This is a genomic window from Phaeodactylibacter luteus (assembly GCF_007993045.1).
GTDB classification, from domain to species: domain Bacteria; phylum Bacteroidota; class Bacteroidia; order Chitinophagales; family Saprospiraceae; genus Phaeodactylibacter; species Phaeodactylibacter luteus.
In genome coordinates this window covers 1-47145 of sequence record NZ_VOOR01000044.1, presented here as the reverse complement: position 1 = coordinate 47145, position 47145 = coordinate 1, and the positions used below count along the sequence as shown (strand labels likewise).

The following is a 47145-nucleotide window of genomic DNA, read 5'->3' as shown; positions in this document are numbered from 1 at the left end:
TCGAATTACCAAAGCCCAGTCGTATTCCTGATCAAGTTCAATTAATCGGTTGAAATCCGACAGCGCCGCTTCGTATTTGCCCAACTGACGGTACGTTTCTCCTCGATTTGCCAAAGCCCAACCGTATTCCTGATCAAGTTCAATAGCACGGTTGAAATCCGACAGCGCCGCTTCGTATTTAACAAAATGAAGATTCAACAGCCCACGATAAAAAATTGCCTCCTTGTAGTCTTTCCTTATTCCAATTGACTTAGAGAATAGTTCAATCGCGCGTTCATACTCTCCAGAAAGCCTCAAACAATTAGCCTGCCAGGAATAAGCGAGTGGCCGTTGCGCCTCATTAAGATGACCAGCATCCAATAAGCGCTTCATCAAGCGTTCCAGCTTACGGTACTGTTCTTTGTCATATTCCTCCAGTGCATTTTCCATCGCTTCTCCCCATTGCCGCTCCTGTGCCAGTTCAGTATCTACCTCAGCATCTCGCAAGGTCCGGGCGACTTCTAATGCAAAGGATTGCTTTTCATCCAATGCAGCTACGAACGCATTCAATGCAGTTGGCAAATAAGCTTCCGGCTGCCCGCAGAAGCCATGGTAAAGCATACGTAAAGCGAATTGTTGCCAATTCTCGTTCTTGTACTGCTTCTGCTGTTCAATGTTTAAAGCCGATTGCTTAGCTTGATAATAGGCGTACAGTTTTTGTTGAAGTTCCACCCAATCTTCCAAAGAGCGCAAACGGAGGTACTTCAACATCTGCTCTCGTACTACTGGGTGATAAGCCCACTGTTTGGCACGCTTTTGTACGAAGGGCATACTTTGCAACCAATCAAACGCTTCCGCTGCAGTATCTTCTGGTAAGACTTGTTTTAGAACATCTATATTCAGTTCCTGAGGCACAGCTCCGTAGAGCGCTGCGACCCTCTTATTGGGGTCTTCTATCCATTTTAGGAAACGATCTACCGCCAGATGGCTGACGTCGTCTAAGTCTTCCACTTTATCCGGAGAGGCTTTGGCAAGTGTGGCCATTAGGACGGGCACATTACCAGATAGTTTCTTTATAGCGGCTCGTACTGGTTCTGCCGTAATTTTCCGTTGATCTAAAAAAGTGTTCGCTTCTTCTTCCGTAAAAGGATCTACTGGAAATGCCGCACAGAACTCGGCGTATGCGCTCCAGCGGTTTTCATCGAGTGGATGACGGCCCGCAATAGTCAGCAGGATATTGGCATCGAAATCAGCGTAACGGTTATCTATTACTTTGTAAAGCCATTCGTCCAAGAAGGTGCTTACCATTTCATAGGTATCAATGAGTAAGCATACCCGTTGGTCTTCCGCTATATCCACCAAGCCTTCCAGCCAAATCGGGGTGAGTACCTCAATCGGTTCCAGTACAAGTTGAACTTCGTCTTTATTGCCGATTTTTTTCGCTACGAAGTTCGCCCATTCCCATTTCCCCTCATATTTAGATAATCTATTGGTGTACACCATATCCATAATGAGTCCTACGAACCCACTTTCTGAGCCTAATACAGATTTCTTAACAATACTACTCTCCATAAATACGGCAAGCCCTTCCGGGGCTTTAGGGTCGGCTTCCAGCTCTTGCTTCTTTTGCCGATAGACTTTATAGCGCTCGTTGAATTTTTTCAGCGGATGGCCTTTCTTTTCCAGTTCGCTTGCAACAGATGCCATGAAATCTACCACATCTTTTACCCCTTCATCGGTGTAGGCAGTCAGAACATCTTTGCGCCCACAGGAGTCCTCGTATTTGCGCAGTAGGGTAGTTTTACCGACCCCTCCTTGCCCGTAAATATTGAAAATATTGATAAAGGCATCTGATTCTGCACTGAGATTCAAATTCTCCTGGAAAGCGGTGAGTTGCTCCGTTCTCCCAACAAAACTGGTCTGTTGCTTTTTCTTTTGCTTGTCCTTAAGGGTGAGCCTTTTTCGTGGCATAGCTTCTATTTTAGTAGAGATCCTCTAGCGAAAACGGTAGTTTAACTTGCCCTACAGTCTCAAAAAGCAACTTCTCTATTTCTTCTTGCGACATTCTCCCTGTTTTGAAAGCCGTAATCAGAATAAAAAGCTCAACTCCCGTCATTAAGCATATTTTCATTTGATTGACATATTCCATCATTTGTGATGGAAAATCAATCTCTTTTCTCTGGCCTGGAGGTGTATCTTTATAGGTATTCACGATCAGTATGCCTTTAGGATTGACTTCGTGCCTAAAAAAGTAGTCTGTCACCCATTTATGCAGCCGTACGGCATGCCGCTGGGTTGCACTTTTTTTGACGCCTTTGATTTCGACAATAGCTATTTCATCATCCTTTGAAATAATTAAGTCGTCCTTGAAAGTATCCTTGGCAACAACATTAAACCCAAGCTCCCGAAGAGCATACTCTACAATCTCCACCAGTTCAAATCCAGTGCCAGTAAAAAGGGTTTTTTGCTTTTCAAAAAGGTCTATCTCTCTTTTTATTTCAAGACCTAATTTTTCAATCTCATCCAGCCTTTTTCTTAGAGAAACTTCTTCCTTTGTTTGAACTCCATAAGCCCATTCGGGCATCAAAAACTCGCCTCTATTTAATCCAAGGTCATTTTTCAAGCTCAGTGCGAAACTATGCAGATCATAGAAAAAACGAGTTACATTACTTACATCCAAATTTCTAATAGTGGGCATAAAAATAATCACGCCTCTTTCTTTAATAATGTATTGACCTACGATATGATCTGTATCATTAATAAAAAATAGTGGCTTACCATAGCTCTTAATGAATTCATTCTCGTAAACCAATAAATGGGAATGTTTGCTTAGAAATACTTTAGCTTCATCCCCTCTCCGAGTAGTCATTCTATCTCCAGAAACAGTCTCTATAATAGGCTTTTCTATACCCATAAAACTATAGAAATCAAGAGTTAATTCCTCCCCTTCTTCAGTCTTTAAGATTATCGGTTTTACATATGGCTTTTGAATAATTATCACTCTCCCCCTTTCTAAAAATTCTTTTATTTCCTTCCTCCTTCTTTCAAGCCCTGGCTTATAGTAGTCTAGGTTACTTACTGTGTAAACCTCTGGTCTACGCTTATCTACCGGTAGAAAATAGTAAGTCGAACTTAGATTCCAAACTAAAAGTTCTGCATCAAGAATTGTTGACTCCCTAAAAAGGTTATAAGTTTCAATAACCAAATCTTTATCCCCCTCACCTTTTGGGTTAGGATATTTCTCGTCGTTAAAACAAATTACTTTCATAATGACAGTGAAATTAAAACTTAGGTAATCATTTAAACTTACATGGGCTATCGCCTCAACCGCGCCGCCCCCACATCATAATAATAATCCCCAATCGTCCCATCCATAACCTTCTCCACCATCTCATCAATCACAAAAAGCGGCACCAAAAACCACTCCCGCACCCGTACCGGCTTCCCAAACCGGTCCTTAATCTCGACATCAATCCGGGCATGGTCAAAAAACTGATGGATGAGCCGCTCCAACTTGAAACGGTTGATGTTCGCAAGCTGATAAGTAGCCACGACCTCCACATCCGCCATGAGGAATGTGGGCTCGTTTTTGGCATTGGCGATCCGTTTCTTAATATCGGAACCGGTTACGCCAATCTTGTGGATGACGTCCCGGCTTTCTTGTATGGTAGGATGCGTGGACTGACTGCGCAAAACATAAATCGTTCCGCTCGACTGATCGTCCTCGCTAATCTCGCCGGAGAATAAGCCGCCCAGCTTGGGGTCGGTAACAAAACGGCTCGTCTCGTCTTTGTACATGGCCCGGATGAGCGAGCGCAGCAGGATATTGCTTTCCATGCCGTTGGAGTAGATGACGCGCAGCCTTGCGTCTTCTTCCCCGTTCGGGGCTTTGAAGGACTCCCCAACCTCGGCGATATAAGCCATTTGGCCGCCCACGATCACGAATTGGGCCTTTTTGAGTTCCGTTTTGGTAAAACCGGCGTCTTTGCGGAAGCGGATGGTCTCGCGGATACCCGCATCCAACTCCTTTTGCACGCGCTCAAACAGCGGCTTGAATTGCTCAAAATCCTCGCAGCGGGTACGGTTGGCGACTTCTTCCACTGCGCGCTTATCGGCACTTGACCGCACGTGCTTCAGCTTGGTGATGGAAGCGTCGCTATCCACCTCCACGCCCAAGGCTTCCAGCAGCTCATCGTCGTTTATGTCATCGGGTATGGAAAGGTCGGCGGATTGCTGAGCGGTGAGCAGGTTTTGCGTGTCCAGGTCTTGGAGTAGTTCCCGGCATTCTTTTTGTTCCCGGATACGGTCAAGGCGTACGGCGTACAGGCGCTCAAAGATGTCCCGCTCTTCGCCGTGCTGTGGCAACCGCCCGTGTTCTTCCACAAACTTTTGGATTTCCTCAAAACCGGCTATGATGCGCTCCTCCTTCGCCGTATATTTTTTGGCCTTTTTGGCCTCTACCTCTACGCCAAGTTCTGCCAGCAGGTCCTCATCTTCTTTCGTAAACTTGTCCTTCTTAGCCATTCGATTGTTCCGCTTTTAGTCTTGCCAATACCGCGATACCCTGCGCCATGCGCTGCTCCCAGGGATCTGAAGACTTGATGTCCGGGAGCCGGCCGAGTTCCTGCTTGAACTTTAACGCCCGCTTGGCCAAATCCCTTGCCTCTTCTACGGAAATGTTGTGCTTTTTGGCGGCTATGACTTCTGCCATCGCCTTGAGGCTGCTCTCGGTCATGGCTTTGGACAGAATGGAATAGGCTTCGCTAAAGGGGTTGATGCTGTCGATCCAGTCTACATCCAGCTCGCGCACGTCCATGGCAAATTTACGGATGCCGTCTATCAGTGCTGTATTGGCTTTTGCGCTGAGCCCCTCGTCCCCGTTGATGATTTCCTTGGCTTTCTGCGTCAGGTTCAGCGCGGCAATAGCGTGTTGGCGCACCGACTCCACATCCTCCGAATCCAGCTCGGGGTATTTGTCTTTGATGATCTTGCCCATGCGGATTTGGGTCAGCTCCTGTGGTACCGCTTCTTCATCAAACAGGCCCCGGCCTACGGCTTCCTTGTCTTGTACGAAGGCGGCAATCACTTCGTTCAGGTCTTCCTTGCAGATGCGTTTGGCATCCTCGCTTTTGGGCTCGGTCAGTCCTTTGATCTCAATTTGGTACTGACCGGACTCTTCATTGAAGCCTATGTTTTCCTTATTGGGGTCGTAGCCTTCTTCCCCGTAATCGTAGCCTTTGACCGGGCCGCTATCGGCTTTTTTGGGCGTGAAGTTGAAACGGGGCGCCAATACCTGCTCCATCAGCAAGCTGGCGGAGATGGCTTTTAGGGTATCATTGACGGCATCTGTGACGGCATCCTCAGAAGCATCAGGCTCAGCAATCAGATTGGTAAAACGGGCTTGAACTTTACCTGGCGCATCTCTCGTAGCCCGCCCGATGATCTGCACAATCTCGGTGAGGCTGGAACGGTAGCCAATCGTCAGCGCGTGCTCGCACCATACCCAGTCGAAGCCTTCCTTGGCCATGCCCAGGGCGATAATGATGTCCACATAGTCCCGGTTCTTTTTGGCTTCGGGCGAACGCAGCGCAGCGGCTACCCGGTTGCGCTTGCTCGGGTCGTCGTCGACCAGGTCGGCAATGCGGATGACTTTGCCGGTGGCGGTTTTTACCAAATAGAAACCCGTCTCCGGGTCGGCACCTTGCCAGTCGCCCAATTCGTGGATGATGTGATCCACTTCCTTGATCTTATCGCCCATGCTTTCCCGGGAGTTTACATTGGGGATGTGGATGATGGTCTTTTCATTGGGGTTGAGTACGCTCAGAATTTCATCAGCATAGGCCCCGCTGTAGAAGTAGTAGCCAAGATTCAGCGTTTTGAGGTGCTGATAACCGTTGAGCTGCTCGTAGTAGGTGTAGGTGACGGGTTCAAACTTCGCCTCGTCTTCCGGCATAAGCACCGGGTTGGCGTCGCCCCGGAAGTAGGAGCCAGTCATGGCCACGATGTGGACTTTATCCCGCTCGATAAACTGCTTGAGCTGCGTACCCAGCACGTTGTTTTCATCAGCGCTTACGTGGTGGAACTCATCAATGGCAATCAGGCGATTGTCAAAGGGCTCGATGCCGAAGCGCTCCACGGCGAAGCGGAAGGTGGCGTGGGTGCAGACCAGCACCCGGTCTTCACTGTCCAGGAATGACTTCACGGCGTTCACCTTGCTGCCGTCTTCCCCAGGCGCATTGCACAGGTTCCACTTTGGCGCAACTTCCCAGTCGTAGTAAAAGCCAAACTTTGTCAGCGGCTCATTGGCGAAACTGGAACCGATGGATTTTTCCGGCACGGCAATGATGGCCTGCTTGATACCTTGCCGGTTCAGCTTGTCCAGCGCAATGAACATCAGCGCCCGGCTTTTGCCAGATGCGGGGGGCGATTTGAGCAGCAGGTATTGCTCCCCCCGCTTTTCGTAGGCCCGCTCCTGCATGGCGCGCATACCCAGCTCATTGGAAGTAATGGAGCTGCCGGTGCTTTTGTAGTGGACGGCAACGGATGGGATGTTTTTTCTAGGGGTCATGCTTGTACTTTTTTATGGTCACTGCCAAAGGAGACGCTGTACCCAGCCTCGTCTTCAATTCTCATTAGTTTGAGGTAATGGGACCAGCTTAACCGAAAATCAGGAAGTTCAGATTTCCGAGACAGTGTCTCGGATTTTGAGTACGTCAAATAGAACCGTCTCATGTTCTCCAAATTATCCGTTGAGAACCCTCTGCCAAAATCCTGGGACAAACGCTTCGAAAGCCCGTTCAGGATTCCTTTACCATACTCCGCCCGTTCATTTCCCCCTTGCTCATTTTCAACGATGATCCGACCGATTTCATAATAGGTGACGACCATCGTCTGATTGACCTGACTGACCACTTTTCTTCTCGCGAGGGAAAGCAATTCCCCTATTTGCGTGTAAAGCTTTTCTTCTACATTCCGATGTGGGTTCATGATCTATCCGATTTTTTTGCAGTCATTTCCGTATACAGTTCAAAGAGCTTTTCCAGGCGCTCGGTATCGTTTTTGAAGCGGCGGCCGATGTAGATGCGCTCCAGCACCTCATCGTTGCGCTCGTGGGCATGCCGGAGGTCTTCGGGCATCTTTTCCGGGTCGTACAGCTCGGCTATCGTGGCTGGGAAGTGGCGCTCGCGGGCGAGCAGGATGTCTTCGGCGCAGCGGGTCAGGTCTTCCTTGTTTTTGGTAGTCAGCTGGGGGACGGGGAAGGTGTTCCAGCCGAGGGTGTTGGAGTAGCGATAGTCGGTTTTTAACTTACCGCAAACGGTGGCTATCCATACCAGATGGAGTTTTGAGGCGATGAGGGCTAGGTTCCAGAGGGGGGCGTCGAAGAGAGCAAATGTTTCACTTGTAACCGTAGCATAGTTTCCGATTAACCCTGTAGGTAGAAACCTTCTCCTTTCTGAGGATGTCCTCGGTACTACAATCGTCCATACTTCTGATATATTCATTTCGCGCATTTGGTGAGCACGCTCCGCCATTTTATTTGCGCTTTTATCCCGACTTGCTAATCGCATTTCTTTTACTGCTTCAATACGCTTAGAAATGGGAGGGATCATAGAAGCTTCTTCCAAATGGTCATCTTTTATCCAGAGTACATAGCGGCTCAATCCACGGATAAACTCAGCAGATCCATAAATTCGGCGAATGAACTTCTTTTGTTGAATATTATTGAAATTGAGACTTGATAAGTCATCTTTAGATAAAAGAAGGTTCCCACCATCCACTGGTTTATTACCAAACCGCATTTCGTAGACTTCAGACATCGGTTTGGATATTTTCTGAACGATTACATTTTCAGATGGAGTAAGGTAAGCATTGATATTTTCGGCCTTCTTCTCAATCGTTTCATTTTGCTCATCCAATGAAAATAACCGTCTCACCTTATTGGGTTGACTTGAAATCCCAACGATAACAACAGTCACCCCCGCATTATAACTCGCTAAATTAGCCCACTTAAAAGAAGTATGAGCAAAACTAATCTCGTATTCCTTTTTAAAAATCAAAGGCCATAAAATTGGCACTTGCTGCCCTTGGCAGATCGAGTTCGTTGATACAAAAGCGGCAGAGGCATTGGTATGCGTACCGTACTCAGCTGCCTTCATAAACCAGCCTGCCACATAATCCAGCGACTTCCAGCTTTTCGTGTACTTTGCAAAAATTTCTTTCAGGTCCGATTTCTGCTCTTTAGACTGCCAGGTAGAGCCCAAATACGGCGGATTCCCACAAATAAACGTTTCCCCACCCTCATTCTCAAAATCAATATTCGCTTGCTGCTGTAGTGCACTAAAGAGGTCATCTCCACCTAGTTCTACCCCCGTACCCGTAGGCGGGCAAACCGTCAGCCAGTTCAGGCGCAGCGCATTCCCGCAGGTAATCCAGTTTTCCGCATCCAGCGGCAGGAACTCCGCCAGGGCCAGCTGCTGCCCCAGGTAGAGCACATCGCATTGGTACTCGGCTATGATGAGCGCCAGGCGGGCAATTTCGGCAGAAAATCCTTTGATCTCTATGCCCCGGAAGTTGGTCAGGGGAATTTCGGTGGGGCGGTCCGGCTCTCCCCGCCGGAGGTTGATCTCGTGCTCGATTTCCCGCAGTTGCTTGTAGGCAATGACCAGGAAGTTGCCCGAGCCACAGGCCGGGTCAAAAACGCGGATGCGGGCAATGCGCTTGCGCAGGTTGAGCAGTTTACGGGGGTTGTCGCCCGCTTCCTCCAGTTGCTCCCGCAGCTCATCCAGGAAGAGCGGGTTGAGCACCTTCAGGATATTGGGCACGGAGGTATAGTGCATCCCCAGGGAGCCCCGCTCGTCCTCGTCCGCCACCGCCTGTATCATAGAGCCGAAGATATCCGGGTTGATCTGCTGCCAGTCAAGCCGCCCCACATGCAGCAGGTAAGAGCGGGCAATCTTGGTAAAGCGGGGGCAGTCCGTCGCCCCGGAAAACAGCTCCCCGTTGACGTAGGGGAATTTGCGCGCCCAGGTACGGATACCCTGTGCTTCGCGCTCCTCCGTTTTGACATCCATCGCCCGGAACAGCTCCCCGATGATCTCGTGCATATTGGAAGCATCCGGCGCGCTCATCTGCTCCACTGTGCCCGTGAAGAGGTTATCGCCAGCAAAAATACTCGTGTCTTCCGCAAAAAAGCAGAAGATGAGGCGGGCCATGAAGTGGTTCATGTCCTGCTTGCGCTCCGGAGTCGCCCAGTCAGGATTGGCGCGCAGCAGCTCCATGTACAGCTTATTGAGCCGCCCCGTGGCTTTGATGTCGAAGGAGCTTTCCCGTATCTCCTTTACGGTGCTGATGCCCGCCAGCTCAAAGAAGAAAGTAAAGTGTTGATGGAAATCGGGGTAGGCGCACGCCAGGGTCTCTCCGCTGTTCAGGTTTTCGGCCTGCAACTCTTCGCCATCGGTAGCGAGTACGAATTTAGCTTTATTTTTGGCGGTTTCCCGGGCTTCCTGCAGCTGCCGCAGCGTATCCGCTACCGCGCCCGGTTCGCAGGTCGCAATGTGAATGTTGTTGCGCTGCAGCACCCCGCCTTCCATCTTAGACTTATTGGAGTTGCCCTTCCGCAGGCGCTTGACGGTCGTTTCCTTATTCCCATAGGCTTCCAGGAAGGCAAAGGGAAACTCGTCTGGGTCAAAGGGTTGGCTGACCAGTTGGGAGACGGCTTCTTCTATTTCTACTGCGTTCATGGTTGATGCTTAAGCATTACAATTTAATATTTTCCGGGCTACCGGCTCAGCGGCGGCTTGTCTGCAACCACCAGAAAAGGAAGCCAGCCAGTAGCAGCCCTATGAGCCCGAGGAGGTAGTAGCGGGTATTGGAAGCCCCGGCGGAGATGCCGATCGCAGTAGCGGCCTTGTTGTATTTTGGAGTCTGATCTTGTACGATGCCCGGGAAGCGCCGCAGGATATCCTCCTGCACTAGGTTGTTGACAGCCTCCATAGCTTCCCTTTCGGAAGCTTGGCTTTCGGTATAGCGTATTTCATTGAGCTCCAGCTCCAGTTCATGGAAATGAGTGCCTTTCCCCTGATAATCCGCCGTTACAGCATCGAGGGTGAGGGTGGAAAAGGGGCGGTCGCCCGTAAAAAAGTAGAGCCGCCTTCTGATTTGTGTGATACGGATGGTAGGAGACAAGCTTTCGGGGTTGATGCCATATTCTTTCAGCCGGCCAATCAGTTCGTCGCGCTGCCCTCTTTTCACCCGCCCCATAAAGGGGTGGTAATCGAGGGGCTCCTCCGCTTTTTGATAGTGCTCCACATCGTATTTGTATTCCCCCCGGCTGAGGGCGTTGCTGCCTTCGCTATCCATTTTGAGCTGTATCAGCTCCCGGCCGTCTTTTTCGCCCCCTGCGCCGGAAAGGGAGAACCGCTGCCGGTAGCGGGCACCGCTGCGGAGCTGCAACAGGCTGAACCTGTGAGTGTCGTAGTATTGGTCAACGAAGGAGTCGGTGGCAACCTGATAGCTGAAGGGCGGGATATGATTGCGCAGGAAGTCAGGCGTGCCGTCCAGGTAAGCCTGCAGCAGGTAATTCCAAACGGAATCCGACAGGGCTTCGGGTACGCTGAGTTTGACTTCGTTTTCAATCCGAAGGGCATCAATACCACGGCCCGGCGCCTCCTGAGCCACCGCCCGGCTGAAGGAGAAAAGAATCAGGAACATCAAGATTGGCTGGCAGATCTGCCCGCTGTATTTGGTTGCGCTGTATATTACTCCGCTGGCTTTGTCCGGAAGGAGGTTTTCAAACATACGATGGTTCAGTTCGTCGTGTGAGGGTCGCCTGCCAAAATAGGAAAAACGGGGCAACTGCGCCTGTTTTTATTACGCTTTCCCTATTTTCACCCTATTAAACAGACGGTGACTGCACCATTAAGTGAGCGTGATGAACATAGGTGCCTCCAACAGAACCTACCGGCAACTTATGGGAAACGGGCTGATTTACACCGTGCCCCGCTTTCAGCGCGACTACAGCTGGACGAGCACGGAGTGGGACGACCTATGGCAGGATATTGAGGGGCTGTTTGAAGAAAGCGGAGAGCAGGAGCACTATATGGGGTATTTGGTCTTGCAATCCAGGGACAGCAAAAACTTTGATGTCATAGACGGTCAGCAGCGTTTAACGACTTTAAGTATATTGGTGCTGGCGGTTTTAGGGAATTTGCAGAATCTGATTGATAATGATATTGAGTCAGATCCGAATCAGCGGCGCTTAGATCAATTGCGCAGTGCCTTTATTGGCTATCTTGATCCGGTCACGCTCATTCCAAAAAGCAAGCTGTACCTCAACCGGAATAACAACAACCTGTATCAGCGCTATCTGGTGGCACTTGAACCGGCTCCAAGACGAAACCTGAAAGCAACGGAGCATCTGATGCGGAAGGCTTACGACTGGCTCTATGATCAGGTGAGAAAGCGCTTTGCCTCCAATCAAAAGGGAGCGGAACTGGCACAGTTTATTGATTCTTTATCGGACAAACTCTTCTTCACGGTCATCACGGTAAATGACGAGCTTAATGCCTACAAGGTTTTTGAGACCTTAAATGCGAGAGGGGTCAAACTCTCCTCGACTGACCTGCTGAAGAATTACCTGTTTTCGGTGGTGCACAGTCAGGGTGGCGATGAGCATGAACTGCGCGAAATCGAAGATCAGTGGGAGCGGCTGGTTGGGGTGATCGGTAACGAAAGCCTGCCCGACTTCCTGCGTGCCTATTGGAACAGTAAAAATCGGTTTGTACGCCATGCAGAACTTTTTAAACGGGTAAGGGAGCGGATAGCCGGAAAAAAAGCGGTCTTTGATTTGATCCGGGATGTAGAGCAAAATGCGCAGGTCTATGCCGCTTTGCCTCATGCGGAGGACAGCCTTTGGAATAGTGAGCAGGCTGAATATATCAAGTACCTGCGGATGTTCAATGTCCGGCAATTGTACCCACTGCTGCTGGCCGCTCACCACAAACTACAGCCGGGAGACTTTACGGGCTTGCTGCGCGCCTGTTGTATCATTTCATTCCGGTACAATGTCATCGGAAGTTTAGCGGCGAATGAGCAGGAAAGAGTGTACAACCGGGTTGCTGTGCAGCTTTCATCTGACGAAATCAGGGGGTTACAGCAAGTGCTTACCGCTTTAAAGCCCATTTATATTGCCGATGATAAATTCAGAGGCGATTTTACAGATAAGGTTATGCGGACGACTCAGGCCCGAAACAAGCGGATCATCCGGTACATCCTGTTCGAGATCGAACGGCATACTTCGGGCAGCAGCTATGATTTTGAGAGCGATGCGTACAATATTGAGCACATCATGCCGGAGTCGGTACAGGAAGCATGGGATCATATCGGCGACAGAGATCACGAACAGTTCCTGTACCGTCTGGGCAATATGACGATACTCAACAAATCGGCAAATCGGGAGATCGGCAATAAAGGGTTCGAAACCAAGCGGGAGGCTTTTGCACAAAGTGAATTCGCAATCACTCAACGGATAGCCAATGAGAATGATCGGTGGGGGCCCGACCGAATCATTGCGCACCAAAAATGGCTGGCCCGTCAGGCAACGGCTATTTGGAGGATCGCTCAATTGAGTACTTAGGAACATGCTATGCTATACTCTCCTAAAGCAGGACAGCGCGCCCGGTAACTGCTTCTGAAGCCATCTCAAGGTGCAAAACCAGTTCCTTATGTTCTCAAAGCTGCCACAGCCCCTGCTCAGTCCCATATTCTTGGCCGTTCAATGTTCATTGCCCTCAGATAAGCTAAAAATTGCCCTGCGTGCACAGATTCATGGTACCCAATCCGCAATAAGTACTTCCCAAGGGCCTTCTGTTCACCATTCCCCGGGTGTATGACATAGCCTTCGCTGAGGTCTTTATCTGAAAATTGCCGTACACTTTCCAAAAAGGCATCCCTATAGGGCTGTGCAAATTCAAGCTCGCCGGAGACACTGCCCAATGCCCTGCCCTGCCAAGGCGTCCTATAGTTCGCCATACTCCCCTTATTGATGATCATATCCCATCCATAATCGGCTTCCAAAACGTGCCGGACCATCTCTATCGCAGTCATGGCTTCTTCATCCGGCTTCCAATGATAGTGGCTTTCCGGGAGCACGCTCCAAAGCTTGATGCTTCTTCTCCTGATTTCCGTAAAGTTTAAAATGATCAGCTCTGATTGAGTCATCTTGTCCGTTTTGAATAAGGCGTTCATGCTACAAAGCAGGTTGCCGTTTGTTTTTGATGGGGCCTGCCCCTGCCGCAAGGAGGGGCCCAGCCGGCAGGTGCCGCTATGCTCCGGGGCTCGCTGCCCGCTCGGCCCTAGCGGGCTTAACACCCCTCCGCAGCGCTAGGCCGGTCCCCGCGCCAACCTGCGCTTTGCTCAAGCCCGCTACAGCTCAGTGTTGCCCCAAGCAGAGCTATAACACAGGGGTAATGGCCAATGCAGCCTTCATCCTTTGGTATATCGCTTCTTGTGAAGTGGGTTCGCCAAGCGTACGGCGCATGTAGCGGTTGTCAGGCTCAAGGCCCTCTATACAACGTGCCTTGAGCGGGTCAGCCCATTGCAGCTCCATGACCTTCCTGACTTCGGCGGCGATCTCCTCATCGTACAGCGGGAAAGCAACTTCCACCCGATGGTCCAAGTTACGGGTCATCCAATCTGCCGATGCGAGGAAAGTCTTTGGCCGCCCTCCGTTCGCAAAAATGTAAGCACGGGCATGCTCAAGATAGCGGTCAACGACCGAAATGATCTGCATATTCTCCCCTGCCCCTTCCGGGCCTGCAACAGCCCTGCAAATGCCACGGACGATCATGCGCACTTTCACACCTGCTTCGCAGGCCTCATACAGCTTGCGGATAATGGCAGCATCTTCAAGGTTGTTCATCTTCAGGAATATCCAGGCTTCGCCCCCTGCCCTAGCCTGTGCAACCTCCTGCTCAATAAGCCGGAACAGGGAAGCCCTTAGATTGGAAGGCGCTGCCATCAGGTGGCGGAAGGGCAATTGCTCCCGCCGGCCTTCTAGGAAGGCGAAGAGCAGGGCCACTTCATCGGCCAGGCGCGCATCTGCCGTCATCAGGGCGAAGTCCGTGTAAAACCGGGCCGTTTTCTCATTAAAATTGCCGGTGCCAAGGTAAGCCAAATGCCGCAGGCCCTCCGGAGATTTAAGCCCGATCAGCAGCAGCTTGGTGTGCACCTTCAACCCCGGGATGTTGTAGCGCACCTCGGCCCCCTGCTCTTCCAGCTGCTCCCCCCAATGCAAGTTGGCCGCCTCGTCAAACCGGGCTTTGGCCTCTATGAAAGCCACTACCCGTTTGCCATTTGATAATGCTTGCTGCAGCGCGCTAATGACTGCAGAGCGGTCTGCTGCCCGGTATAGGGTGATTTTGATATAGGCCACCTCTGGCCTGCGCGCCGCTTCCCGGATAAGGGCCGGCACCGCACGGTAATCATGGTAAGGGAAATGCAGGAACTGATCGGCCTCCAGCACCTCATCAATCAGAGAAGCGGCATGCTGAAGCTTGGGGTGAGGCAGGGGCGGCAGGGTTTCCCGTTGAAGGCCCGCCATGCCATCCGGAAGCGGGAAATCTGCAAAATCGTGAAAGTTGTGGTAAGGCGCCCCGGGCACCATATCGTATTTGCTAAGGCCAAAACAAGCTTTCAGCTGCTGCCGCATCGGCTTGGGCATCCTGTCATCATAAAGCAGCCGGGTGGGCGCTCCAACTTCCCGCTTGCCAAGGCTGCGCCGGATTTTCTCGACGATGTCTTCTCCGTACTCGTCCTCCAGATAAAGGTCGGCATCCCTTGAAAGCTTCAGGGCATAAAAAGCTGAGCCCGGCAGGCCGAACTGCTGCCCCAGCCCATGCCGCACCATATCATCCAGAAAAGCCCATTCATGGGCGCCTTCCGCTGAAGCAGGGAGGGCAATGAAACGAGGGAAATGGCTGACCGGGATTTTCACCAAACTGAGCACGGCCTCCCCCCCTGCGTGGAAAGCGAGGTACAGTGCTTGGTTTTCCAGAAAGGGCGTGCCCTCAGCAGGGCCAATATTGAGCACCTTGATGTGGGGGGCCAGGTCTCGGAAATAGAAAGCAAAAGCCCATTCGACTTGCTGTGGCGTGAATTCTGCCGGCTTGCGCAAGTAAATGCCCTGCTCGGCCAAGCCCGGCAATATGCCTGTCCTGAAAATCGCCCCAAACTCGGCCTGCTGTGCCTTGACCATCTGTTTGATCTCCCTGAGCACCCGCCTTGGGCGCAGAGCAATATGCCAATCCTTGCGGTCGGCTTTCGCAACTTTCCGGAAACTCCGGAGCGCTGCCACCCTCACCCGATAAAACTCATCGAGGTTGGAGCTGTAAATGGCCAGGAACCGGAGCCGGTCGTAAAGGGGGTTGCAAGGGTCTGCAGCCTCTTGTAACACCCTGTGGTTGAAATGTAGCCAACTGATATCGCGTGGAGTTAAGGGCGTCTCTGCTGATTGGGCCATAAGGCGGAAGTTAGAGCAGCGCCAAAATAGCGCCGCACAAATTAAACCAGAAAGGTAAGCGATTCCGCAGATAGGCAAGAAAGCTCCTTGTTATCCATATATTAAATCTTTCGCGGCCCGGTCAGTGCATCAGGCGCCAGACCATTTCCTTCATCAGCTCCCCCTCCGGTTTGCCGGTGCTGTTGTAGCCCACCCCTTTCGACTTCAAATCGAACTCCTGCAACAGGGCAATGGCCTGCTCTGCTTTGGCGCGCGGGTAGTTTTTAGCTGCTGCCCGGTATTCTTTCAGAAAAAAGCTGGAACGCAGCCCAAGGGCCTGTAAAATGGCCGGTTCGCCTTGATCTTTGACGGCGTGGTAGAGGTAGATTTTGCTGAAGTAGTTGTAGAGGGAGCCAACGAGCATAGGCAGGGGGCCTTTTTTGGGGTTGGCCGTAAAGTAGGCTACTATGCGCTGCGCTTTCAGGAAATCCCGCAGGCCTATTGCCTTCTGAAGCTCAAAGACATTAAAATCTTTGCTGATGCCTACATACCTTTCAACAGCGGCGTCGTCTACAGTGGCATTGGCAGGCAAATTGAGCGCTAATTTGTCGAGCTCGTTGGCCACCTTCGAAAGGTCGGCACCGAGGTTCTCTGCAATCAGCTCCGCTGCTTTGGGCGTCACCTTAAGCCCCTGTCCCTTGAGGAAGTTAGCGATCCAGCCCGGCACCTGATTGTCGTAAAGGGGCTTGGACTCAAAGACCAGGGCGGTCTTCTTAAGCGCCTTGCCCAACTTGGTGTTCATATTGAGCTTCTTGTACTTGTAGGCAATAACAAGCACAGTAGATTCGGCCGGTTTCTCAATATAGGGCAATAGGCTGTCCAAACTGCGCATGTCCTGGGCTTCTTTGAGCAGGACTAACTGCCGCGGTGCCATCATTGGGAAGCGCCGGGCGGTGTCCACTATGGCCATATGGTCTACGTCTTTACCATAAAATACAGACTGATTGAAAGCCCGCTCGCTTTCGGAAAGGGTGTGCTCCTCAATCTGCTTAGCGATGGCATCGATAAAGTAGGGCTCTTTTCCGTGCAGGAAGTAGACCGGGTGGAACTTCTTGTTTTTTATTTCTGCCAGGATCTGCTGGAATTCCAATATTCATGGTTTCAGTGAAGGACAATAATACGCAAGAACGGCGACTTCCCCCCTACTCTTCCGCCGGATTTGGCTTTCATTTGCGCTCTGTTTTCGTCACGGAGACAGAGAGGGCACGGAGGCACACGGAGCACTTCACCTCTGTGCAGCTTTGTGTACTCAGTGCCTCAGTGGCTAACTTATCTCTGTGCAGCGGTAGCTGCTATGGTAGCATAGCAATAATGGTAAGAAGATCAGGCGGTGGGAGGATCAGCTTTATAGGTATTAAAAAAACCACGGACCCGCATTTGGAGCACGCCGAGCACCGCCTCTTTGATGATGCCAGAAGACATTTTCGATGTCCCCTCTATCCTATCGGTAAAGGTGATGGGCACCTCTGCAATGCGATAGCCTAATTGGAATGCAGCAAACTTCATCTCGATCTGAAAAGCATACCCTACAAAACGGATTTTATCTAAATCAATCGCTTCCAAGACTTCCCGCCGGTAGCAGACAAAACCTGCGGTAGGGTCGTTGACGGGCATGAAAGTGATCATGCGGACATAGATGGATGCCCCATAAGACAGCAAAACACGGTCGGCAGGCCAGTTCTCCAGCTTCCCCCCTTTCACATAACGAGAGCCTACTGCCATGCCCGCCCCCTTGGCACAGGCGTCGTACAGACGGGCCAGGTCGTCGGGGTTATGTGAAAAGTCGGCATCCATTTCGAAAATAAAATCGTAGCCTTTTTCCAGCCCCCATCTGAAGCCAGCGATATAGGCAGTGCCCAACCCTAGCTTGCCTTGCCGTTCTTTGATGTGCACTCGGCCAGGGTATTCCTCCATTTTCCCACGGACAATATCTGCTGTGCCATCGGGCGAACCATCATCTACAATAAGCAAGTGGAAACCAAGGGGCAGGCTCATGACCTTATCGATCATGCGTGCGATGTTTTCCTTCTCGTTGTAGGTAGGAATTATGACTAGGCTATCTGACAAGACCGAATAGAGCTTTTGTGAATAACAGGAATTGGTACGCTTGCAGGCAATGCCGCTGCCGGCCCACAAATATAGACCCTTTAGGGAGTATTTTGCGGCCACCCTCCAAAAACTTTGCCAATGCCTGCCCAATACGCTCATTTTGTCACCGCCCCACCGTACCCTGTGCCTTTCTGCGGCTACCTTTGCAGAAACTACAATGCACATGCTCAGAATATTCACCTGTACCTTGGGTACACTCCTCATTAGCCTTACAACACTCTCCGCACAGGGGCCAATCAGTGGCTTTATGAACAGCGGGGGCACCCTTGACATTGCCTTGGGCTACGCCACAGAATCCTTTGACGAGTACCTGTTTGGCAATACGCCCGAAGCGCGTTCGCTTACGACACAATCCTACAACCTGTTCACAGAGTATAGTTTCAACAAAAGGGGCGCTTTGGTGGCTTCCATCCCCTACCTCATTATCGATGAGCAGAACCGTGGGCTGCAGGACGGCAGTTTTTTCCTCAAATACCTCAATGGCCAGCAGCGGAAAAGCAAGGGGCTGCTGAGCACCATCACGGCAGTGGGCATTACCGCTCCGCTGTCCAGTTACCCTACCGCAACGGAAAACCCTATCGGCGTCGGCGCTTTTATGTTCCAAGGCCGTATTGCCCTACAGTACCAGGCCGACTACGGCTTTTTTGCCCATGTGCAGACCGGCGCTGACTTCCGGTTCCTCAGCCCACTTCAGACCGCTATCCCCATTCTGGCCCGAGCAGGTTTTGGCGGGCGGTGGTATTTCGCCGAAGTCTGGTCTGAATGGTACAACACCCTAAACAATGGCACCGATCAATCCGTAACGGGCGGAAGCGGTTCGGACTGGGCCAGGGTTGGCGCTACCCTATATCTCCCAATTTGGGAAGGGCTAGGCATTGCCGGCAACGCAGCGTGGATCGTCTCAGGGGAAAACATCGGGCTTTCCCGGCGGTACGGGCTTTCCCTCGTCTACCGCTTGCAAACTCAGCCCGCTCCCTGACCTAGATGGGCCAGAAAATAAAACGATTGGGCGCAAAGACTGTAGGGTGCAAATCAATTTGATTAATTTTGCGGGATGTACTCAAGAATAAGATCCCCCCAAAACGTTGCGCCAGCTTTGCTCGATGACTACCTGGAAGCCGGCTGGCGCTGTATCGGGCAAGAAATATACACCTCCCATTTCATGCGCTTCCCGCCAGAAGAGGAAGGGCAGCTGTACTCTACGGTCCCGACCCGCCTGCCCTTATCGGAATATGGCAGCTCCAAGAGCATGCGGCGGCTGTGGAAACGAGGCAGCCAGAAATTCAAGATAGAGGCAGGCAGCTGTTTTCATTTTGACGAGGCTGCACAGAGGGTGCATGAAGCTTATACCCGAGCGTTCCCTGACCGCCCGCTGACCGGCCTGGAATTTTACCTCAACGCGCCGCAGGGGCCCTTCACTTTTGATACCCGCTCTGTCAAGGTATTTGATGGAGAGCGGCTCATCGCATTTAGTGTGTTCAACCTCGGGGAAAAAAGCATCTACAGCAGCCAAGGGGTTTATGACCCTGCCTACCGTGCCCACAGCCTTGGCCTGCTCACCATGCTGGCTGAAATCGAGTATGGGCTTGCAACAGGCAGACAGTACTTTTACCCCGGGTATGTGGTCCCTGGCTACCCAGAATTCGATTACAAGCACCGGGTGGGGCCGCTTGAGTATTACCTCCTGCCGAGCGGCACCTGGCAGCCGGCTGAGACTGTAGCGCCGCAGGATATTCCGGTCAATCAGATGAAAACAGCGCTTGCCCAGCTAAAAAGCCTGCTGCAGGGCAACGGCATTGGCGCCATCGTCTGTGATTACCTGCACTTCGACATCCGTTTTTTTGATGACCGGCCACTGCCCTACCTGGAATTCCCTTTCGTCCTGATCCCCGAAGTCCCAGAGCCGTCCAAAATTGTGCCCATGGCGGTTTTCCACCCAGAGCGCCAGAACTTTCAGGTACTGAACGCAAAATTTTTTGGGCTGGGAGTACACCATACCCCAGCTTACCAACAGCTTATGAAACAGAAGCCAGGGCTGTTGCGCTTGCCAGTGGCTGTGCTGAGCACCCTGGGGCAAGACCTGTGCCAGAACAGTGCACTGGAAATAATCCAAGGTTTTGCTCAACCTCGGTCCCCTTTGCCACTGTTCAATTCCAGCAACCCGTGACCAAACCGCTTCACATAAGCAGTGCGCGTAGAGCGGCAATCCGAAAATAATTGTTATTATCGCTTTTTATTGATGTGGTTGGATGGAAAAAAAGCCCATGTTTGCTGAAAAACATTATCCTGAAATTTTATTGCCAGAAGAGCTCGATGCCTACCTGTCTAAGGGCTGGTACCGCATGGGGCAGACGATGTTCACCACGCACTTCCTTTGCTTTGGCCGCTCTTTTTACTCCGCAATCTGGGTGCGGCTTGGCCTTCAGGGGTACCGCTTCCGCAAAAGCCTGAGAAAGCTGGTCAGGAAAAACGATGCCCTCTTCACAGCACAGGTCAGGCCAGCCAGCATCACGCCAGAAAAAGAACGGCTCTACCGGCGTTACAAAAGCGCTTTCTCGGGCCTGCTCGCCCCTACCCTCCACGATGCCCTTATGGATGGGGAAGACCACAATATTTTCCAAACCCTGGAGGTAGCCGTTTACCATGGCAACAGGCTGATCGGCCTAAGCTATTTTGATACGGGTGCCGAAAGCGCAGCAAGCATCATGGGGGTTTATGACCCTGACTACAGCAAGCACAGTGTGGGGTTTTATACTATGCTCAAAGAAATAGAGCACGCCAAGGCAGCCGGGCTGCAATATTTCTATCCGGGCTATGTGGTCCCCGGCTATCCGCGCTTCGATTACAAGCTCCGGATCGGGGAGGCTGATTACTTTGAGCTGGGCACGCAATCGTGGAAGCCCTACAAGGCACTGCGCGAAACGGATATCCCGATGCTGCAGATGGAACAGCACCTTTCCGATATGCAGCAATACTTGGCACACTTTGGCATTGCTGCTCAGGTGATGTACTACCCGCTTTTCGAAGCCAACTTGTTCGGCTTTTGGAATGCGCCCTATGTAGACCACCCGATTTTCCTCAAGGTGGAGCGGGCCGCTGCTGACGAGCGCGTTTGGATGGTCCTCTACGAACCAGGGCTAAAAAAGTATCAGCTGACGGTAGCTGCACCTTTCAATGACCTCCAGCTTTATTTCAATAATTCCTACACGGCTTCTTTCGACAAACGCCACAACTACGTTGAGCTGCTGGTGGTCGAATCCATACTCGAAACGTCCTCCAAACCGGAAGCGATAAGGCAAGCCCTGGGGCAAATGGCTACCCGTCCATAGTAGATACTTGTTCCTTTACCTTTGGCCGGTATTTGGGGCCCACAGGAAGCTTCACCAAGGCTTCGCCTGGCCCGGGGCACAGCTCTAGGAAAGAGTAATTGCTGGCATAGGCTTTGACATAGCTGAGGTTGACGATGAAGCTGTCGTGCACTCTAAGAAAAAGGGCCGATGGCAGGGCCTGAGCAAGGTTTTTTATCCGGTCGCGGGTCAAAAATGTGCCGCCCTGTGTAATGATCCGGACATCCACATTTGCCCCTTCCAAGTACAAAATTTCATCATATTGCAGCCGTACCCACCGCCCCTTTTCCTTGATCAACAAATGCTGGTCGTCGTTCCTCCTGGCCTGGCCTGCCGCCTGTAGCTCCTGTATCGCACGGTCAACCGCTTTGTTGAGCTGCTGGGGCTCGATAGGCTTCAGCAGATAGCCAGACAAGCCGTATTCGTACCCCTTTACCGCATACTCGGCGAAGGCGGTCGTGATGATGACTTTGCACTGCAACCGCAAATTACGGAGGGACTCCAGCAGATTGAAGCCACTGGCTTCTGGCATCTCTATGTCTAGAAAAATGAGCGCAGGCTTTCGCTCTTCCGGGCTGGCCAGAAACTCGTAGGCCTCTTCTGCGTTGTCAAAAGCGCCTAAGGGGGACAGCTCCAGGCGGGAGCTGAGCAGCTCTGACAAATATTCGCGCTGCAGCGCAACATCTTCCACAATGATGAAAGGGTATTGGATCATAATATTGGGATTTCCAGCTTTACCGTATAATACGGAGGCTCATTGGACACCGACAGCTCATAGTCTTCACCGTAGACCAGGGCAAGGTGCTCAATCGCAGCTGCAAGCCCGATACCCTGCCCCGGAGGCTCCTGTGTCCCTTCATTGCGGGCGTGGGGCTTGAAGGTATTGGAAATCACTGCGTTCAGGCGCCCTTTCCTCATAGCAAACCGTATGCGGATCTCCTTGGGGCCTTGGCTGCGGCTATTGTAGTGCTTAAAGCAGTTCTCTACAAAAAGCAGCAATATCATTGGGGCGATCCGCGCTCCTGCCGGTGCCTGCCCCTCTTCGCTGTAATCCAAGATAGCTTCCCTTGACAACTGTAGGCGCTGCAGCTCCAGGTAGCTGCGGATAAAGCTCAGCTCTTCTTCCAGGGGCACAAACCGTGTATTGGTCTGGTAAACCAGATGGCGCAGAAGCCGGGAAAGCTGCCCAATGTGCTCGGGGAGGTCGTCCGACTTCCTACGGGCCAGTATCTGCAGGTTGGCTAAGGTGTTGAACAGGAAATGAGGCCGTATCTGCCGCTTGATAAAATCCAGCTGCCGTTCGGCTTCTTTGCGCTTCCGGATGGTATCAAGGCGCTCTTTGCGCTCCAGCTCCCGGCTCCGCTCAATGGCATCTTTGGTATAGGACAAGCCTGTGGTGCTCAGGATAAATACCAATATGGCAATGACCAGCTCGTACCACTGCTGATCTATGATATCAAAAGCAGCTTGCATAAGGGGGGCATAGACAAAGGAGAACAGGACGGCGGTCAGCAAGCTCAAGAGAAGGAAAAAGTAAAAAGCATAAGTTTTCACCGCAGCCCGGTCCATCAGCCGGCGGCCGATAAAATCTTGTAGCCGGCCCTGGTAAACAAAAAACAGGTTGAAATAGACCGGCACGCCCATCAGCAGGGTATACCCCAAGGCTTCCCGGAACACCTTCCAGAATGCTTCCCGCTGATAGCCAAATGTGTCTAACAGTTCGGCTTTGCCCTGATACCAGGCATGCACCGCAAAAAAGCAGAAGACCACCAGCAGCACCACAAAGCCAAACGCCAAGTGCTGCGTCAGGTCCCGCCTCAATGCTTCATACAGTTTATCTTGGGCTCTGCTTATGCTCATATCGTTGTGTACGCTTTACCCCCATAAAGACTGGTTTTGCCAAGGGGAAAGAGAAGCCACGGAGGGTTTTGCCCCGTGATGTTCCGTGCGCGCTGTGCCTCAGTGTCTGTGCATGGGGCAGTGCGCTGTAGGGCTTGACCTTCTCTAGATCATCCTGATTACTACAAAAAAAGGCCTGTCTGCTACAAATGATTGTGACTGTCGGCGGAATATAGCACTTTTGATAAAACGTAAAACCGATAATTTCCCAAATTCGGGCATTCCCGGATAACACGATATACAGATTTGCATTCCCGACAATCCGCCAGCGCAGTCACTGCGCTCTGGCGGATTAGTTTTCCCCTTCCTTTCTAATCTCGTCAAAAAGGGCCTTCAACGCAGCCCGGTCGACGGTGTGCCCTCCGGTGAAGCCCCGCTCGTGCAGTATAGCGGGCCATCCCTTCAGCAACCGGAGCTGTGCCTCCATACGGCTCGGGGTGAGGTAAGGGTCTTCGTCCCCACATACGCTGTGCACTTGCCTGCCTGAAAGATAAGCCTCCAGCCCTTGGTATGTGATATCCTCAGGAGCGGTGCCGGCCCACAGGACCAGGTCCGAAAACGCCGGCCGAGCGGCATGCAGCCACCTTACAAGTGTCGTAGCCCCTTGGGAAAACCCAAGCAGCACAAGCTTAGCTGCCCCGCTGAACTGCCCAAGGTACCGCTCGTGAAGGCTGCTGAGGTAAGCAGTATAATCCGCTATCTCTTCCAGCCTGCCCTCCGAAGTCATCCAACTGGCAGCCGGCTGCCCGCTAAGCCCACCCCAATAAAACCTGGAAAGCCCCTCGGGCGCAAGCACAAAGGTGTCTTCCCTCTGAATGGCATCGAACTTGCGGATAAAATGTTTGCCCAACTGCCCATAGCCGTGGCAGGCGATCACCCAGTATTTGATATGCGGGCCGGGCTTGCCCATAGTATAGTAGCGGGCCGTGCGGCTCACGGTGAGTTTGTGCTCTTCCATAAAGCGAAAGTACGGATATCCATGGAAGGAATGGCAAAGGGTTTGCCCGGAAAAGCCCTGCAAACTGCTGCAGGCGGGCAGTGAATATTGGGGCCGCGCGTAGACAGCTTACTGGGCGCAAACCAGATTGTCGTTTTATTGGGGGGCCTGCCCCTGCCATGAGGGCAGGTGCCGCTATGCTACGGGGCTCGCTCTTCGCTCGGCCTTATCAGGCCTGCCGCCCCTTCGCAGCGCTAGGCCAATGCCAGGCTATAAAGCCCCAAAAGCATAAACGCCTGCGACATTTTGGTTCACGCCCAGCTTACTTTTGTTCCCCAAAAATATTTTTGCTCCGGTTGTTCAAAACGGGTGCCGGCATTGGCGCTTCATCGGAAACCTCATGAAACATCTTTTCGACGTGGTGCCAACGGCCATCTTTTTCATAACGGTACCCTTCATAGCTGCCGTCAGGGTAGTAAGTCATCCCTTCTCCATAGGGGCCATTCTGTGGGACAAGGTGGTCAAAAATAATGGCCTCCAAAATATCGTCATAATTCAGCTTGGTGCTTACCTCTGCTGAGTATTCCCTCAAAACCCGGTGTTTTACCCTATTGGGGCCATGCACAAAAACCGGCGCACCAAATTGCGGCTCGCCCTTCGGGAAAGTAAGCACATCGATGAGTTTCCGTTTCCGGAAAAATTCATTTCCATCAAAGCCAAAAAGCAGGTAATACGGCCCCTCCGGCCCGTCTACCTGACGGAGATTGTAGTAAACTGCGCCATACCATCCGTCAGGTGAAAGGACTTCATGTTCGGGGGCTTCCACCTCAAAAGAGCGGTCGAGCAAAGGGAAAAGCTTCAGCTCTTTGGTGTTGAGCTGTACGGCCCCATAATAGCGGTATTCGTCCTTGCCAACGTATAGCTGCCAAGTGAAAATCCGGAAGGTGCTGTCGCGGGGATATTGGATGGAAACAGACTTCAGCTGCTCGAAAGGGTATTGAAAACTGTGCTCGGTTTTAAGGGCCTTGACCAGGCGGGGGATCATCTCCCGGCAGGCCCCAAACCGGTGTTCTTCCAGGGAATCGTTGACTACCGCGTAGGCCAGCAGCGCGATGGTATCTTCCAGTTCTTGCAGCTGAGCATAATCAGCGGCAGAAATATCGCGGTACTGCGCGTACACCTTGGGGGCCAGCAGCCCAATGCCCATCAGCAGGGCGAAAAGCATAGAACGTTTCATAGTTTTCCTTCAAATTTAGCCGGGAAGAGGGCACTGCCCGGCTTGGTGCCGGGCATGAGGGCAAGGCGGCTCCTGGCCGCTTTGCCCGCAGCCTATAACGGTAGCCTGCCGGTGATTATTTTGGGCAAAACAGAAATCGCTCCAAGCGCTGATGCTGTGTAAGCTGCCTTTGGCCACGCTGCGGCGGCCGCCCGGGAAAGGGTTTGGAGCGGCTAACAGGGCCCGCTCCGGCAGGCCACTAACTGAAAGCAGAGGACAGCATCGGCCTAGCGCTGCGCAGGGGTGTGAAGCCCGACAGGGCCGAGCGGGCAGCGAGCCCCGGAGCATAGCGGCACCTGCCCGATGGCAGGGGCAGGCCCCACCTCATTGCCCCTTACAACAGCCCTTCCCGCTTTGCATCTTCGGTATAGCCATGCAGCTGTACCGGGGCTTTTTTGCGGTTCGCCCGTAGTTTCATGTTCAAAAATTCAACGAAAAGGGAGAAGGCGATGGCGAAGTAGAGGTAGCCTTTGGGGATAGCGCCGACCTCTGAGCCTGCGATGGACAGGTGGGCCAGGTGTGCGCCTTCTGCGATGAGCATAAAACCGATGAGGATGAGGAAGGCCATGCCCAGCATTTGAATGGTCGGGTGTTGGTTGACGAAATTGGCGACGGGGGTGGCAAAGAGCATCATGATCAGTACGGAGGCCACCACAGCGATGATCATCACAATCAGAGCGCCGGTCAGGCCGTTGGTCATGCCGACTGCCGTCAAAATGGAGTCAAAGGAAAACACGATATTGATGATGGTGATCTGAATGATGACGCTGCTCATGGTAGCTTTGCCTTTGCCGCTACCTGCCTCGTGGGGGTCTTCTTCCTCTAGCTTATGGCGGATTTCAGTTGTTGATTTGTAGAGCAGGAACAGCCCGCCAGCGATGAGAATGAGGCTCTGGCCAGAGAAGCCGCCGTGGATCCATCCCGCGTGGATTTCGAACCAGGGCTCTTCCATAGCAACCAGAACGGACACCCCCAGCAGGAGCACTATGCGCATCAGCATAGCCAGAATGAGGCCGATGTTGGTCGCTTTCGGGCGCTCCTCTTCCGGCAGTTTCCCTGCTGCTATGGAAATGAAAATAATGTTATCGATACCCAGCACAATTTCGAGGAAGGTGAGCGTCAGCAAGCTCATCCAAACAGCTGCGCTCGCAAAATCGGGCATAATGAATTCCATATTCCGTTCTTTTGGTGTTCAAATAGCGGGCGAAAGATAAGACAATAGCCTTAAAATCCAGCGCCCTGAAATTTGTATCTTGCCCGCCCACCAATTCTCAAACCTACCAATAAGATGAAGTACCGACGTTTGCGCACCGATGAACTAGAAGAACTACAACCAGAGTTTGTGCGTTTCCTTGCCGCCAACCAGGTGACTGCCGAGGACTGGGAGAAGCTGAAAGCTAATGATGCTGGCAAAGCGGAGCAGCTGATCGCCCTGTTCAGCGATATTGTTTTCGACAAGGTCCTCTCCGGGGTGGAATATCTGGAGTATAAAGCCCCTCAAGACTTGAAGACTTTCCGCTTCCTCGAAGACAAGGCCGTCATGAACGGCCTCCGGGTTGAAGGGGAGACCAGCATGGACCTTACCCAAAACCAATCTGTGGAGCAGCTGATGCAGCAGCTGCAGCTTTCTGGCGCAAGCCTTAAGCTCTACAGCGCCGAAAAAAAATACACCAAAACGAAGGAGATGGAAGCCTTCCTGCTCATGGAAGCTGGCGCGCTCATCTCCAAAGACGGTGCGTTGTACAAAGCTCTTGAATCCCTTAAAAAATAGCAGCATGAAACCCTATTGCCTCTTCCTAGCCCTCTTCTTCATTGGGGGCACTGCCTTGGCACAGCCCTCCCTCAATGTCGAGCTGCTCGGCCAGTACAACCCTGAGGACGGCAGGGCTTCAGGAAGCTGGGGCTACGCTGCGCCCGACGGCACCGAGTACGCCATCCTCGGCGGGCAGACTGGCACCTACATTATTGAGATTGGCCCAGAGAACGAACTGACGCAACGGGGGTTCATCCCCGGCCCGCCCTCCAATTGGCGGGAGGTCACAGTCGTGAAGGGGCATGCCTACGTGGTGACAGAAGGCTCCGCACTGGAGCACCCGGGCATGCAGATCATCGACCTTAGCCCCTTGCCGGCAAATCCACCTGTACTCTCCGGGGTATTCAACTCCTACTTTGTACGGGCCCACATCATCCAAAAAGACTTGTTCTCCGAAGCGAGGGACTGGGTCTATGTCTGTGGCACCACCCTAACACAGGGCGTACACATCATTGATGTCTCCAACCCGGACAGCCCGTCGCAGATTGGGCTGTACGAGCCGGGGTATTACATCCACGACTGCCACGTGCGCGATACCCTGCTTTTTGCGGCAGCCTTTTACGAGGGCACAATAGATGTGGTAAGCATAGCTGACCCTGCCAACCCGGAACTGCTTTACCGCCTTGACGACCCGAGCGGCAACACCCACAGCGTGGCCACTACGGCTGATATGCAGTATTTATTCCTGGCCAATGAGCAGGACGGGCTTATCGCCCGCATCTTTGACATCTCAGACCTCAACAACCCGGAGCCGGTAGCCACCTACACGGCCAATTTGGCCAGCCTGGTCCACAATCCTTATATACGGGGGGATTTCGCCTACATCACCCACAATACCGAAGGGCTGCGGGTGGTGGACCTGGCAGACCCGGAAGTGCCCGTAGAAACAGGATTTTACGACACCTTCGATGGCCCGAGCGGCGGCTTCAACGGGCTTTGGTCTGCCTGCCCTTACCTGCCTTCCGGCAAAATCATTGGGGGCAACCGGGAAGATGGGCTTTACCTTTGGAGCTACAACGGCGCCCGTGCAGGAAGGTATTATGGCGTAGTCAAAGACAGCCTGACAGAAGAGCCCATCGCCAATGCGGTGATCACCTTGGCCGGTGTGCCTGGGCAGGCGCTGCTTACCGGCTTCAACGGTGAATTTAGCGGAGGGGGGCTGCCTGGGGAGATTACCCTCAGCATCAACAAATCGGGCTATCTGGGCAAAGAGGCCCAAATCAGCCTGATGGAAGGAAGCAGTCAGGAGTTCGAGGTTTTGCTGACGCCTGTCCCGAGCACGGTCTTTAAGCAAGATAGCCCGAGTGAGCTCCGCATCTACCCCAACCCGGCTGCGGACGGGCAACTGTACATCGACTGCCCTCCCGGCGTTTTTGACCGCTTGGTCTTGTACGCTGCGGATGGGCAACTGCTCCGGTCGTGGGCTGAGGCGGCAATACAGCAAGGGGCGCTCCGCCTCAATGGGCTGCCCCCCGGCATTTATTGGGTCAGCGCTTGGGGCAGAAAAGGCGGGCAGCCAATTGTGAAAAGCATAGTGGTTTCAGCTCCCTGATGGGGCCGGCAAGGTGGGCTACTCTCCTTCGAGCAAATCCGGGCGCCGCTCTTGGGTCCGCTTAAGGGCTTGCTCATACCGCCAATCCTCTATTTTACGGCTGTGGCCAGAAAGCAATATGTCTGGCACTTTCCAGCCCCTGAACTCCTCCGGGCGGGTATAGACCGGAGGGGCAAGGAGGTTGTCTTGGAAAGAATCGAACAGGGCGGAGGTCTCGTCATTAAGGACACCGGGCAGCAGCCGGCCGACCGCGTCTACGACCATGGCGGCGGGCAGTTCTCCCCCAGACAGCACAAAGTCGCCGATCGAGATCTCCATGGTGACGAAATGTTCGCGGACGCGCTCGTCTATGCCTTTGTAGTGCCCACAGATGATCATGAGGTTGGTGAGCAGGGACAAACGGTTAGCCGTAGGCTGTGCGAAGCGTTTGCCATCGGGCGTCATATAGATCACTTCATCGTAGCCCCGTTCGGCCTGTAGCTGCTCGATGCAATTGACCAATGGCTCTGCCATCATGACCATGCCAGCGCCCCCTCCATACTGATAGTCATCTACCTGACGGTGCTTGCCGTGGCCGAACGCCCTAAGGTCGTGCACAACGACCTGCAGCAGCCCTTTGTCTTGTGCCCGTTTCATGATAGAGTGCCCCAATGGGCTTTCCAGAAGCTCCGGCAAAACGGTGATGATGTCTATTCTCATGTTCTCTGCTCTGTTTAGCGCAAATGTAATACAAAAGAAAGTGGCCTGGGCTACCAGGTAGAGCCCAGCCCCGACTGTAAAGCCTGTTCGTAAGCCTCCTCCTCAAATTCGTATAGCCAAGGGGCTTTGTGCGCCCCTCCCCTACGCCTTTCCCCCGTCCTGCACAGGATGCCATACCCCAACATCCTCCGCTGGAAATTCCTGCGGTCCAGGCTTTTGCCCAGAATAGCCTCGTACAGCTGCTGCAGCTCCGGCATAGTGAACTGCTCCGGCAGCAGGCTTAGCCCTACAGGCTTGTGGTTGAGGTGCAGGCGCAGGGCAGCAAGTGCGGCATCCAATAAGCTGCTGTGGTCCAGCATCAGGTCAGGCAGGCGTTCTAGCGGCCACCATTCGCAGGCAGAAGAGAAGTAGTCCGCCCTGGGCGCACTGACTTTAGAGTACTCTACGAGCGCATAATAGCCTGCACTGACAAACCGCTGCTGAAACCAGGCCAAGTCTTCCTCATCGAGCCAGCCATTTTGGTGCAGCACCCTAGCATGCTCCGTCGTGCTGCGGCCCGCCTGGCCGAACAGCCGGTACTGCTCTAAGAATATCTCCTTCAGCCCTGTGCGTTCTTCAAGCACCCGGACCGCTGCTTCGTCTACATCTTCCGCCTTGCGCACAAAACCACCGGGAAGCGCCCATTTGTCCATCCCTTGCATCTGAAGGAGCAAAACCTTCAACGCCCCATTATGAAACCCAAATATTACACAGTCTACTGATAAGCCGGGGTGCCAGTCGGCTAAAGGAAGCTTGGCCATATTTACTTAATGATTGAAAGGCAAAGATGCCAAAAGTTTGTTGAATCCGTATTTCGGGCTATCTTTATTGTGTAGTTTTGACACATTAAATTTCAGCTATGAAAAGGATACTCCTGCCCCTGGGCGCGGGGCTGCTCTGCTGCACACTGGCACTTGGGCAAAAGCTCCCGTTCCGGGACCTGAACCAAAACGGCAAACAAGACGTGTACGAGAACGTCAACATCCCTCTAGACACAAGGGTAGAAGACCTGCTCAACCGCCTACCGCTTGAAGACAAGATCGGGCTTGTCATTGGCACCGGCATGCGGCTGCCGGGCGTTTCATCTACGGAGAGCCCTGAGAAAGTAGCAGGGGCAGCAGGGAATACCCGGCCGGTCGAAGCCCTTGGCATCGCCCCTATTGTTCTGGCAGACGGGCCTGCGGGGCTGCGCATCGACCCCACCCGGGAGGGCACGGAGGAGACCTTTTACTGCACCGCTTTCCCCATAGCCACTTTGGTGGCCTCTACCTGGGACCCAGCGTTATCGGAGGAGGTAGGTGCCGCTATGGGCGCGGAAGCCCGGGCCTACGGTGCCGATATCTTGCTGGCCCCTGCCCTCAATATCCACAGGCATCTGCTTGCCGGGCGCAACTTCGAGTATTTTTCAGAAGACCCCCTGCTGAGCGGCACCATGTCTGGCCATCTTGCCAAAGGCGTGCAGTCTCAAGGGGTAGGCACTTCTATCAAGCATTTTGCGGCCAACAACCAAGAGACTAACCGTATGGTACTGAACGCCATCGTCAGCGAACGGGCTTTGCGCGAAATCTACCTGCGCGGCTTTGAGATTGCCATCAAAACGGCAGCGCCTTGGACGGTGATGAGCGCGTACAACAAGATCAACGGCGTTTATGCCTCACAGCATAAAGCCCTGCTGGAAGAGGTGCTCCGCAAAGAATGGGGCTTTGAAGGGCTGGTCATGACCGATTGGTTCGCAGGAGACAATGCTGTAGCCCAGCTCAAGGCCGGCAATGACCTGATGATGCCGGGCACCCCTCAGCAGCTCGAACAGGTGGCGCAAGCCATCGACAACGGAGAGCTGAGCATACACGAGCTCAATAAGAATGTCCGGCGCATCCTGAGGGTGATCTTGCAGAGCCCCTCACAACAGGGCTTGCCATACGACAATAGCCCGCCCCTGGACAGGCATGCACAGCTCGCACGGAAGGTGGCAGCAGCTGGCGCAGTATTGCTAAAGAACGAAGGGGGAGCCTTGCCGCTACAGGCCGGGCAGGCCAATGTGGCTGCATTTGGCGTCGGCGCGTACGATTTCATCGCCGGGGGCACTGGCAGTGGGGATGTCAATGAAGCCTATACCGTCTCCCTGGTCGAGGGCCTTGCTAATGCAGGCCTGGCCATACCTGCTGCGCTGCGCAGCAGGTATGAAGCCTACCGGGATGCCGAGAAAGCCAAACTCCCAGAAAAGAGGTTTTTCTTCGAGCTGCTGCCGCCCATTCCTGAAATGCCCTTGGAAAGCAAGGCCATAGCAAAGTACGCCCAAACCACGGATGCAGCATTCGTGACGTTCACCCGCAACTCTGGCGAATTTCAGGACCGCGCCCTTGAAGCAGATTACTACCTCACAGCCGAAGAGAAAAACCTTCTCAAGAACGTAGCTGCCGCTTACCGAAAATTGGGCAAGCCGGTTATTGTCATCCTCAATATCGGGAATGTCATCGAAACAGCTTCTTGGGAGGGATATGCGGATGCCATCCTGCTGCCTTGGCAGGGCGGGCAAGAAGCGGGCAACGCGGTAGCAGATGTGGTGACGGGCAAGGTCAACCCTTCCGGGAAACTGCCTACCTCTTTCCCCTTAGACTACACCGATCAGGGCTCGGACCGTTACTTCCCGGGCACAGCCCTGCCCGGTGCCGAGGAGGAACAAGTGGGCATGCTTTCCAAGGGCGTGCCCTCTGAGACGGCTTATCAGGACGATATCTACGTGGGCTACCGGTACTACACCTCCTTTGGGAAAGAAGTCGCCTACCCCTTTGGCTATGGGCTGTCCTATACCACATTCGATATTGGCGCGCCCAGGCTGAGCGATAAAGCCTTCAGAGGGGCCCTGTCCGTAGAAGTCAGCGTTACCAACACAGGCAGCACGCCCGGGCAGGAAGTCGTACAGCTTTACCTCTCTGCGCCAGACACCGTCCTTTACAAACCGGCCCGGGAGCTTAAGGCTTTTGCCAAAACCAGCTTGTTGGCGCCAGGCCAGTCGGAAACCCTCGTCATGCAGCTTTCGCCAAAGGACCTCGCTTCCTTCAGCCCGTCCGAACGGGCTTGGATCGCAGAGGCGGGCACTTATAAGGTACTGATTGGCACTTCTGCCAACCAGATTTTGCACGAAGCCCGCTTCGACCTTGCTTTCGACATCGAGGCAGAGCGCGCTATTGCCGATCTAAAGCCCACAAGGGCCTTGGAGGTGATCAAGCCCTAACCGGTGCTGTAAAAACTAGGCGTAAACCAGGTTGTCTTTTTTTTGCCTGCCCAGCTTGCTTCGCGTGATGGGCCTGCCCTTGCCGCAAGGATAGGGGCCTGCCCCTGCCTGAGGGCAGGTGCCGCTATGCTGCGGGGCTCGCTATCCGCTCGGCCCTGTCGGGCTTCACACCCCTTCGCAGCGCTAGGCCGGTGCCAGGCTAAAGCCCAAAAAGCAGGAACGCCTGCAGCATTTTGGTTCACGCCCAAAAAGCCTGACGTTTTGCGGAGCGCCAGGCTTTTTTGCTGCCAAAACAAATTTCCTGTGCACCGCTGTGCCCTGCTGAAACAAAAGCAAACAGCAGCATAGCGAAATATAATTCCAAATCCGCACCCCAAGGCATTTGTTTACGAAAAAACAATCTGCAACCAAGGCTTGCCTGAGCGAAAAAACCTACTTTTGCGCCGCTCAACCCAACCCAATAGTATCATACCTTCCCGCTTTGCAGCAACTGCTCAGCTTTTTAAAATAAAGGGCAAAACATCATTATGCAGAAGATTTTCAACCTTTTTGACCTCAAGCAGAAAGTCGATTATAAAACCGAAGTCCTTTCAGGGCTCACCGTTGCTATGGCGCTGATCCCTGAAGCAGTAGCCTTCGCTTTCATTGCCGGGCTGAGCCCGCTCACTGGGCTGTACGCGGCCTTTATGATGGGCCTGGTGACCTCCATATTGGGCGGCCGCCCTGGCATGATTTCAGGCGCTACGGGGGCAGTCGCTGTGGTTATAGCAGAGCTTGCCCTTTCCCATGGGGTAGAATATGTTTTTGCCACTGTGATCCTGTCTGGCCTTTTGCAAGTTGGAGCGGGCGTGCTCCGGCTCGGGAAGCTGATGAGGCTTGTGCCCCACCCTGTCATTTTCGGCTTTGTGAACGGCTTGGCCATCATCATCTTCATGTCACAGCTGGAGCAGTTCAAAGCTCCGGACGGGGCTTGGATGTCGGGCAATATGCTCTATATTTTTCTAGGGCTGGTGCTGCTCACCATGTTCATCATCTGGGGCCTTCCCAAGCTGACTAAAGCCTTCCCCGGCTCTCTGGCAGCAATACTTGTGGTGTTTGGGCTGGTGACGGTGTTGGGGCTAGACACCCGGACGGTAGGCGATATGGCCTCTATACAGGGCAGTTTCCCCCCATTCCACCTCCCGGTGGTCCCCTTCACCTTCGAGACCCTAGCCCTTATCTTCCCCTACGCCCTTGTCATGGCAGGGGTAGGGCTTATCGAGAGCCTGCTGACGCTGAACATCATAGATGAGATTACGGAAACCCGTGGGCGGGGCAATAAAGAAGCTGTGGCTCAGGGCACCGCCAATATCCTGTCTGGCCTTTTCTCCGGCATGGGCGGCTGTGCCATGATCGGTCAAAGCCTTATCAATATCTCAGCGGGCGCTCGGGCGCGCTTATCTGGCATCGTTGCCTCTGTCATGCTGCTCATCTTCATCATGTTTGGTGCTGGGCTGGTGGAAAAACTCCCTATGGCAGCCCTTACCGGGCTGATGATCATGGTCGCTATCGGTACTTTTGAGTGGGCCAGCCTGAAGACGTTCAATAAGATGCCCCCATCCGATATCTTTGTGATGGTGGTCGTAACGGGCATTACAGCAGTGCTCCACAACCTTGCCCTTGCGGTGCTTATCGGGGTCATCATTGCTGCTTTGGTATTCGCCTGGGACAACGCCAAGCGCATCCGGGCACGGAAATACGTCGACGATAAGGGGGTTAAGCATTATGAGATATATGGGCCTCTGTTCTTTGGCTCCGTTACGGTGTTCAACGAGAAATTCGATGTGCTCAATGACCCGGAGGAAGTCGTGATCGACTTTGCAGAAAGCCGTGTGGTAGACATGTCTGCCATAGAAGCGCTCAACAAAATCACGGAGCGCTACCAAAAAGTAGGTAAAAAAGTGCACCTCAGGCACCTAAGCCCCGATTGCCGAAAGCTGCTGAAAAATGCAGAAGAAATCATTACGGTAAATGTTATGGAGGACCCCAACTACAAGCTTGTAGTGGATCAGCTCTAATGGCTTGGCAGCCGGGCCCGGGCAAGGCAATGCCCAAAGCCCGGCCTACCCCCTTCTTTTGATCTTGCTCAGGCTTCGGAGATGAGCACCCCCATACTGCGCACCAGGCTCAAAGCTGCGCCTACAGGCAGCTTTGCCTTGTCCAGCCGGGCCTCTCCCATACGGAGCTGCAGCCCCTGGCTTCCTGTAAAGTCAGCCTTCGAAAGGTCGGCACCTTCAAAGCCCGACTCGAACAAGATGGCCTTAGTGAAATCCGCCCCCTTTAGCACTGCCCCTGAAAAGTCTGCTCCGGTTAAGTCTGTCCCTTCAAAATGCGAGCCTTTCAGGTCCAAACCTCCAAAAAGCGCAAAGTGAGCCTGGCAGTTCAACAGCTGAACCTGCAGTAAAAGTGGGCGCACAGCGGTAAAATCGGTACCGGTAAGCCGGCACGATTTGAAGGTTACCTGCTGCAAGGCTACATCTGCTAAGACAGCGTTGCTCAAGTCGCACCCGCTAAAGGTACAGTCTGCAAAGCGCTTCCCCTCGAGCATGGCCGTAGAGAGGCTGAGCCCACTGAACCGGCAGTCTTCAAACTGATCGGAGTGCTGAAATTCGCCCTCGCCGCCTACGCCTATTTCCCCTGATATGATCATAGCTTTTTATATCGAGATGAGGTAATATGGATAATGAGGAGGAAATTAGGCATTATCAGCCAAACGCCCGAACCGAGGGCTGCCCTACAAACGGGCCAGCCCGAGTTCAGCACGGTAGCCCAAGCCCAAGCCCAATGGCAGGTTGTGGCTACAGCCAAGCTCAAGGCCGGACATCGGCAGGCTGTAACGCCCAAGGACGAAGGTGCGCTCACGGTTGTACCTCAGGTTGCGGAGCGCGATAGGCGCTGAGCCCAAATTAGCAAGCAGCTGCAGCCAATGCCGGATATGCCTCATCTCCATTGAACAGGATCTGCCCCAGTGCATAACCCTTACCTGTGGTGTTTGCGTGGACGGAGTGCTTTTTTGTAGACACCAATGGAAGCATTTAATAGCCACCAGCAACAGCCGGATTCCATATCCTGAAGAAATTTTTCCTCAGGCTTGATACATCGGGCGGGCGTAACCCAAAATGTCGCAGGCGGTTATGCTTTTTGGGCATTGGCCTAGCGCTGCGAAGGGGTGGCCGAAGGCCAGACCCGACGCCCGTAGGGCGAGGGGCCGAGCGGGCAGCGAGCCCCGCAGCATAGCGGCACCTGCCCGTTGGGCAGGGGCAGGCCCCTATCCTTACAGCAGGGGCCTGTAATTGTTTTTTTTTGAAAAAAATTGACAGCGAAAGGTAAGAAGGCCAAGCCAAAGCACATCTACAGGCAAAATCCACATTCATGAACAGGCTGGCTCAGCCAGTCCCAAAAACACACTCACCATGAAAAACCTGATTTTGCCTTTGTTTGTGCTCCTTTTATTCGGCTGCGAAAAAACAGAAGAGCAGCTGCCCGGAAACCCTTACAACTACGTAGGGGAAGCTCACAATGAACAATTGCACCAGCTGCGCACCGAACATAGAGCGGCGCTCGACGGCATAGACGCCCCGCTCGAAGTGGAGGCCTATATCTTCCAGGCCGCTTTTGAAGAGGGCATCGGCATGCAGGCCCTGCGGGGCACCAAAGAGCGTTTGGGGCTTACTCAAGAACAGACCCTCGCTCAGGCCAATTATGCCAATGCTTCCACCCTATGCGATGTTTTCGATTTCCCACAGCCCCTGGCAGACATCATCTGCCCCACTATCGGCCGGCTGCTCGCTATTGAAGGCGGCACGCAAGCGGCACAAAAGGAGATCGAGCAGGTCATAAGGGAAGCCGAGGTGAAGCTGATGTCTGCACAGGAAGACCAGGAAGGCTACCCAGCCGCAATGGCTTTCCTGGCTACCGCGCGCCACTCCAGCCAATATTGGCTGCAGCACCGTGCAAATGGCAAGCCCAAATGGTGGCAGGTGGTCTTGGCAGACGCCGCGGGGGCCGGCATTGGCTTCCTTGGCGGCGGGGGCACAGCAGTACCGCTGGCAGTGGGCATGTCTACAGTAGTTGCAGAGCTCGAATAGCCCTTATCCCATATTCCTATGGACATCCCCCCGGGCGGCTGTTGCTGCCCGGGGCTTTTTTCGGCAGCCCAAAGGCCCAAGGGCGGATCGGCCTCAATCCATCAAGCGCAGCCGGATCTTTTTCTTCTTCAGCTTTTTGTTGTCCAGCGCTTTGGCCAGCCTATCCGCTTGCCCCCTATCCACAGCAATATAGGCCGCATCTTGCTTGAGCTCGATGACCCCTAACTGCCCAGGCTCGAGGCCGCCCTCTTTGAGGAACAAGCCGGCAATATCCCCCTTGGAGATTTTATCTCTACGCCCGCCCAGCATATGAAGGGTTGCCCAATGGCTGAGGGCAGGCTTACCGCTGCCAGAAAGCTTTACCATCTCCGCCCCCCGGGCATAATGAGGCAGCTGCCTGCCCCGAGGCTTGATCAGGTAGGCCGCCCCTTCGCTGTGCATACGGGCTGTACGCCCGTTGCGGTGGACGAAAGAAGCTTCATCGAAGGGGAACTCAAAGTGGATGATGTAATCTAGCTCGGGTATATCTAGCCCCCGGGCCGCCAAGTCGGTCGACAAAAGTATGCGGTGGGTGCCATTGCGGAATTGGATCAGGGCGTGCTCCCGCTCCAATTGGCCCATGCCGCCATAAAAAGAAGCATGGGCGATTTTCTTCCTACTCAAGAAAACGCTCACCTCGTTCAGCGTCTCCTTTAGGCTGCAAAACACTATGCCCCTTCCCTCCCCTAGCTCCGCCAACAGCAGTGCCAAGGCACCATACTCATCTACCTCATCTGCAGCTATGGCTTTTAGCGCCAACTGTGAGGCCTCTTCTGCCCCAAACTGCAACCGGACGGGGGCCTTCAGCCCAACAAAATCAGGTATATTGACATTTTGAGTAGCAGAAGTCAGGATTTTCCGCTCCACAGCAGGCATGCACGCTATTATCCCCCGCATCTGCTTTTCAAAACCAGTCTCCAGCGACTTGTCGAACTCATCGAGGACCAGAGCCTTGACCTGCTCCATGCCCACGTGCTCCCGCTCAATGTGGTCGGCAATGCGCCCCGGCGTGCCTACCAAGATCGCAGGCGGGTGCTTGAGGTCCTGCTTATCTTTATAGCCCGCACGGCCACCATAAACGGCATTGACTTTAAACCCACTGCCCATATCCCGGGCAATCTGCTCAATTTGGATGGCCAGCTCCCGGGAAGGCACCAAAATGAGCGCTTGCACCGCCTCAAGGCCGGGGTCTAGCCGCGCTATGACCGGCAGCAGGAAAGCCAGGGTCTTGCCCGTGCCCGTAGGGGCTATCAGGATCAGCTCAGGCTGTTCAGCTATGGCTTGATGCGCAGCGGACTGCATGGGGTTGAGCTCGGCTATGCCAAGCTTCTCCAGCATGGCTTGTTGGTCTTTTACTTTGGACATAGGCCAAAGGTAGAGAAAAAGTAGGTAGGCAGCATATATACTCACCACGCCCCATCACAGCCTCCCCCCACCGTGCAACAAAAGGCTAAAAGGTAAAAACACGATTGTCATTTTTGGGGCCGCCCCAGCCTGACAGCTGGGGCCGCTACGCTCCGGGGCTCGCTCTGCGCTCGGCCCTATCGGGCTTGCCACCCCTCCGCATCGCTCGTCCGGCATAGGAAGGGGCATACCACCTAAAAAGACGGCCTGCACCTGACAGGGCAGTGATCTAAGAGAGCGTGTTGGGATTTTGGCCTTCTAGTCGAAAACCGGAGTTTAGCCAAGCCCGCTTTTGATGCACAAAAGCGGGAAGGATTTTCGGGGCGAAGTATAAGCGAAAAAGTGTCCCGCTGTCTAGCGGGATAGACCGATTACTAAAGCCCCAACACGCTCAAAATGCCCGTACAGATTTTCTTCTTCTTCAAAAAGAGCATGCCCGCCTCTGCCCTATATTCTCCCGCTACAATTTTCGTTTCTAAAACCGGCTTGGCAGGCAGCTTATGCCCACTCATAAGATAGGCAGCCCCCATTTGTACTGCATCCCTTTTTCCGAGGTAAAGTGTACATTTGCCCACAGACTACCAAAACGATTTACCATGATCAAAAATCTGAGCTTACTGTTCGCTCTGGCCTTCGGGCTTTTTGCCTGTGCTGCCGACAACAACACCGCCCAATCTGAGGCACAGCCGGCTGCTCCCCCGGCCCAATTCGAAGAAGAGCCCAACCTGCCTGACAACACCCTCTCTCAAAAGGAAGCGGCCACGGGCTGGAAACTATTGTTCGACGGAAAATCTGCTGATGGCTGGCGGGGCTTCCAACAAGAAGGGATGCCCTTAGGGTGGTCTGTCGAAAATGGCACGCTCAAAGCCTCAGGCCAGGGCGGAGACGCCGCAGGCGATATCCTATATGGCGCACAAATGTTTGAAAGCTTTGAACTGACAGTGGACTGGAAAATAGCAGAAGGCGGCAATAGTGGCATTTTTTATCACGTAAGGGAGGAGGAGCGTTTCAGCACGCCCTATGAGACAGGGCCAGAGTACCAGATCATCGATGAGGAGAATTTCCCAGAGCCCCTAGAGCCTTGGCAGGTCACAGGGGCCGACTACGCCATGTTCGAGCCCTCAATCCCCAGGCTGACTAAGCCTGCCGGCGAATGGAACACCTCCACCATCACTTTCACTCCTCAGCAGGCCACCTATACGCTAAATGGGCGGAAGACGATCGGATTTTACCCCAACTCCATCCAATGGCAGATCAACAAAAAGGAGGGCAAGTGGAAAGACTACCCTGATTACGGAAAAGTGCGCGAAGGCTATATCGGGCTGCAAGACCACGGCAGCGAAGTTTGGTTCAAAAATATTAAAATACGCGAACTGTAATACCTGAACAGCAGAAGGGCTGGCCTCGATGCGCCTTGAGCACAGCCTTTCTGCTAATACTGCCACTCATCCAGGTATTTGGCGAATACCTTGGCCAAATTCTCCGCATCGTCAATCGCCCGGTGGTGGTCTCCAGTAAATTCAAAACCCTCTCTTTCTACACATTTCCTCAACCCCCAAGGCTTCCGGAGGCGCTTGAGCTGCTGATACTCTTTTTTCACATTGAAGTAAGGCTCCAGCCAATCTGACTCCAGCCTGTGCAGCTCGCAGTCCCGTATAAGCTGTTTTTGATCAAAAGAGCCCCAGGCGCACAGCAGGTAATCTTCTTCAAAAACCAAGGCCCAGTCTTGAAAAACCTCCACGACTTCTGGGAACTCCATTGACCGGTCGACGTACTCCTGCGGGATGCCCGTCAGGTTGCGGCAGAACATGGAAAGGTTGGGGTTGAGCACCGGCCGTATGAACTTGTTGAAGGTGCCCAGCACTTCGCCAAAGCGGTTGAGGGAGACCGCGCCGATCTCAATCGTTTCCTGCACCTTATTCGGCGGCCGCCCCTCCCAGCAAGTGGCTTCTATATCGTATACAATGAAGTTCATAGCTTTTTGTCGTTTGCCTGGTTGCGGAGCATGGCTTTCAGCTCCTGAATCTCCTCCTTCAGCCCATCTATTTTATCCTCAAGCGCATCGTTGTTGTCCATCGTCATCTCATCAACAAAAACAGCATTGGCCAGGGACATCCCGAAAACGCCGCCCAACAAAACGACGAGCACAAAGTATAGCCGGGTCAGCCCAATCAGCACATCGGTCCTCATCACCGCCTCCCCGTTTTTTTCCCGATCCCTGAGCGCTGCCGCGATGTCTGCAGGGATCTCATTCCAACCTTCCACCGTGAACATCTGAAAGATGGAATAGGCCGATATCAGGGGGTCGCCAAAATAGCCGGGCGCAATGTCTGCAAAAAAGTGACAGGTGAATATCGCCAGCAAAAGGTTGAGGAAAACCAGGGCCAACAGTACAAAAACGGAGGCTTGCAAAGCTCTTCCCAAACCTGAAATGACCTTGCCTAAGTGGGGTACAAAACGGATGAAGCGGATCAGCCGGACCAGCCTGAACAGCCTCAAAATGATCAACAGAGAGGTGTCCGGCACCGGTATCACTTGTACCAGCAGGGCTGGTATCGACCCCAAGACAATCACCAGGTCAAAGCGGTTCCAGCTATCTGCGAAGTACACTTTAGGCTTCAAAATATACATCTTCACCCCTGCTTCCAATAAGAAGAAAAGGATGAACAAGTGGTCAATGCGCTCGAGCCAATCGTTGTGCTTGTAAGCTGGGAAGTACAACAGAAAAAGGACTACTGCATTGAGCAGGATAGCCCCCATCATATTCCGCTCTGAAAGGAAAAATCGCTTCAGCATAGCTTACAGGTGTTCGTCCAGGACTATTGTTATACCAGTTGCAGCGCGTACTCTTTTTTCCACTGTATGGTGTGCTCCAGCCCGTAACCGTCCAAGCGGTTGTGGTAGAAATAGAGCACCTTGAAGCTTTCGCTGATGATCTGCCCTTCCTTATTATACCTCAGTGGCTTATCGACGTGGTAGGTGCCCAAGCGGTTGACGCCATCCGCTATCAGCTTGTCCAAATCCCAGGACAACTGCTCCGACATTTTGATCTTGCCGGCCGCCGCCCGCTGCCGGAGCTCGTCCCTTAGCTGAGCGACAACATCCTTTATCGTGCCAATTGGGAAAATGTAGTCCTCGGCAGGCAGGCGGAGCAGCCCGTACAGATCTAGGCGCTTGAAATTGTTCTTCAGCACTTGAAAAGCAGCAAAGGCTATCAGGTGGCTAGTCAGTACGATATTGTCACGGAAGTAGCGGTCTACGATGCGGTCCCCCAGCTGTTTGGTGTACTCCGACTCCCGTTGCAGGTCTTTGGCTACTCTGCCGCTGCTGTAAAAATACTCCCTCAGATCAATTTCATTGCCGTATTGGTCGAAGCTCCGCCCCTGCGCATCCACATAGTTGCCCACAACATCCATAGGCTGCCCAAAAGACAGGGTGATGTCGTTCTCTTCCGAGAAAAACTGCCAGGCAAATTTGGCCAGCTTGCGCAGGCTGTAAAACTCATCTTTCGACTTGATGTACCGCTCACGCCCCATCCGCTTCAAGTGCTGCTCAATGAGGAACTGCCCTTCAAGGACGAAGTGGTAGCTCAGTATCAGTGGGCAGATGAACACTTTTTCCGTTCTCCCCTGCTCATAAATGCCCCGTTGCGCTTCCACTGCCGTGCTCAGCAGCCCGAGCTTCAGCTTGGTCTCCAGCGCGCCAGAGCGCGAGCGGGTGCCGCCGGGGAAGAATAGGCTGTTCACTCCGCGCTGTATAGACAGGTTGGACATAGCCTTGAGCGTTTCCAGATAGATGGTGTTCTTCTTTCTTCGGTCTACCCGGTAGGCGCCCAGGCGGTTCATGAAGTAAGCGGTATACCCCGTATTGTAAAGGTTCAGCCCGGCCCCATAACTAAAAGAGGGCAGCCCTGCGAAGGAGTCGAGGGCATAGCCGATCAGGATAGAGTCGAGGTTGCTGAAGTGGGTAGGCACCATGATGACCGTCCCTTTTTTCATGAGCTCGCGCACGGCCTCCACCTGCCCTTCCACGAGCAGGCGGTCTACAAGCCGGTGGCGGGAACCGAAAAAACGGCGCCAGTTCCTGCTAGCTGCCGTATTCAGCAGCCGGGTAAAGAATAGCGTAAGGAACCGCCTGGCGAACAGGAAGGTCTTGATTTGGAAGGTCCCGACAATCTCCTCCGCATAACGGTGGATAATCTTGCGCAAGATCTCCTCATTGGTCGCACGGGCTTCCTCCTCGCTGCGGTCAAGCGACTGCCCGAGCAGCTGCCCCCTGATTTTGCGCCAAAATTGCTTCTCGTTGGGCGGATCTACCTTCCAGGGCTCCTCCTTCATCCGTGCACGCTCCTGATAGATCGCCTTGGAAAGCATATCGGTCAGTTTGCCCGTAGGCTGCTGCATGAGGCGCTCTAGAGTGAAGGTGTTGATCTCTGCAATGAAATGACGGCGGTCTTGGCTCAACTTGTAGATTGGCCAATCTGCTATATCCGGGATGACGTGGTCGTACCCGCTGTTCTTTTTTTGCTCGTCCATATTGTTCCTTTGTCCTTCCCGCTAATGCCCAAGCGCCTACAGGTGGTTTTCCAAAAAATCTGCGTAATGGGCATTGACCTGCTCAATGTAGGCCAAAATCTCCTCCCTGCCCAGCCCGGTATTGGCAGAGGAAATAAACTCCGGGGGCAGTTCTTCCCAATGCTCGAGGATGGCCGCCCGTATGGCTTGGAGGTTGCTTTCCAGCTCTTGTGGCTTCAGGCGGTCGGATTTGGTATAAACGATGGCAAAGGGGATCTGCATCTCCCCCAGCTGATTCATGAAGTCGATATCAATCTGCTGAGGCGGGATATTGCTGTCGACCAGGACGAAAGCCGACTGCAGCGTGGCTCGGTGGGTAAGGTAGTCGCGTATCATCCGCTCCCATTCCTTACGCTTTTTCTTTGAGATTTTGGCGTAGCCGTACCCCGGCAGATCGACCAGGTACCACTCCCCATTGATCATGAAATAATTCAGCAGCTGTGTTTTCCCCGGCGTGCGGGAAGTCCGGGCCATGTCCTTGCGGCCGCACAACATATTCACCAAAGAAGACTTGCCCACATTAGAGCGGCCAATGAATGCGTATTCAGGCTTATTGTCCCGTGGGCACTGTGTCTCCTTGGCATAACTGCCTATAAAATCTGCGTACTTGATCACCATAGTCTTTCTGCTTTGGCCTGCCGGCCTGCTAAAATTCTGCCGGAACGGAGCGGGGCTGTCCGGTGCCCCGCTGCCTAAAACGACAATAATACCCTAAAAAAATGGTTATTAAAAATTCAGGTTCGGTACATTTGTAAGCCTTTTTGGCCTTTCCTTTTCTCCTTTTCACCACTACCAAAAAGCCACCAATTATGAAAAACCATCTGATGCTGCCCCTGCTCGCCCTATTGCTGCTGTACGGGCAGCCGCTCCTGGGGCAAGTCCGCCTTGGTGTACGAGGCGGGATGTTCACCACCGACCTGCAGGTCGGTGAAGTGGCTGTGCCTGCCTCCGGCGGCAGCCCGGCCCTCAATCTAGATTTGGAAGAGGCCCGCTTTGGCATACAGGCAGGCCTGGTCCTGCAAATCCCGCTGGGCGAAAAGCTGCTGCTGCAACCTGAAGCACTCTTCAATTCTAACCGGGTAGACTACCAGGTGGAAGAGCTCAGCGGGAGCGGGGCTGCCATGCGCATCCTCTCAGAAAAATACCAGACCCTAGACCTTCCCATGCTGCTGCAGTACCGCTTGGGACCTTTGAGGGTTGCCGCAGGCCCCGTTGGCCACCTTTACATCAATAGCACTTCCGATCTGCTCACCTATGACAGCTATGAACAACGGTTTGACGACCTCACCTACGGCTATCAGGCCGGGATAGGTCTCGATATCTGGAACCTGATGTTCGACTTCCGCTACGAAGGCAACTTCACCAAGTTCGGAGACCATATCTACTTCAATGGCGAGCGGTATGCCTTCAGCGAAAGCCCGGCCCGCCTTCAGTTTACGGTGGGGCTGCTATTCGGCAAATAGCCCGCAGGGCAGTGCTTTTTTTTAACCCATACAACCCAACCCGCCTGTGCCCCTGTCTTTTTAGCACAATTGTAACACTCAGAGGAATGCAGCAGGCTCATGGTTTATGCGCACAATAGTATGACGGAATCCGAACTTATCGAAGGCTGCCTAGCTGACGACCGCCTCGCGCAGCGCGCGCTGTACGAGCGTTACAGCCGGGCCATGTACACAGCAGCATACCGCATCACCAATGATTTTGATGCGGCCAATGATGTGCTTCAGGATGCCTTCATCAAAGTCTTCCGGGCCCTGCCCCGGTTCCGAAGAGAATCTACCCTCGGTGCCTGGATAAAGACTATTGTCGTTCGTACAGCCCTGAGCCACATCCGCAAACAGATCCGTTTTGAAGCGCTCGACCCGCAATTGCTAGAGCAGCCAATAGACTGGGGGCACCGCCTTGATGCAGAGTATTTGGAAAAAGCCATCCTGGCTCTGCCTGAAGGCTACCGGGCCGTATTTGTCTTGGTCGAAATTGAAGGCTATCCCCACAAGGAAGTGGCCGATATGCTCGGCATATCTGTCGGCACTTCCAAATCACAGCTCTTCTATGCCAAAAAACGCCTGCGCGCATCTCTCAGCCAATACGATTTGCCATGAAGCAAGAAATCAACAAGCCCACTCTGGACCGTGCTGTAGCGCAGTTGCCGGGCTATAGCCCTCCGGATAGCCTGTGGGGCAATGTGGAGCAAACACTCGCCCGGCAAAAGGAAGAACAGCCCCTGCGGCAGGCCTTAGCAGCTCTGCCCAAATACGAGCCTGGGGCCGAAAACTGGGATGCCATCGCAGAGCGGTTGGGCCAAAGCCCACAGGGGATAGCCTTCCGCACTGCGCTGAGCGGACTCCCTGTCTACACCCCTCCTGAATCTGCTTGGGAGGACATTGAACAGCGGCTTGGCCCGACTGGGAAAAGACGGCGGCTCTGGCCAAAAATATTACAGGCTGCTGCCGCAACAGCAGCCCTATTGGCTGCCCTTTGGGCAGTTTGGCCTGCAACGGGGGAAAGCGGGCTGAAAGTGGCTTATGAATATGGGGCTTCAGCTTTAGACCCCAGCCTGATGGGATCCTCCCCTCCTGCCGCTGAAGCAGAGGGCGTGCAGGCTGTTGTCGTCGCTTTCCGCGAAGACCCTGTGGCCCAGCGCCACCCTGAATACCAACGTACTTTGCAGGAATGGAAGGAGCTGTCTGCTGCACACGAAGAGATCAAGTCTATAATGGCCAGATATGGGCAAGACCCGGCGCTCATCCGGCAGATTGGCGAAATAGAGCGGGAACGTGCTGGCCTTATCCAAAAAATGGTCCGGGAAATCTAGGCTTGCCCAAATATTTGGTAACGACCTACCTTGAAAATGAAAAAAATGTCAAATCGTATGAACGCCCATGCTGCTACCCTCCTCCTTATCGGGCTATCGACAGCCCTGACTGTGCTGTCCCCTGGCGCAAAGCTGGCTGCCCAAGGGCAAGATTTGCATGTGATCACCAAAAAATTAGAAAAGCGGTTTGCCTACCAAAGTGGGTATGAAGTCAATATTGAAGGGGAGAAAGCCGATGTCTCCATAATGACTTGGGACCGGGACGAAATACTCTTCGAAGTGCAGTTCGTGGCACGCCACCCGGACAAAGCAGTGGCCGAAGCAGATGTGGAAAAAATGAAATATGTGGCTGACCGGGTCCGCAACAAAATTTATGTGCGCAACTACCTTTCCATTGCAGAAGGCGAAGCTCCGCCCGCTTCCAATATGCAGGCCAAGTACCAAGTGAAAGTCCCCAAAGATTGCCCTGTGTACCTTAAAAATTACTTCGGTGCTGCACAGGTGGCCAACCTCGAAAAACGTTTCCGCTACCAAGGGGAGTTCAGCCCGCTGGGGCTGGAAAATGTAAGCGGGGAAATAGACATGGATTCCCGGTTTGGAGACATACAAGGGCGTCAGCTCGATGGGCAGATCCAGATCAGCACCCGCCGCTCCGACCTCGTACTCGAAGAGATTCAAGGGCGCTACAACATACAGGCAGAGTACGGGGAAATCCGCATCTTATCTGCTTCTTCTGGCTTACTGGACCTCAACATACAGGCAGAGAAAAGCAATGTCTACCTCTTTGATAGGAAACTGCTGGAAAATGCTTACGCCCTTACCGCTGCCCATGGCAGGATCATCTTCCCCAGCGACCTGCGCATGGAGTTCCTTAAAAATACGGAGGCTTTAAAACAAGTCTCTTTCCAGCCACAACAGGAGTATTACCCCAACATCACCATCTCTGTCTCCTTCGGTGACATCTACCTGGAAAAGGACAAAAACTCGGGCCATAAAGGGTTTTAAGGTGGGGAGCTCTTCTTGCCAGCTAGAATAATGATGCGGACACAGCATCAGCAATCTGTCCCTTGGCAGTATCTTACATTGCCGGGCAGGGGCATTGTGCTTCCCACTAAGGGCTAGTATATCACGCCATAAGCCTCTTTGCACGGCTCCATGACGTAATAGGCAAAGAGGGGCATAGCCGGCTGGCAAGAGCAGGGCCGACACACAAAAACAGATGATCAGCCCTACTCCACCATTTATCGATCAGATACTTAAGCGCCTGTCCGCTAGCCTTCTTCTCTCAGTGCAATAGCAACAAACTATAGATTGGACGAAGCCCGGCTGTTCAAGCCTTGGGGATGATAATAGTCTGAATGGCCTGGGCCGATATCGTGACAGTGGCCATCTGGCCATTGTGGGCAAGCTCCAGGCTGCGCGCTTCGGCCCCGGGGTTGAAGAGCACGACCGCTATACTGCCATCCGGGTTCTCCACGGCCGTAGCACGCAAGCTTTCATCCTCCAGATCCAGCCCAATGCGCACACTGCCGGGCCGGATGAACCGGCTAAAATGGGACAGGGTATAATACAAAGGCGTGAAGTACACCTCGTCCTGCTCCGGGTCCGCTATGACCGGGGCGACACACCAGTTTTTGGCCCAGTTCGGGCCACCCTGCCGGTCTAGCACCATATTCCAGTCCACCCACCCATCTACGTGGCTGTTCAGGCAGCCTATGATGTCGCGCGCATAACGGTATACAGGC

41 protein-coding genes are annotated in these 47145 nt (G+C 53.3%); 14 read left to right on the top strand and 27 right to left on the bottom strand.

The genetic code is table 11. The features are described 5' to 3' along the window. The 7 genes from FRY97_RS17250 to FRY97_RS17220 all read right to left on the bottom strand — a co-directional run. Positions 1–1950 (bottom strand): tetratricopeptide repeat protein (locus FRY97_RS17250; protein WP_147168816.1); only part of this gene is annotated, 1950 nt, incomplete at its 3' end. Positions 1951–1960: 10 nt separating this feature from the next. After that, positions 1961–3247 (bottom strand): hypothetical protein, encoded by a 1287-nt coding sequence (locus FRY97_RS17245; RefSeq protein WP_147168815.1) that lies wholly within the window; start codon positions 3245–3247, stop codon positions 1961–1963. Positions 3248–3294: 47 nt separating this feature from the next. Continuing rightward, positions 3295–4503, bottom strand: coding sequence for a GIY-YIG nuclease family protein (locus tag FRY97_RS17240; protein ID WP_147168814.1), 1209 nt, complete (start codon positions 4501–4503; stop codon positions 3295–3297). Beyond that, positions 4496–6547: a DEAD/DEAH box helicase gene (locus FRY97_RS17235; RefSeq protein WP_147168813.1), complete on the bottom strand. Its 2052-nt coding sequence runs from the start codon at positions 6545–6547 to the stop codon at positions 4496–4498. The genes FRY97_RS17240 and FRY97_RS17235 overlap by 8 nt, the downstream gene beginning before the upstream one ends. Continuing rightward, complete coding sequence (locus tag FRY97_RS17230) at positions 6544–6966, bottom strand: DUF1016 N-terminal domain-containing protein (RefSeq protein WP_147168812.1); 423 nt, start codon at positions 6964–6966, stop codon at positions 6544–6546. Before FRY97_RS17230 ends, FRY97_RS17235 begins: the two co-directional genes overlap by 4 nt. Further along, the gene (locus FRY97_RS17225) at positions 6963–9719 is read right to left on the bottom strand and encodes a class I SAM-dependent DNA methyltransferase (RefSeq protein ID WP_147168811.1); all 2757 of its coding nucleotides are present in this window, start codon (positions 9717–9719) and stop codon (positions 6963–6965) included. Before FRY97_RS17225 ends, FRY97_RS17230 begins: the two co-directional genes overlap by 4 nt. Before the next feature lie 46 nt (positions 9720–9765). After that, entirely contained in the window at positions 9766–10776 is a 1011-nt protein-coding gene (locus tag FRY97_RS17220) for a CYTH domain-containing protein (protein WP_147168810.1), read from the bottom strand. A gap of 172 nt (positions 10777–10948) precedes the next feature. Here FRY97_RS17220 and FRY97_RS17215 point away from each other — a divergent pair, with 172 nt between their 5' ends. After that, the gene (locus tag FRY97_RS17215; RefSeq protein ID WP_211356903.1) at positions 10949–12613 is read left to right on the top strand and encodes a DUF262 domain-containing protein; all 1665 of its coding nucleotides are present in this window, start codon (positions 10949–10951) and stop codon (positions 12611–12613) included. 116 nt (positions 12614–12729) lie between these two features. Here FRY97_RS17215 and FRY97_RS17210 read toward each other — a convergent pair whose 3' ends face one another. The 4 genes from FRY97_RS17210 to FRY97_RS17195 all read right to left on the bottom strand — a co-directional run bounded on the left by FRY97_RS17210 (position 12730) and on the right by FRY97_RS17195 (position 17602). Continuing rightward, complete coding sequence (locus FRY97_RS17210) at positions 12730–13197, bottom strand: DinB family protein (protein ID WP_147168808.1); 468 nt, start codon at positions 13195–13197, stop codon at positions 12730–12732. A 232-nt stretch (positions 13198–13429) separates the two neighbouring features. Beyond that, positions 13430–15496 carry a polyphosphate kinase 1 gene (gene ppk1 / locus FRY97_RS17205; RefSeq protein WP_147168807.1) on the bottom strand — a complete coding sequence of 689 codons (2067 nt, stop codon included), beginning with the start codon at positions 15494–15496 and terminating at the stop codon, positions 13430–13432. A gap of 121 nt (positions 15497–15617) precedes the next feature. Beyond that, positions 15618–16625 carry a DNA polymerase III subunit delta gene (holA, locus tag FRY97_RS17200; RefSeq protein ID WP_147168806.1) on the bottom strand — a complete coding sequence of 336 codons (1008 nt, stop codon included), beginning with the start codon at positions 16623–16625 and terminating at the stop codon, positions 15618–15620. Positions 16626–16858: 233 nt separating this feature from the next. After that, positions 16859–17602 carry a polyprenol monophosphomannose synthase gene (locus FRY97_RS17195; RefSeq protein WP_147168805.1) on the bottom strand — a complete coding sequence of 248 codons (744 nt, stop codon included), beginning with the start codon at positions 17600–17602 and terminating at the stop codon, positions 16859–16861. Positions 17603–17807: 205 nt separating this feature from the next. Between FRY97_RS17195 and FRY97_RS17190 the strand changes: the two genes are divergently transcribed. The 3 genes from FRY97_RS17190 (at position 17808) to FRY97_RS17180 (ending at position 20973) form a co-directional block, all read left to right on the top strand. Next, positions 17808–18623 carry a hypothetical protein gene (locus FRY97_RS17190; protein ID WP_147168804.1) on the top strand — a complete coding sequence of 272 codons (816 nt, stop codon included), beginning with the start codon at positions 17808–17810 and terminating at the stop codon, positions 18621–18623. 117 nt (positions 18624–18740) lie between these two features. Beyond that, entirely contained in the window at positions 18741–19811 is a 1071-nt protein-coding gene (locus tag FRY97_RS17185) for a GNAT family N-acetyltransferase (RefSeq protein WP_170254714.1), read from the top strand. Between the two features lie 97 nt (positions 19812–19908). Then, positions 19909–20973, top strand: a complete 1065-nt coding sequence (locus FRY97_RS17180) for a GNAT family N-acetyltransferase (protein ID WP_170254713.1) — start codon at positions 19909–19911, stop codon at positions 20971–20973. Here FRY97_RS17180 and FRY97_RS17175 read toward each other — a convergent pair. From FRY97_RS17175 to FRY97_RS17155, 5 genes are all read right to left on the bottom strand, one after another. Beyond that, positions 20960–21706 carry a LytR/AlgR family response regulator transcription factor gene (locus FRY97_RS17175; RefSeq protein ID WP_147168801.1) on the bottom strand — a complete coding sequence of 249 codons (747 nt, stop codon included), beginning with the start codon at positions 21704–21706 and terminating at the stop codon, positions 20960–20962. The two genes, FRY97_RS17180 and FRY97_RS17175, sit on opposite strands and share 14 nt — an antisense overlap. Further along, positions 21703–22851, bottom strand: coding sequence for a sensor histidine kinase (locus FRY97_RS17170; RefSeq protein WP_147168800.1), 1149 nt, complete (start codon positions 22849–22851; stop codon positions 21703–21705). The genes FRY97_RS17175 and FRY97_RS17170 overlap by 4 nt, the downstream gene beginning before the upstream one ends. Before the next feature lie 331 nt (positions 22852–23182). Beyond that, the gene (locus tag FRY97_RS17165) at positions 23183–23848 is read right to left on the bottom strand and encodes an alpha/beta hydrolase (protein WP_147168799.1); all 666 of its coding nucleotides are present in this window, start codon (positions 23846–23848) and stop codon (positions 23183–23185) included. Positions 23849–24149: 301 nt separating this feature from the next. Next, the gene (locus tag FRY97_RS17160; protein ID WP_147168798.1) at positions 24150–25064 is read right to left on the bottom strand and encodes a hypothetical protein; all 915 of its coding nucleotides are present in this window, start codon (positions 25062–25064) and stop codon (positions 24150–24152) included. A 373-nt stretch (positions 25065–25437) separates the two neighbouring features. After that, complete coding sequence (locus FRY97_RS17155; protein ID WP_147168797.1) at positions 25438–26277, bottom strand: TerC family protein; 840 nt, start codon at positions 26275–26277, stop codon at positions 25438–25440. A 114-nt stretch (positions 26278–26391) separates the two neighbouring features. Here FRY97_RS17155 and FRY97_RS17150 point away from each other — a divergent pair, with 114 nt between their 5' ends. Together FRY97_RS17150 and FRY97_RS17145 are read left to right on the top strand one after the other, a co-directional pair. Next, complete coding sequence (locus FRY97_RS17150) at positions 26392–26874, top strand: DUF6495 family protein (protein WP_147168796.1); 483 nt, start codon at positions 26392–26394, stop codon at positions 26872–26874. Positions 26875–26878: 4 nt separating this feature from the next. Further along, positions 26879–28468, top strand: a complete 1590-nt coding sequence (locus FRY97_RS17145) for a choice-of-anchor B family protein (RefSeq protein ID WP_147168795.1) — start codon at positions 26879–26881, stop codon at positions 28466–28468. Positions 28469–28486: 18 nt separating this feature from the next. On the opposite strand, the gene trmD is transcribed toward FRY97_RS17145, so the two are convergent. After that, positions 28487–29167, bottom strand: a complete 681-nt coding sequence (trmD, locus tag FRY97_RS17140) for a tRNA (guanosine(37)-N1)-methyltransferase TrmD (RefSeq protein ID WP_147168794.1) — start codon at positions 29165–29167, stop codon at positions 28487–28489. Positions 29168–29217: 50 nt separating this feature from the next. Beyond that, positions 29218–29967, bottom strand: a complete 750-nt coding sequence (locus FRY97_RS17135; protein ID WP_147168793.1) for an NUDIX hydrolase — start codon at positions 29965–29967, stop codon at positions 29218–29220. Positions 29968–30065: 98 nt separating this feature from the next. On the opposite strand from FRY97_RS17135, the gene FRY97_RS17130 reads away from it, so the two are divergent. After that, the gene (locus FRY97_RS17130) at positions 30066–32441 is read left to right on the top strand and encodes a glycoside hydrolase family 3 N-terminal domain-containing protein (RefSeq protein WP_147168792.1); all 2376 of its coding nucleotides are present in this window, start codon (positions 30066–30068) and stop codon (positions 32439–32441) included. 238 nt (positions 32442–32679) lie between these two features. On the opposite strand, the gene FRY97_RS17125 is transcribed toward FRY97_RS17130, so the two are convergent. Beyond that, entirely contained in the window at positions 32680–32892 is a 213-nt protein-coding gene (locus FRY97_RS17125) for a hypothetical protein (RefSeq protein WP_147168791.1), read from the bottom strand. 76 nt (positions 32893–32968) lie between these two features. Here FRY97_RS17125 and FRY97_RS17120 point away from each other — a divergent pair, with 76 nt between their 5' ends. After that, positions 32969–34498 carry a SulP family inorganic anion transporter gene (locus FRY97_RS17120; RefSeq protein WP_147168790.1) on the top strand — a complete coding sequence of 510 codons (1530 nt, stop codon included), beginning with the start codon at positions 32969–32971 and terminating at the stop codon, positions 34496–34498. Between the two features lie 68 nt (positions 34499–34566). On the opposite strand, the gene FRY97_RS17115 is transcribed toward FRY97_RS17120, so the two are convergent. Next, a complete protein-coding gene (locus FRY97_RS17115; RefSeq protein ID WP_147168789.1) occupies positions 34567–35130 on the bottom strand; it encodes a pentapeptide repeat-containing protein in 564 nt (187 codons plus the stop codon). 84 nt (positions 35131–35214) lie between these two features. Continuing rightward, positions 35215–35430 carry a hypothetical protein gene (locus FRY97_RS17110; protein ID WP_147168788.1) on the bottom strand — a complete coding sequence of 72 codons (216 nt, stop codon included), beginning with the start codon at positions 35428–35430 and terminating at the stop codon, positions 35215–35217. 463 nt (positions 35431–35893) lie between these two features. On the opposite strand from FRY97_RS17110, the gene FRY97_RS17105 reads away from it, so the two are divergent. After that, positions 35894–36568: a hypothetical protein gene (locus tag FRY97_RS17105; protein WP_147168787.1), complete on the top strand. Its 675-nt coding sequence runs from the start codon at positions 35894–35896 to the stop codon at positions 36566–36568. 93 nt (positions 36569–36661) lie between these two features. Here FRY97_RS17105 and FRY97_RS17100 read toward each other — a convergent pair whose 3' ends face one another. Beyond that, entirely contained in the window at positions 36662–37972 is a 1311-nt protein-coding gene (locus FRY97_RS17100; RefSeq protein ID WP_147168786.1) for a DEAD/DEAH box helicase, read from the bottom strand. A 635-nt stretch (positions 37973–38607) separates the two neighbouring features. Between FRY97_RS17100 and FRY97_RS17095 the strand changes: the two genes are divergently transcribed. Beyond that, a complete protein-coding gene (locus FRY97_RS17095) occupies positions 38608–39390 on the top strand; it encodes a 3-keto-disaccharide hydrolase (RefSeq protein WP_147168785.1) in 783 nt (260 codons plus the stop codon). A 53-nt stretch (positions 39391–39443) separates the two neighbouring features. Here the strand turns inward: FRY97_RS17095 and FRY97_RS17090 are convergent, their stop codons facing one another. Genes FRY97_RS17090 through yihA form a run of 4 tightly spaced genes read right to left on the bottom strand, consistent with a single transcriptional unit; the run spans position 39444 to position 43203 of the window. Further along, a complete protein-coding gene (locus FRY97_RS17090; protein WP_147168784.1) occupies positions 39444–39986 on the bottom strand; it encodes a 3'-5' exonuclease in 543 nt (180 codons plus the stop codon). After that, complete coding sequence (locus FRY97_RS17085; protein WP_147168783.1) at positions 39983–40807, bottom strand: ion transporter; 825 nt, start codon at positions 40805–40807, stop codon at positions 39983–39985. The genes FRY97_RS17090 and FRY97_RS17085 overlap by 4 nt, the downstream gene beginning before the upstream one ends. 29 nt (positions 40808–40836) lie before the next feature. Further along, a complete protein-coding gene (locus tag FRY97_RS17080; protein ID WP_147168782.1) occupies positions 40837–42546 on the bottom strand; it encodes a 1-acyl-sn-glycerol-3-phosphate acyltransferase in 1710 nt (569 codons plus the stop codon). Positions 42547–42582: 36 nt separating this feature from the next. Further along, complete coding sequence (yihA, locus tag FRY97_RS17075; RefSeq protein ID WP_147168781.1) at positions 42583–43203, bottom strand: ribosome biogenesis GTP-binding protein YihA/YsxC; 621 nt, start codon at positions 43201–43203, stop codon at positions 42583–42585. 191 nt (positions 43204–43394) lie between these two features. On the opposite strand from yihA, the gene FRY97_RS17070 reads away from it, so the two are divergent. The 4 genes from FRY97_RS17070 (at position 43395) to FRY97_RS17055 (ending at position 46405) form a co-directional block, all read left to right on the top strand. Next, positions 43395–44048 (top strand): porin family protein, encoded by a 654-nt coding sequence (locus tag FRY97_RS17070; protein ID WP_147168780.1) that lies wholly within the window; start codon positions 43395–43397, stop codon positions 44046–44048. Between the two features lie 120 nt (positions 44049–44168). Then, on the top strand, positions 44169–44687 hold the full coding sequence (locus FRY97_RS17065; protein ID WP_246141794.1) for an RNA polymerase sigma factor: 519 nt from the start codon (positions 44169–44171) through the stop codon (positions 44685–44687). After that, positions 44684–45400, top strand: coding sequence for a hypothetical protein (locus tag FRY97_RS17060; protein ID WP_147168778.1), 717 nt, complete (start codon positions 44684–44686; stop codon positions 45398–45400). Before FRY97_RS17065 ends, FRY97_RS17060 begins: the two co-directional genes overlap by 4 nt. Positions 45401–45457: 57 nt before the next feature. Then, a complete protein-coding gene (locus tag FRY97_RS17055) occupies positions 45458–46405 on the top strand; it encodes a hypothetical protein (RefSeq protein ID WP_147168777.1) in 948 nt (315 codons plus the stop codon). Between the two features lie 325 nt (positions 46406–46730). Here FRY97_RS17055 and FRY97_RS17050 read toward each other — a convergent pair. After that, positions 46731–47145: glycoside hydrolase family 30 beta sandwich domain-containing protein (locus FRY97_RS17050; RefSeq protein WP_170254711.1), on the bottom strand; the 415-nt coding region annotated here is incomplete at its 5' end.

Excerpts from the sequence above, each read along its gene's own strand:
- FRY97_RS17130 (WP_147168792.1), top strand. The coding sequence starts at position 30,066 with ATGAAAAGGATACTCCTGCCCCTGGGCGCGGGGCTGCTCTGCTGCACA.
- ppk1 (WP_147168807.1), bottom strand. The coding sequence starts at position 15,496 with ATGGCCCAATCAGCAGAGACGCCCTTAACTCCACGCGATATCAGTTGG.
- FRY97_RS17175 (WP_147168801.1), bottom strand. The coding sequence starts at position 21,706 with ATGATCCAATACCCTTTCATCATTGTGGAAGATGTTGCGCTGCAGCGC.
- FRY97_RS17135 (WP_147168793.1), bottom strand. The coding sequence starts at position 29,967 with ATGGCCAAGCTTCCTTTAGCCGACTGGCACCCCGGCTTATCAGTAGAC.
- FRY97_RS17115 (WP_147168789.1), bottom strand. The coding sequence starts at position 35,130 with ATGATCATATCAGGGGAAATAGGCGTAGGCGGCGAGGGCGAATTTCAG.
- FRY97_RS17110 (WP_147168788.1), bottom strand. The coding sequence starts at position 35,430 with ATGGAGATGAGGCATATCCGGCATTGGCTGCAGCTGCTTGCTAATTTG.
- FRY97_RS17095 (WP_147168785.1), top strand. The coding sequence starts at position 38,608 with ATGATCAAAAATCTGAGCTTACTGTTCGCTCTGGCCTTCGGGCTTTTT.
- FRY97_RS17155 (WP_147168797.1), bottom strand. The coding sequence starts at position 26,277 with ATGGAATTCATTATGCCCGATTTTGCGAGCGCAGCTGTTTGGATGAGC.
- FRY97_RS17065 (WP_246141794.1), top strand. The coding sequence starts at position 44,169 with ATGACGGAATCCGAACTTATCGAAGGCTGCCTAGCTGACGACCGCCTC.
- FRY97_RS17165 (WP_147168799.1), bottom strand. The coding sequence starts at position 23,848 with ATGGAAGAGCACAAACTCACCGTGAGCCGCACGGCCCGCTACTATACT.
- FRY97_RS17100 (WP_147168786.1), bottom strand. The coding sequence starts at position 37,972 with ATGTCCAAAGTAAAAGACCAACAAGCCATGCTGGAGAAGCTTGGCATA.
- FRY97_RS17055 (WP_147168777.1), top strand. The coding sequence starts at position 45,458 with ATGAACGCCCATGCTGCTACCCTCCTCCTTATCGGGCTATCGACAGCC.
- FRY97_RS17180 (WP_170254713.1), top strand. The coding sequence starts at position 19,909 with ATGTTTGCTGAAAAACATTATCCTGAAATTTTATTGCCAGAAGAGCTC.
- FRY97_RS17150 (WP_147168796.1), top strand. The coding sequence starts at position 26,392 with ATGAAGTACCGACGTTTGCGCACCGATGAACTAGAAGAACTACAACCA.
- FRY97_RS17230 (WP_147168812.1), bottom strand. The coding sequence starts at position 6,966 with ATGAACCCACATCGGAATGTAGAAGAAAAGCTTTACACGCAAATAGGG.
- FRY97_RS17220 (WP_147168810.1), bottom strand. The coding sequence starts at position 10,776 with ATGTTTGAAAACCTCCTTCCGGACAAAGCCAGCGGAGTAATATACAGC.
- FRY97_RS17085 (WP_147168783.1), bottom strand. The coding sequence starts at position 40,807 with ATGCTGAAGCGATTTTTCCTTTCAGAGCGGAATATGATGGGGGCTATC.
- FRY97_RS17215 (WP_211356903.1), top strand. The coding sequence starts at position 10,949 with ATGGGAAACGGGCTGATTTACACCGTGCCCCGCTTTCAGCGCGACTAC.
- yihA (WP_147168781.1), bottom strand. The coding sequence starts at position 43,203 with ATGGTGATCAAGTACGCAGATTTTATAGGCAGTTATGCCAAGGAGACA.
- FRY97_RS17120 (WP_147168790.1), top strand. The coding sequence starts at position 32,969 with ATGCAGAAGATTTTCAACCTTTTTGACCTCAAGCAGAAAGTCGATTAT.
- FRY97_RS17070 (WP_147168780.1), top strand. The coding sequence starts at position 43,395 with ATGAAAAACCATCTGATGCTGCCCCTGCTCGCCCTATTGCTGCTGTAC.
- FRY97_RS17225 (WP_147168811.1), bottom strand. The coding sequence starts at position 9,719 with ATGAACGCAGTAGAAATAGAAGAAGCCGTCTCCCAACTGGTCAGCCAA.
- FRY97_RS17060 (WP_147168778.1), top strand. The coding sequence starts at position 44,684 with ATGAAGCAAGAAATCAACAAGCCCACTCTGGACCGTGCTGTAGCGCAG.
- FRY97_RS17080 (WP_147168782.1), bottom strand. The coding sequence starts at position 42,546 with ATGGACGAGCAAAAAAAGAACAGCGGGTACGACCACGTCATCCCGGAT.
- FRY97_RS17210 (WP_147168808.1), bottom strand. The coding sequence starts at position 13,197 with ATGACTCAATCAGAGCTGATCATTTTAAACTTTACGGAAATCAGGAGA.
- FRY97_RS17235 (WP_147168813.1), bottom strand. The coding sequence starts at position 6,547 with ATGACCCCTAGAAAAAACATCCCATCCGTTGCCGTCCACTACAAAAGC.
- FRY97_RS17170 (WP_147168800.1), bottom strand. The coding sequence starts at position 22,851 with ATGAGCATAAGCAGAGCCCAAGATAAACTGTATGAAGCATTGAGGCGG.
- FRY97_RS17245 (WP_147168815.1), bottom strand. The coding sequence starts at position 3,247 with ATGAAAGTAATTTGTTTTAACGACGAGAAATATCCTAACCCAAAAGGT.
- trmD (WP_147168794.1), bottom strand. The coding sequence starts at position 29,167 with ATGAGAATAGACATCATCACCGTTTTGCCGGAGCTTCTGGAAAGCCCA.
- FRY97_RS17160 (WP_147168798.1), bottom strand. The coding sequence starts at position 25,064 with ATGAAACGTTCTATGCTTTTCGCCCTGCTGATGGGCATTGGGCTGCTG.
- FRY97_RS17145 (WP_147168795.1), top strand. The coding sequence starts at position 26,879 with ATGAAACCCTATTGCCTCTTCCTAGCCCTCTTCTTCATTGGGGGCACT.
- FRY97_RS17190 (WP_147168804.1), top strand. The coding sequence starts at position 17,808 with ATGCTCAGAATATTCACCTGTACCTTGGGTACACTCCTCATTAGCCTT.
- FRY97_RS17105 (WP_147168787.1), top strand. The coding sequence starts at position 35,894 with ATGAAAAACCTGATTTTGCCTTTGTTTGTGCTCCTTTTATTCGGCTGC.
- FRY97_RS17240 (WP_147168814.1), bottom strand. The coding sequence starts at position 4,503 with ATGGCTAAGAAGGACAAGTTTACGAAAGAAGATGAGGACCTGCTGGCA.
- FRY97_RS17090 (WP_147168784.1), bottom strand. The coding sequence starts at position 39,986 with ATGAACTTCATTGTATACGATATAGAAGCCACTTGCTGGGAGGGGCGG.